Here is a 56,996-nt window from a genome sequence, read left to right as displayed (position 1 = left end):
TACGTGTCGATCGACATCGACGTGCTCGACCCGGCCCACGCGCCGGGCACCGGGACACCCGAGGCCGGCGGAATGACCAGCCGCGAACTGCTCGAGATCCTGCGCGGCTTCCGCGGACTCAACCTGATCGGCGCCGACGTCGTCGAGGTCGCACCGGCCTACGACCACGCCGAGATCACCGGCGTCGCGGCGTCGCACGTCGCCTACGACCTGGTGTCGCTGCTGGCGATGCGTCACGAGGAGACTGGCGGGTGACGCGGACCGGTGGTGACGTCGTCGTCGAAACCCTGACGGCACTTGGTGTTTCGCATGTCTTCGGCATTCCCGGGCAGAACGCGCTCGCGCTGTTCGACGCGATCGGGCGCAGCGGCCTCACCTTCGTCAGTTCGCGCGTCGAGAACAACTCGGCCTTCGGCGCCGACGGATACGCCCGCGCCACCGGCGAGGTCGGCGTGCTCTTCCTGTCGACCGGTCCGGGAGCCCTGACCGCGCTCGGCGCCCTGCAGGAGGCCTATGCCACCGGCGTGCCACTGCTGGTGATCGCCAGCCAGGTGCCGCGCGACGGGATCGGCCTGCGCCGCGGCATGCTTCACCAACTCGACGACCAGCAGCGCAGCGCCCTCAACGTCACCAAGAGCACGGCCCTGGCCCGCAACGCCGGTCAGCTGCCCAGCCTGCTCGCCGACGCCTGGGCACTGGCCCGGTCCGCACCGGCAGGCCCGACGTGGGTGGAGATCCCCCAGGACGTACTGGAAGAGCCCACCGACGTGCCGCCGGTCGGCCCGGTCGGAGGTGCTGCCGTGCAACGCGCGCCGCGATGGGATCTCGTCCGGGAAGCCGGGGCACTGCTGAACACCGCGCAACGACCGGTGATCCTCGCGGGTGGCGGCGTGCGCCGGTCGTCCGGCGGTCCTCGCGCGCTGGTCGCGCTGGCCGAGACGCTGGACGCGCCCGTCGTGTCGACGGTCGGTGGGAAGGGCGCGATCCCCTTCGACCATCCACTTTCGGCCGGATCGTGGATCGAGGACCGGTACACCACCGAACTGCTCGAGGACGCCGACGTGCTGCTCGTCGTTGGCACCGCGATCGGCGAGGTGACCAGCAACTACTTCACGTTCGCACCGCGCGGCCGGCTGATCCACATCGACGCGGAGGTCCGCGTGCTCGAAGCGAACCATCCCGCGCTGGCGATACACGCCGACGCCGCCACGGCGCTCGGAGCGCTCTCGGCCGAACCGCTCTCCGTGTGTTCGCGCGAATCCGGCGCGCGTGTCGCGGCGGATCTGCGAGATGCGGTGCAGGACAGACTCACCGGGCAGGACCTCGCGGCGGAACTCGGGCTCATGCGTGACCTGCGCGCCGCGACACCAGCTGCGGCGCAGACCTTCTGGGACATGACGATCGCCGCCTACTGGGCATGGTCGGCATGGGACCCCTGCGACGGCGAGTTCCACTCCGCGCAGGGCGCCGGCGGACTCGGCTTCGCCTTCCCCGCCGCGGTGGCCGCGGCGGTCGGCACGGGCACGCGGACACTGGCCGTCTCCGGTGACGGCGGCGCCATGTACTCGATCGCCGAACTCGCCACCGTCCGTCAGCACGACGCCGACGTCACGTGGCTGATCGTCGACGACGGCGGGTACGGCATCCTGCGCGAGTACATGACCGGAGCGTTCGGCAAGGCCACCGCCACCGAACTCGCACGGCCGGACTTCGTCGCCCTCGCCGAGAGTTTCGGCGTGCCCGCACATCTGGCGACGCTCGACGACGTCGGCGAGATCGTCGCCGGCACCTTCACGACGCGCGGTCCCGCGGTCGTCGTCCTGCCCGCGCTGCTGCGGATGTTCGCTGCCACCTGAAACAGGAGTCCACCATGGGTAAGCCGCTCGACATCGCCATCATCGTCGTCTATCTGCTGGCCATGCTGGCATTCGGCTTCTGGGGCAAGACGAGGACCAAGGACTCGGCCGACTTCCTGGTCGCCGGCCGGCGCCTCGGGCCGGCGCTCTACACCGGGACGATGGCCGCCGTCGTGCTCGGCGGGGCCTCCACGGTCGGCGGTGTCGGACTCGGCTACGAGTACGGCATCTCCGGCATGTGGCTGGTGGTCGCCATCTCGGTCGGCCTGCTGGCACTGAGCCTGTTCTTCGCAGGCCGGATCCAGCGACTGAAGGTGTACACCGTCGCGCAGATGCTGCGGCTGCGCTACGGGATCGACGCCACCTCGGCGTCCGGGATCGTGATGGTCGCCTACACGTTGATGCTGTCGGTGACGTCGACCATCGCCTACGCCACGGTGTTCAACGTGCTGTTCGGCACCACTCGCACGGTGTCGGTCATCATCGGCGGGGTCACGGTGATGCTCTATTCGTCGATCGGCGGGATGTGGTCGATCACGCTCACCGACATGGTGCAGTTCATCCTCAAGACGATCGGCATCTTCGCGCTGCTGCTGCCCTTCACGCTCAGCAAGGCCGGCGGGTTCGACGGCATCCGCGAGCGGGCCGGCGACGCGGTGTTCGACCTCGGCGCCATCGGAATGCCAACGATCATCACGTTCTTCGTGGTGTACAGCTTCGGCATGCTGATCGGACAGGACATCTGGCAACGGGTGTTCACCGCTCGATCGCCCGGCGTGGCGAAGTGGGGCGGCACGACGGCGGCCGCGTACTGCCTGCTGTACGGCGTCGCCGGCGCGGTGATCGGCATGGCGGCCTCGACGTTCCTGCCCGACGTCGAAGTCAGCGACGACGTGTATGCCCAGATCGCCGAATCCATCCTCCCGGTCGGCATCAGCGGGCTCGTGCTCGCCGCCGCCGTCGCCGCGATGATGTCGACGGCTTCGGGTGCGCTGATCGCCACCGCCACCGTCGCCCGCACCGACGTGACTCCGCTGCTGGCCAGGCTGATCGGCCGCACACCGGCCGCCGAGGGCGAGCGCCGGGACGACCTGCACTCCGACCGGCGCTACGTCGTCGTCTTCGGCATCGTCGTCATCGTGATCGCCGCACTGCTCAACGACGTCGTCGCCGCCCTCACCATCGCCTACGACATCCTCGTCGGTGGATTGCTGGTCGCGATTCTCGGCGGGTTCGTGTGGAAGCGGGCGACCGGCACCGGCGCGCTGTGCTCGATGGCGGTGGGCACCGTGGTCACGCTCGGCACGATGTTCGTCGTCGGCGACGTCCTGGCCAACGAGCCGATCTATTACGGCCTGGCCGCCAGCCTGATCGCCTACGTCGCAGGCAGCCTGCTGACGAAGCGCACTCCGGCGGAGGTGCTGCAGGTGTGGGACGACCGGCTGGCCGGCCGCGACGGGACCGACCGGGAACACGTGGGCACCTGAAAGCGCGCATTCGGCAGTGACGATGGCGTCCATGTGTTATCGACAGGTATGAGAACAGCATCAGTCGCCGCGATCGCCGCGTGCGCGGCGATGTTCAGCTCACCTGCGGCTCATGCGGACCGCGTCGAACCGGTTCCGGCGTACGGTTTCTACGACGTGTTCGTCGACTTCTCGAAGCAGACGTTCAACGGTGTGCCGACACCGATGGAGTCGAAGACGTTCCCGGTCGAGTTCAGCACCCACTGCGACGTGAACGGGTGTGTCATGCGGATGGACAACAGCGGCGACAAGGCCCGCAATCCAGGCGCTCCAGCACAATTCGAGTACCGCTGGAACAGCGGCCGGTGGGAGACCAGCGGCGAGCAGCCATACCTCTGCGAACGAACCGACCCGAACAGCGGAGTGCCGTCGCGGCGCTCGGACTATTGGATCCCGCAGCCGGACGGCGGCTTTCACGGTGAGCGCACACTCGTCGTCGGGGGAGCCGGCTGCCCGGGCGAGGGAGCGGGCACGCATCGGGTGCCGATCAGCATGACGCCGATCGACCCGCCGCCTGGCTAGGAGCCGATCGTGCGGGCCCGGAATTGTCGGGCTGACGTGTCGGACCCCTCTGCGATGATGGGGTCATGTCCTCGAGCGCAACGTCTTTCGTTCCTTCGGTGAGGCCGAAGGACCGGCTCGATGTGTTGTTCGACGAGATTGCGGAGTTGTGCGGTCAGCGCAATGCGATCGATGGCCGGTTGGTGGAGATCGTCGCCGAGATCGACCGCGACGGGTTGTGGGGCATGACGGGCGCGCGGTCGGTGGCGGCGATGGTGGCGTGGAAGACCGGGTCGTCACCGCGCAACGCTGAAATCGTCACCGGGGAGGAATTGCCGCGCTGCACCCAACTCTTGCGCGAGGGTCGGGTGTCACTCGATCAGGTCGGGGTGATCGCCGAGAAGGCCGGGCCGGGCTCTGATGCGCATTACGCCCAGTTGGTCACCGCCGCGACGGTGAACCAGTTGCGCACCGCGATCAAGCTCGAACCCCCACCCCAACCGCAACCGAAACCCGAACCCGACCCCCAACCGGAACCCGCACCGTCGTACAGCAAGACCTGCGACGACAAGGGCACTACCTATCGGATCTGGCTGCCGCATCTGGAGGCGGCCAAGCTCGACGCCGCGGTGGCATCGCATCTCGACGGGATGGTCGCCGACTGGAAACGCGACCACACCGACGGTGATGTCGCGTCGGAGCAGGCGCCGCCAATGCCCACGACTGTCGATGCGTTCATGACTCTGGTCGATGCCGGCTGGGACACCGAGGTGGCTCGGCGGCCACATGGGCAGCGCACCACGGTGGTGGCCCATGTGGACATCGAGGAACAGGTCGCCTCGTTGCATCTGGGTCCGATACTCACCGACGCAGAGCGTCGTTTTCTACTGTGCGACGCCACCTTCGAGGTGTGGCTGGAACGCCACGGGCAGCCCGTCGGCTCCGGACGCGACACCCGCCAGATCAGCCGCCGGCTCCGGAGGGCGTTGGAGCACCGAGACCGCTGCTGTGTGGTGCCCGGATGCGGGGCCACCCGCGGATTGCACGCCCATCACATCAGGCACTGGGAGGACGGCGGCACCACCGAACTGGACAACCTGGTGCTGGTCTGCCCGTATCACCACCGGATGCATCACCGAGGGGCCATCACCATCACCGGCCCCGCACAGCACCTCATCGTCACCGACAGCGATGGGCGGCAGCTCAGTTCGGCATCACTGGCCCGACCCCCGACCACACCCCCACCCGCGGTCGCACCATGCCCCGGGCCCACCGGCGAACGCGCCGACTGGTGGTGGTACTCGCCGTTTCAACCCCCACCACCACCGACGACCAATTAGGTGCGCACCACGGCGGCGGATGACCAGCCGCTGTGGCCTGGCCCCCGCGGCGACTCACCGCAGGGCGGCGTCGAGCAATGTCTCGGCCGCCAAGCGTCCATAGTCAGCGCGTCCGGGATCGTCGAAGACCATGGCCCGTCCCGCGACGCCGTCGGCGAGGATCGCCAATTGCTCGGCCAGCTGGTCGGGAGCGCTGGCACCCAGTTCCACCAACAGCTCGGCGATTCGAGAGGTGAACTGTTGCTTGCGTTCCCGCGTGTAGGCGTGCGGCGGACTGTGCGGGTCGGGAAACTCGGTCGCGGCCGCGGTGAACGGGCAGCCGCGCACCGGTCCGTCGCCCCGATGGACACGGAACAAGGCCATGATCCGCTCATGCGCCGGCAGGTCGTCGCGGTCGAGCATGCTCTCCATCGTCAGCCCGGCGTCGGACAGGTGGCGCAGATAGGCGACCACGAGATCCTCCTTGGCCGGGAAGTGGGCGTAGAGGGTGCGTTTGGACACCGGTGCCTCGGCGGCGATCTGTTCCATGGTCGTCCCGGTGATGCCCCGCGCCTCGAACAGCGTGGTGGCGGCGGCCAGGATGCGCTCCCTGCCGCCGCGGCCGCGGGGACTGTCCATGATCGAAGTATACGCCTGCGTTTACATCGAGGCTGATGGTCGGTACGCTCGGCGCCGAAGTAAACGATCCCGTGTACCTGGAGGAGTTCGATGTCGTCGACGACTGTGCTGACCGAATCCGTCGATCGCGTGATCCGCAGCCGGCGCGCCACCCGCGCGTTCCGGTCCGACGAAGTGCCCCGCGACACGATGCGGGCCGTGTTCGAGCTGGCCGGCCACGCCCCGTCGAACTCGAACACCCAGCCGTGGCGAGTGGAGGTGGTCAGCGGGGCGGCGCGGGATCGCCTCGCCGACGCACTCGTCGCTGCCCACGCCGCCGGTGAGCAGTCCGTCGACTTTCCCTACCGGGACGGTCTATTCGACGGCGACCTGGCGACCCGGCGAGCGCAGTTCGGCGCGCAGCTCTACACAGCGCTGGGCATCGCCCGCGACGACACCGATCTGCTCGACGGGTACAACACCAAGAGCCTGCGCTTCTATGGCGCACCGCACGTCGCCATGCTGTTCGCCCCGGCCCAGACCGAGGCCCGCATCGCCGCCGATATGGGCATCTACGCCCAGACGCTGCTGCTGGCGATGGCCGCTCACGGCATCGCCTCCTGCCCGCAGGCGTTGCTCACCTTCTATGCCGACACCGTACGGGCCCAGCTGGGCGTGACCGACCGCAAGCTCCTGCTGGGCATCTCATTCGGGTACGCCGACGACTCGGCGCCGGTCAACACGGTCCGGGTGCCCCGGGCCGCGCTGGTGGAGACGACCCGCTTCCACCGCTGAGCGCCGGTAGACGGCGAACTAGCTGCAGACGGCGCCGGTGGCCGCCGAGCCGACCAGCTTGGTGTACTTGGCCAGCACGCCGGTCTTGTACACCGGGGGCAGCGGCTCGAATCCCGCCTTGCGCGACTCGAACTCGTCCTTGTCGACCAGCAGGTCGAGCGTGCCGTTCGCGACGTCGAGGCGGATCCGGTCTCCGTCCCTGACGAAGGCGATCGGACCGGCGTCGACGGCCTCGGGCGCGATGTGCCCGACGCACAGTCCCGTGGTTCCGCCGGAGAATCGGCCGTCGGTCATCAGCAGGACGTCCTTGCCCAGGCCTGCGCCCTTGATGGCGCCGGTGATGGCGAGCATCTCGCGCATCCCCGGCCCGCCCTTGGGGCCCTCGTAACGGATCACGACGACGTCACCGTGGGTGATGGTGCCGTCCTCCAGCGCGTCGAGCGCGGCCCGCTCCCGCTCGAAGACCCTTGCGGTGCCCTCGAACACGTCGGAGTCGAAGCCGGCCGACTTCACCACGGCGCCCTCGGGCGCCAGCGACCCGTGCAGGATCGTGATGCCGCCGGTCGGGTGGATCGGATTGTTCATCGCCCGCAGCACCTTGCCGTCGGGGTCGGGCGGCTCGATGTGAGCGAGGTTCTCGGCCATGGTCTTGCCGGTGACGGTCAGGCAGTCACCGTGCAGCAGGCCGGCGTCCAGCAGCGCCTTCATCACGACGGGCACGCCGCCGATCTCGTCGACGTGCTTCATCACGTGCCGGCCGAACGGCTTGACGTCGGCGAGGTGCGGCACCCGCTGTCCGACGCGGGTGAAGTCCTCGAGCGTGAGCTTCACGTTGGCCTCCCACGCGATGGCCAGCAGGTGCAGCACGGCGTTGGTGGAGCCGCCGAACGCCATCACGACGGCGATCGCGTTCTCGAACGCCTCCTTGGTGAGGATGTCGCGGGCGGTGATTCCGCGGCGCAGCATCTCGACCACCGCCTCGCCGGACTTGCGCGCGTACTCGTCGCGGCGCTTGTCGATGGCCACCGGGGATGCGCTGCCCGGCAACGACAGCCCCAGCGCCTCGGCGGCCGACGCCATGGTGTTGGCGGTGTACATGCCGCCGCACGCGCCCTCACCCGGACAGATGGCGCGCTCGATGATGTCGACGTCCTCGCGGGACATCAGTCCGCGGGCGCACGCCCCGACCGCCTCGAAGGCGTCGATGATCGTGACTTCCCTCTCGGTGCCGTCGGTCATCCTGGCGACGCCCGGCATGATCGAGCCGTTGTAGAGGAAGACGTTCGCCAGGTCGAGCCGCGCGGCGGCCATCAGCATGCCGGGGATCGACTTGTCGCAGCCGGCCAGCAGCACCGTGCCGTCGAGGCGCTCGGCCTGCACCACGGTTTCGACGCTGTCGGCGATCACCTCGCGCGAGACCAGCGAGAAGTGCATGCCCTCGTGGCCCATCGAGATGCCGTCGGACACCGAGATGGTGCCGAATTCCAGGGGGTATCCGCCCCCGGCGTGCACGCCACCCTTGACCGCCTGCGCCAGCCGCTGCAGCGACATGTTGCACGGGGTGATCTCGTTCCACGACGAGCCGACGCCGATCTGCGGTTTGGCCCAGTCGTCGTCACCCATGCCTACGGCGCGCAGCATCCCGCGGGCGGCGGTCTTCTCGAGGCCGTCGGTGACGTCGCGGCTGCGCGGCTTGATGTCGATGGCATCTGACTCTGAGGGCATCCGTCGATTATGCGCCTGGCGTTTCGCCCGGCCAAACCGTTATAGATACCCCCATGGGGTACCTGTAGGGTGGTGTCATGACGAACTTCACCGCACGCGGCGCCGCGATTCTGGCCGCACTCGCCACGGCCCTGTTCCTCTCCTCGTGTACCAGCCAGGAGTCCGGGAACGCCACCGACGGCCACACCGAGCACCAGCACAGCGAGACCAAGGACAGCGCCGGGCAGGCGGCGCACAACGCCGACGACGTGGCGTTCGCGACGCAGATGATGCCGCACCACAAGCAGGCCCTCGAGCTCACCGACCTGGCGCGTGACCGGTCCACCGACCCCGCGCTGCTCGAACTCGCCGCAGGGATCGCCGCGGTCCAGGGCCCGGAGATGGGGCAGCTGGCCGACATGCTGCGCGGCTGGGGCGAGAACCCCGACGCCGACATGGGCCACGGCGCGCACTCGTCGATGCCCGGCATGGTCGACGACACCACGCTGTCGCGGTTGCGCTCGCTCAACGGCAAGGAATTCGACACACTGTGGCTGGAGTCCATGATCAGCCACCACCAGGGTGCGGTCGAGATGGCCAAGGCCGAACTGGCCAACGGACAGGACGCCGGGGCCAAGGAGATGGCGCAGCACATCGTGGACACGCAGCAGGCGGAGATCGACCAGATGAAACAGATGCTGGGAGGCGGCTAGACACGATGGGCAAGGACGTCAGTGTGAGCACTGAGGGCGTCGAAACGGCCGGCGCGCACGGCTATTCGGGTCAGAAGGACAACTACGCGAAGCGGCTGCGGCGGATCGAGGGCCAGGTCAGGGGCATCGCGAAGATGATCGACGAGGACAAGTACTGCATCGACGTCCTCACCCAGATCAGCGCCGTCAACAGCGCGCTGCAGTCGGTGGCGCTCGGCCTGCTCGACGAGCACCTCGGCCACTGCGTCACCCAGGCGGTGGCCGAGGGCGGCGAGGAGGCCGACGCCAAGCTCGCAGAGGCGTCGGCGGCGATCGCCCGGCTGGTGCGCTCCTAGCAGTCGGTCAGGACCCGAGCTCGCGTTCCAGGCGCTCGACCTTCGCGGTCAGCTGACCCGCGAAACCGGGCCGGATGTCGGCCTTGAGCACCAGACTCACCCGGGGCGCCACCGCGGCGACGGCCTCGACGGCCTGCTTCACCACGGCCATCACCTCGTCCCATTCACCCTCGATGTTGGTGAACATCGCGTTCGTCTCGTTCGGCAGCCCCGACGCCCGCACCACACGGATCGCCTCGGCCACCGCCTCACGCACGCCGCCGGACTCGTCGCCGCCGGACGGACTGACACTGAACGCCACGAGCATCGGTCCAGCCTGACACACTGCTGACGTGATCGACGTCGTGTTAATGCCCGCCACGGTGGAGCACCTCACCGCCCTGCGTGCCGACCGCAACGCGTTCGGCGAACTCCTGGGCGCCGACGTCCCCGACGGCTGGCCGGAGTTCCCGGAATCGGTCGAGTTCACCATCACCCAGCTCACCGAGCACCCGCACCAGGCGGATTGGTGGATGCACTTCTTCCTCGCCGACAACGGCGCCCGGCTCGTCGGCTCCGGCGGGTTCGTCGGGCCGCCGCACAACGGTGTGGTCGAGATCGGTTACGAGATCGCTCCCGAGTTCCGCGGACGGGGCCTGGCGACGGCGGCCGCGCGGGCGATGATCGGCAAGGCCAAGGCCAGCAGCAACCGGCTCTCCACGATCGTCGCGCACACGCTGCCCGACCACAACGCCTCGACCAGCGTGCTCCGCCGGCTGGGTTTCCGGCACGCCGGCGAGGTCGAGGACCCCGACGAGGGCACCGTCTGGCGGTGGGAGTTGCCGGTGGACCTCGCTACTGCTGACTGAAACCGGTCGGCCGCACCACCAGGATCACCCGGTCCTGCGCGTCGGCGGGCGGCTCGGTCAGCGGCCCGCTGTACCGGTCGTTGAGGTGCAGGTAGAACGCCCCGGTCGGGTCGGGCACGATCTCCTCGACCACGCCGCGCACCTCGAGATAGCGATACGGGTTGTTTGGATCGCTGATCGACATGGCCACCGCAGGCTGAGCCGCGATGTTGCGGTACTTCTGCCGTTTCGTGGTGTGGGTGAAGCGCAGCAGTTCCCCATCCCAGGCGAACCACATCGGATTGACCTGCGGCGTTCCGTCCGGACGCACCGTCGCCAGATGGCCGTACAGCGGTAGGTCGAGCAGGTGCTCGTAACCGTCGGGAACTTCGACCTTCGGTGTCGCGTCGAAACTGACCATCACGATCCTCTCTCGATTGGGCGGCGATCCGTCACCTCAGCAATTCGCGCCGCCGTTGCGGTATTCCCCGTCACTACCGTGACCAACGCCGCCATGACCGTCGACATCCGCCACCCGACGCCCACCGCCGCGTGGACACCTCGCACCGCCACGTCGCTCGCGGTGCTGGCCGCGGCTGCCTTCACCTACGTCACCGCGGAAATCCTGCCGGTCGCGGCGCTGCCCGCGATCGCGGCCGATCTCGACGTCAGCGCGGCCCTGGTCGGCACCCTGCTCGCCGGCTACGCACTTGTCGCCGCGGTGACCACCGTCCCGCTGGTGCGCTGGACCTCGCACTGGCCCCGACGACGCACCCTACTGGTCACCCTGGTGTGTCTGGCCGTTTCCCAGATCATCTGTGCGACGGCGCCGACCTTCGCGGTGCTGGCAGGCGGGCGGCTGCTGTGCGCGCTCACCCACGGGCTGATGTGGTCGGTGATCGCTCCCATCGCCGCCCGCCTGGTGCCCGCCGACCACGCCGGACGCGCGACCGCGGCGGTGTACAGCGGCACGGCCCTGGCACTGGTGGTCGGCAACCCGCTCACCGCGGCGATCAGCGAGCTGTCGGGCTGGCGGGTCGCGGTGCTGATGGTCGCGGCCGCGGCGACGGCCGTCCTCCTCGGCGCACGCGCCGTCCTGCCCCCGCTGCCGTCCATGGCGGGCACTGTCTGCCGGACCGGTCGCCGCCATGTCGCCGGCGGCCGGTCGCGTGCGCTGTCGGCGCTGACGCTCGTCGGCGTCACCGGACACTTCGTGTCCTACACGTTCATCGTCGTGATCCTGCGCGAGGTGATCGGAATGCGTGGTCCACACCTGGCGTGGCTGCTGGCTGCCTTCGGGATCGCCGGTCTGCTGTCGATGGCGGCCACGGCGCGCGCAGGCGACCGCGATCCGCGGACCGCGGTGCTGTGTGGTCTGACCCTGCTGGCGACGGCCTTCGGCGTGCTGGCCTGGACGGCGGCCGACGGCCGCGCGGCGCTGATCGGCGCCGTCGCCGTCCTGGTGTGGGGCGCCACGTCGACGGCGCTGCCCCCGATGCTGCAGGCCGCCGTCATCCGCAGCGCACCCGAGGACCCCGACGCCGCGTCGGGCCGCTACGTCACCGCCTTCCAGGTCGGCATCATGGCCGGTGCGCTGGCCGCAGGCGTGCTCTACGAGTGGGCCGGGCCTGTGGGGCTGCTGACCGCGTCGGCGGTGCTGATCGGCGCTGCGCTGGGCGGCGTACTGGCTGTTCGCGACCTGTTCGGCGTTCCCTCGGCCATTGCCGGGGGTAACGCTGGGAACGTTCTCAGCGATCAACATCGCAGTTCAGCGAGTCGGCCACCGGCCGACGCCGCGGACGAGCCGCCCCGAGAGGCGGTAGCTGGTCCCTGCGCTGTGCGAGACTGGTTCCGAGCTTTGTGCAATTGGAGGTGACGCATGCGGCAGCGAACCGTGCGGAAGTTGGTGACCGCGATCTTCGCGGGAACCCTCGTGGGATCAATGGCGCTGGCAGCGCCCTCGGCGACGGCGCAACCCGCCCCACCGCCACCGCCGCCGCCCGCCCCGGTGGTGCCCTTCGCACCGCCGCCACCGGCGGCGCCGTTCGGGGCGCCCCCGCCTCCGGCCCCGGCGCCCAACCCGTTCGCCCCGCCGCCACCGGCGGCCAATCCGTTCGCGCCGCCTGCGGCCGATCCGCTGGCCGGGCCGCCGCTGCCGATTCCCGAGGGCACCCCGGCGGGCCAGAATCCCACGCCCTTCAGAGGGCAGGCGCCGTTCCTGCCGCCGTCGTTCAACCCGACCAACGGTTCGATCGCCGGCGCCGCCAAGCCGATCTACATCAACTTCCAGCGGCCGATCGCGAACCGCCAGATGGCCCAGGACGCGGTCCACATCTCGTCGAACCCGCCCGTTCCCGGCCGGTTCTACTGGACCAGCGACACCCAGCTGCGCTGGCGTCCGCAGGACTTCTGGCCGGCGGGCACCGTCGTGAACATCGACGCCGCAGGCACGAAGTCGTCCTTCACCGTCCCCGAGCAGCTGGTCGCCACGGTCGACAACGCCAGCAAGACCATGACGATCGTGCGCAACGGCGAGGTGGAGAAGGAATTCCCGATCTCCATGGGCAAGCGCGGCTACGAGACCAAGAACGGCACGTACTACGTGCTGGAGAAGTTCGCCGACATCGTGATGGACTCGTCGACCTACGGCGTGCCGGTCACCGATGACGAGGGCTACAAGCTGAAGGTGCAGGACGCGGTCCGGATCGACAACAGCGGCGTCTTCGTGCACAGCGCCCCGTGGTCGGTCGGCTCGCAGGGCGAGGCGAACGTCAGCCACGGCTGCATCAACCTCAGCCCCGCGAACGCCCAGTGGTTCTACGACAACTTCGGCAGCGGCGACCCGGTCGTCATCAAGGGTTCGACAGGGTCCTACACCCAGCCCGACGGTGCGTCGGACTGGCAGATGTTCTGACCCGCAACTGAGCGGGTAGCCCACCTACTTTCCCGGCGGGCGGTGCGCGAGCCGTGCCACGATGGGGCAAGGCCGATGGCCGCCCCGGACGTCGGTACACAGCCGAGGGTGGGCCATGCCCGGTGATGACAAGGCGGTGGCACGCACGGTCGCGGTGATCGTGCTGGTCATGCTCGCGACTGTCGCGCTGCGCGGACACCTGCCCGGCGTGCAGCGGTCCGAGGCCGAGGCCGTCGATCCCGAGGCCACCACCGGCGGTCCCGGCACGCTGGTCGCCGTCATCGCCATGCTCGCCGTGTCGATGGCGGTCATCGCGATCGCGATCGCCAACCAGACCCGCCGCCCGGCAGCGGCCGCATACCCCGTCGAGGCGCCCCGCGATGCCCGCGGAGAGCGCGGCAGGCTGCCGTGGCGGCTGCTGGCGATCGTCGGGGCCGGCCTGCTGCTGTGGCTGCTGGTGGTGCTGCTGCTGATGCGCTGGGGAAATCAGCTGGCGGTCGACGACGTGCCGGTGCCCTCGGACGCCGAATCCGCCCCACCGCTCGACGCCCCGCCGCCCGAACCGCCGGAACCACCCGACGGCGAGGACCAACCGGGCGGCAACGTGTTCGGGTACCTGATGGCGGCGACCATCGCCCTGTTCGTGCTGTCGTTCGCCGCGACTGTCCTCGGCCGCAGGAAGGCGGGCGCCGTCGTGTCGTCCCCACCGAGCGCCGTCGGACCGCCGCAACCGGCACCGGCCGGTCCGGACCTGGCGCGGGCCGCCGAACTCGGGCTGGCCGAGATCGGCGACCACAGTCGCGACCCGCGCGAGGCGATCATCGCCTGCTACGTCGCGATGGAACGCGAGCTCGAGAAGTCGCCGGGCACCATCCCGCAGGCGTCCGACACCCCGTCGGAGGTACTCGCCCGGGCTGTGCGCGGTCGCGTCCTGCGGGCCGACAGCGCCACCGAACTGGTCGACCTGTTCGAGGAGGCGCGGTTCAGCCCGCACGAGATGGGGGAGCGGCACCGGGCCGACGCGGTGCGCGCGCTGCGTCTGGTGCGCGACGAACTCGAGGCGGCGCGATGACGAGGCTGGTCGCCCTTGGCGTGACGCTGGTGTTCGCGGTCGAGCTGTTCGCGATCGCGCGGCTCGACCGCACCGACGTGCTGGTGGTGTCCGGCGTCGCGGTCGCCGCGGTGCTGCTGGCCGTCCGCTGGCACCTCACCCGCCGCGCCGCCGAGGCCGCCGACGAACCCGCCCCCGATGACGCCGGGGCGTCGCTGCGGCGGTGGCGCGCCCGGACCGAGACGATGATCTCGTGGTCGGAGACCACGCGCACCGACTGGGACCGCCGGCTGCGCCCGATGCTGGCACGGCAGTTCGAACTCGCCTCCGGGCAACGAAGGATGAAGAGCCCGAACGCCTTCCGCGCCACCGGTGAGATGCTCTTCGGCGCCGAGCTGTGGCCGTGGGTCGATCCCGAGAACATCTCGCGCACCGGCAGCAGCGAACCCGGCCCCGGCCGCGACACTCTCAACGACATCCTGCAACGTCTGGAGCAGATATGACAGCCGAGATGGGGATGCCGGTGGAGACCACCAGCGCGCACTGCGACGCGGTGCTCGACGAGATCGGCAGGGCGGTGGTCGGCAAACGGCGTGCGCTCACGCTCATCCTCACCACCGTGCTCGCCCGCGGGCACATCCTCGTCGAGGATCTCCCCGGCCTCGGAAAGACACTCATCGCAAAGTCTTTCGCCGCCGCGCTCGGACTCGAGTTCACCCGTGTGCAGTTCACCCCCGACCTGCTGCCCGCCGACCTGCTCGGCTCCACGATCTACGACATGCAGTCGGGCCGGTTCGAGTTCCGCCGCGGACCCGTCTTCACCAACCTGCTGCTCGGCGACGAGATCAACCGCACGCCACCCAAGACGCAGGCCGCGCTGCTGGAGGCGATGGCCGAGCGGCAGGTCAGCATCGACGGCGTCACCCACCCACTGCCTTCGCCGTTCCTGGTGCTGGCCACCGACAATCCGATCGAGTACGAGGGCACCTACCCGCTGCCGGAGGCGCAGCTCGACCGGTTCGCCATCCGCCTGGAACTCAAGTACCTCTCCGAACAGGAGGAGGCCACGATGCTGCGCCGCCGCCTGGACCGCGGATCGGAGCCGCCGACCGTGCGTCAGGTGGTCGACGCCCACGACCTGCTGGCCATGCAGGAGTCGGTCGAGCAGGTGACGGTGCACGACGACGTGTTGCAGTACGTGGTGTCGCTGGCCACCGCCAGCCGCCAGCACCCGCAGGTCGCCGTCGGAGCCAGCCCGCGCGCCGAACTCGACCTGGTGCAGCTGGCGCGGGCCCGCGCGCTGCTGCTCGGCCGAGACTATGTGGTGCCGGAGGACGTCAAAGCGCTGGCGGTGCCTGCGATGTCGCACCGGATCAGCCTGCGGCCCGAGATGTGGGTGCGTCGGGTGCAGGGATCCGACGTAGTCGAGGAACTGCTGCGCCGGCTACCCGTGCCGCGGGCCGCGCGGTGACGACGCCCGATCACCGTGCGACCGCGGAGTTGCGTTGGCGCGCATCGGCGCTGACCCGTGCCGTCACCACATGCGCGGCGGTCGCGATCGTCTGCGCGCTGCTTGCCGGCCGGTGGGACCTGGTGGCCTTCGCCGCGCCGCTGCTCGGGGTGGTGTGCTCACTGTCCTGGCAGCGGCCGCCGCCGGCGGTCGAGGTGTCGGGCAGTCCGGGGATGCAGCGCTGCTTCGAGAACGAGCGGGTCAGTGTCACCGTGTGGGCGGGCGCCGACGACGGCAGCGCGGTCGACATCGCCTGCGTCGCCGTGCCCGGCCTGAACCTCGAGGCCGACACCGGCCCGCCCCTGACGGTCACCGCCGAGGCGGCGCGCTGGGGTCGCTACCCGGTGCGGGCGGAGGTGCGGGTGACCGCCCGCGGCGGCCTCCTCGAGGGCACCGGCAGCGTCGACGCGGCCGAGGTCTGTGTGTTCCCGGTGGCGCCGCCGCAGACCACCCCGATCCCGCGCATCGATCTGCTCGACCGGCTGGGCACCCACCTGACCCGGCACACCGGGCCGGGCGTCGAATACGCCGACATCCGGCCCTACGTGCCGGGCGATCAGCTCCGGACGGTGAACTGGCCGGTCAGCGCGCGGCGCGGTGCACTGCACGTCACCGAGCGGCTCACCGACCGGGCGGCTGACGTGGTGGTTCTGGTCGACACCTATGCCCAGCCGCCAGGACCGGCGACCGCGGCCACCGAGCGGATGGCCCGTGGCGCGGCGCAGGTGGTGCAGAGCGCGCTGCGCTACGGCGACCGGGCCGGTCTGGTGGCGCTCGGCAACCGGGACACCCGTTGGCTGGGCGCCGACATCGGTCAGCGGCAGTTCTACCGGATCCTCGACACGATGCTCGGCGCGGTCGGAGGTTTCGAGCGGGCGGGAGGCACGCTCGCGCCCAGGCCGGCGGTGCCGGCCGGGGCGATCGTGATCGCGTTCTCGACGCTGCTGGAGACGGAGTTCGCGTTGGCGCTCATCGATCTGCGCAAGCGCGGCCACCCCGTGGTCGCCGTCGACGTGCTCGAGGGGTCTCCGCTCGAGGGCGAGCAGGACCCGCTGGTCGACCGCATGTGGGCGCTGCAGCGCTCGTTCATGTACCGCGACATGGGGACCATCGGCGTCGACGTCGTCGCCTGGCCGAGCACCGGCACCCTCGACCAGGCGATGGCGCTGATCCCCGACCGCAGAATGGGGACGCGACGATGACGACTCCGGCGGTTCGGGCGGCGAAGCTGCTGCTGCCCAGTGCATTCGGTGTGCTGATGGTCGGCGCCGCAGCGCACCGCGCGGACGGGACTGCGCTCGTCGTGGCGGCCGCCGCACTGTTCGCGGTGGCCATCGCGGCGTGGTGGCGCCCGGCCGCGACCGTCGCGGTGCTGCTGACGGTGAGCACCCTGCTGCTCGCCGCGCCGTCGCCGATGTACACCGCGCTGGCGGGTCTGGCCGCCGCCGCGTACCTGGTGCTGCGCCACGGAGAGGGCCGGGCCGCCGCGGCCACGGTGGTCGGCGCCGTCGGCTTCGGGGTCGCTGCAGCGGTCGCGGTGCTGCTCCCCGTGCAACTGCCGTGGCTGCCGCTGGCCGCTCCACTGGTGCTGCTCGCCGGCTATCTGCTGGCGGTCAGGCCGTATGTCGGCGGGGTGCGGCAGAGTTGATGCGAGCCTGCCCGCTTCACGCCGCCGCCATGTCGTCTGTGAGCACGGCGATGCCACCGTGCATCCTGACGGCGCCCGGAAAGCCCCACTGGCGCTGGCGCTTGGTCAGCGTGACGCCCTGCGCGGTGAGTTCACCGGTGACGGTGCAGTTGCCGGCTTCGATCGCCACCACTCGCGTGCGTTGTACCACCGCGACGATCCCCGCCATGTCGAAGGCGAGTGTGATCGCCAGATCGACGGTGGCGCGGCGGGTCCCGTCGATGTAGATCTCGATCTTCGGGTGATGACTCGATTCGATGCGATGCGTCACCATCGTCACCCTCTCCTCGATGCCCGTGGCATGGGAGCGGATAGCGGCCTGCCGGAGCTTGTCGTATCGCCGCCACGCGGAGGCCACAAGGTCGGTCGGATTGGTGTCGAGGAATCCATCGGTCGCCTTCGCCACCTCCCGCTCGACGATGGCGGTGAGACCGGGGTAGCCGGGCAGGAGGCGTCGGGCGGTGGCGTTGTCCTTCAGCGAGCGGGTCAGTTCTGCGCACGCGTCGGGCCCGAAGAAGAAGTCCCGCAGGGTCGCTTCGCGGTGCGGTTCAAGAGTCATGGTGCACCTCCGTGATGGTGGGAATGCTGGTTACGGCGCGGGCTTCCACCCGGATGGCGTAGGTCATCTCGCCGTCGGCGGGTGTCTCGTGGAAGGCCGCTGCGGGCGAGGCCGTCGTAATGGCGGCGACGCGTACGCGACTGGATTGCCGCTTCTCGTGGCGCTGACGGAGGTGGTGAGCGGCGAGAAGTGCCGCGGCCGCCAGGACCAGCGCGACCAGCCACGGCCAGATCGATCCTGAGGGCGGCGGCTCGGCGAGGACAGTGAACGTCGCGGACAGCGCCGTCACACCGATGGCGCAAGCGGCACCTACCGTATGGTCCCGGGCATCGGCGCCCGGCGGGATCGTCAATGGCGCGTCAAATCCTCCTGCGCTGTCGACCCTCGTGGTGCTTAATCGTGCGTCGTCCCAGAGCAGGTCGACGGTTCCGTTCGGGCAGGCGAAACGTTCGCCGACGACGGTGATCTCGTCTCCGGGCGGCCCGCTGGTAGGCCGGAGGGTGACCACGGCGGCCTTCTCTTCGACTCTCGGCATCGTCGTGGTGGTGGACGTGGTCGGCGGCGGTGGTGGCGGCGGTGGTGGCGGAGGTGGAGCTGCCCGGACCTCGATCTGTGCGCGGGCGACGATTGTTTGATCCTCCCGGCATTGCGCCTCCACTTCGCGCCGACCGAGCGGCGCGTCCTCGGCAACAGCGATCGACACGTCGAATGTCGCAGAGAACGCCTCGCCGGCTTCGGACCCGTCGTCGACCCACCGCAGTCCGACCGATGACGCGCACACGAAATCCCGGCCCAAAGCTGTGATCTCGCTGCCGCGTTGGGCCACTGCGGGTATGAGTTCGAGGGCCGGTTCGCTTCGCGGCGCGACGACTGTGAAGTCGGCGGAGTCGGTATCAGCTCCGCACTCCGCCGACACCATGTATACGCCCGCGGCGGCCGGCACCGAGTGGACGATCACGATCGAGGAGCCGTCGGTCGATTCCGGCGTGATGTCGGTGTCACCCCATGCCACTCGCAGGTCGTCGGAGGGCGATTCCGGGTCTGAACACGCAGAAGGATTGGCAACGGTGATCGTGACTTCGCTGCCCGGCAGGCCACTGTCGGGCATCAGAGTCACCGCAAGCTGAACCTCGGAGTCGAGACCCCGGAGGATGTCGGGTGAGGGCGCGGGAGTCGGCGTCGGCTGCGCCTCGGCGATCGTGCCGCTGAAGGGTGCAGAAACGGCGATCGCGACTACCGACGCCATCAGCAGCAGAAACGGCGAGAACCGCCGTGCCCCGGTCCCCCCGAACCCCGTCACCCCTGACCCCATACCTACACTGTCGCGCGCGAGGCATGCGCGGTCATGCGTAGTCGACTACCCGAAGCGTCAGCGGCCCTCGAACTTCGACAGGTAAAGCCACGTCGGGCGGTAGCCTCGTCGCTCATAGAGCCGGATCGCGTCGGCGTTGCCCGAAAGCACGCCGAGAACAATGTCTTTGACGCCCTGCTCGTGCAGGCGGCGCTCCAACTCTTCGAGCAGTTGTGAGCCGAGACCGGTGCCCCGGTAGGCCGGCAGCACACTGAGCGACTCGATCTCGCCGATACGCTCACCGGTCCGCCACGTGTCGGCGACCCACGTGTCGCCGACCGCCATCACATGCGCCAGCCCGTATCCGACCAACTCGCCGGCGACCGACGCCAGCAGCAACACCGTGTCAGGCTTGGCCAACAGTTCGGCGTACACGCCCCGGCGCTCGCTCCACGACGCGTCGTCGTCCACGTAGGGAGCGAGCTCCGGCATCGACTCGACGTGGCGGTGGTGCACGGCGATCCACAACGGCGCCAGTGACTCCAAGTCGTCGGCCGACCCGGACCGCACCTGCCACGCGTCGGTCATCGCAATGCGAGCGCTACTAGTTCCAGATCCGCACGCGCCGTTCGGGTTCCAGATACAGCGCGTCGTTCTCCGACACGTCGAACGCCTCGTAGAAGGCGTCCATGTTGCGGATCACGCCGTTGCACCGGAACTCCGGCGGCGAGTGCGGGTCGACCGCGAGCCGCCGAACCGCCTCGGCGGAACGGGATTTCGTGCGCCACACCTGCGCCCAGCCGAAGAACACCCGCTGCTCGCCGGTCAACCCGTCGATCACCGGCGCCGGCTCGCCCTTCAGTGACAGCCGGTACGCCAGCAGCGCGATCGACAGGCCGCCGAGATCACCGATGTTCTCACCGACGGTGAACGCGCCGTTGACATGGTGACCGTTGGACAGTTCGCGAGGCACATACTCCTCGTACTGTTCGATCAGCGCCTTGGTGCGGGCGCCGAACTCCGTGCGGTCGGCGTCGGTCCACCAGTCGACGAGGTTGCCGTCACCGTCGTACTTGGCGCCCTGATCGTCGAAGCCGTGCCCGATCTCGTGACCGATGACCGCACCGATGCCGCCGTAGTTCGCGGCGTCGTCGGCCTCGGCGTCGAAGAACGGCGGCTGCAGGATGGCCGCGGGGAAGACGATCTCGTTCATCCCAGGGTTGTAGTAGGCGTTGACCGTCTGCGGCGTCATGAACCACTCGTCGCGGTCCACCGGGCCGCCGAGCTTGGCCAGCTCGCGGTCGTAGCCCACCTCGTAGCCGCGCCGGTAGTTGCCGTACAGGTCGTCGCGGCGGATCACCAGCGCCGAGTAGTCCCGCCAATTCTTTGGGTAACCGATCTTCGGCGTGAACTTGTCGAGCTTGACCAGCGCCTTGCGCCGGGTCTCCGGCGTCATCCAGTCCAGCTCGTCGATGCTGACGCGGTAGGCCTCCCGCAGGTTGGCGACCAGCTCGTCCATCCGGGCCTTGGCCTCCGGCGGGAAGTACCGCTCGACGTAGAGCTTGCCCAGCGCGTCACCCATCAGGCTCTCCACCACCGACACCGCCCGCTTCCACCGGTCGCGGATCGCCTCGGTGCCCGACAGCGTGCGGCCGTAGAACGCGAAGTTCTCGGCGACCAGCGCGTCGGTCAGCAGGAAGGCCCTGGCGTGGATGACCCGCCACCGCGCCCACGCCTTCCAGTCCTCCAGCGACTCGCTCGACCATGCGGCCGCGAATGCGGTCAGGTAGTCGGGCTGGCGCACCACCACCTCGGCGGCCTTCTCGACCGAACCGCCCAGTGCGACCAGCCAGCCGGCCCAGTCGAAGCCGGGCGCCTCGTCGGGCAGGTCCGCGAACCGGCGCAGGTTGTAGGTCAGGTCGGCGTCGCGGCGCTTGACGACGTCCCAATGCGCCGCGGCGAGCTTCGTCTCCAGCGCCACGATGCGCTCGGCCGTCGCCGCGTGGTCCTCGGCCGTCCCGCCGTGCACGAGCGCGAGCATCGCCGCGATGTGCCGCGGATAGCCGGCCAGGATCTCGGCGTGCTGCTCGTCGCGGTAGTACGACTCGTCGGGCAGCCCGAGGCCGGACTGGCTCAGGTGCAACAGGTAGCGGGTCGAGTCCTTGGAGTCGGTGTCGACGTAACCGCCGGTGCCGCCGCCGATACCGGTGCGCTGCAGCGCGCCCAGCACCGCGGCCAGCGCGTCGGGGCTCTCGGCGGCGCCGATGGCGGCCAGTTCCTCGAGCAGCGGAGCCACGCCCACCCGCTCGACGGTGTCCTCGTCGAGGAAGCTCGCGTACAGGTCGCCGATGCGCTGCTCGTCGGTTCCGTCCTGCGCGTCGGAACCCGCCGCCTCGGCGATCAGGTCGCGGATCTGCTCCTCCGCGCGGTCGTGCAGCAGGCGGAACGCACCGTCGGTGGCGCGATCGGCGGGGATCTCGTAATCGGTCAGCCAGCGGCCGTTGACGTGTCCGAAGAGGTCGTCCTGGGGGCGGGCTGAAGGGTCGACGTGGGTCAGGTCGATGCCTGACCGGATTGCTTCTACCGTCACCCCGACATTCTTCCAGAACCCGCCCGGTACCCTCACGGCCATGCCCGACGACCCCTCCGACGAGCCCGCCGACAAGCCCTCCGACGAGGTCGAACAGTCCGGCGGGACGTTCTCCGCGTTCGGGGTTGCATCGATGGCGCTGGGCGCGGTGGCCGTCGCGGCGGTGCTGCTGGCCGCGATGATCTGGTCGGGGCACCGCGACGAGGTCGACGAGCGCCGCTACCAGACGCAGGTGCTGCAGGCCGCCGCCGAATGGGCGAGCGTCCTGGTCAACATGAACAAGGACAACGTCGCGGCCAACATGGCGCGGCTGCACGAGAACACCATCGGCGAGCTCAACGCGGACTTCGACTCGGCGGTGCAGCCGTACCGGCAACTGGTGCAGACCCTGCAGTCACGCACCACCGGCCAGGTCGACTCGGTGTCCATCGAGACGCTGCACCACGCCACCGGGCCCGACGGCGCCCCGGCTCCACCGCCGCCACCCAACCCGCAGCTGTCCGCGTTCGCCTCCCGCACCGACACCGTGCTGGTGGTGGCCACGTCGATCAGCGAGAACGCCGCCGGTGAGGAGCCCCGCACGGTCCGCTGGACGCTGCGGCTGGACGTCTCCGACGTGGACGGCAAGCTGATGATCTCGCGCCTGGAGCCGATCCGATGAGGAACCGCCTGCGGGTACTGGCCGTCGACGTGCTGGCGCCGATCGCCGCGATCGCCGCGCTCGTCTACATCGGTGTCGCGCTGGCCTGGCCGTCGTGGTGGGTGTCGGTGTGCTCGGTGCTGTGCCTGCTGATCGTGCAGGGCATGGTCGTGGACTTCGTGCTGGCCCGCCGCGACGGCGTGACCGTCGGCACCGACGACGACGGGCCCGGACTGCGGCTGGCCGTCGTCGGCGTGGCCACCGCCGCGTTGTGCGCCGCCGTGTTGGTCGGCTACCTGCGGTGGACCACCCCCGACCGCGACTTCAGCGCCGACTCCGACGAGGTGGTGGGCATCGCCAGCAGCGTCTCGGAGGCGACCGCCACGTTCACCCCGCAGAGCCCCACCGCGTCGATCGACCGCGCCGCTGAACTGATGTCACCCGAGCGGGCCGAGGCGTTCAAGGCCGAGTTCGCCGGCGTGGCCAAGCAGCTGACCAGCCGCAACGTCTCCGCGCAGGCCACCACCGTGTCGGCGGGCGTCGAGGCGATGGGCCCGGGCCTGGCCAGCGTGGCAGTCGTGCTGCGCGGCACCCAGAGCGTGCCGGGCAAGCCGGTCGACAACGCGGTGCTGGCGCTGCGCGTCACGCTGACCAAGACCGAGGACCGCTGGCAGGTCGAGGACGTCGTCCCGATCCACTCCCGGTGATCTCGGCGCGGAAACGTTCGCACAGCGATTGAAAACGCGCCGAACTCGCTAGCGGTCGAGTTCGCCTGCCACGGCGCTCACTTCGCGGACGACGTCCATGGCGATGGCCTCGAACGACCGCCGCTCGCCCTCGGCGATCCAGTGCGCGAACGCGATGCCGAACGCCATGACGGCGATCTGGGCCGCCACGTCCGCCGCCATGTCGTCGACGCCGCGGTTTCGCAGCGCGTCGCCCAGGGCGCGGCCGAGCCCGACGAGCTTGAGCGCCTCGCGCTCTCGAAGGGCGGGGTTGTCGTCGATGACGGACTGGCGCTTGCGGGAGTGCGGCCGGCGCTCGTCGTCGAAGAAACTCGATGACGACCGCAGTGCGCTGACCGCCAAGTCGATCGGCGACGCATCGGGGGGTGCGTCGTCCAGCCCGGCCAGGAAGGCGTCGGTCAACGCCTGCTGGCCGTGGAAGAGCACCTCGCGCTTGTCGCTGAAGTGGCGGAAGAACGTGCGCTCGGTGAGGCCGACGGCCTGGGCGATGTCGGTGGCCGTCGTCTGCTCGTAGCCACGGGCGGCGAACAGGTCGAGCGCGGCGTCCTGAAGCCGCTCCCGAGTTCCCGGCACCCACCTGACCATGGGGAGCAGTCTAAGTGATGACAGTAACTGACCTCACGTGTAGCGTCGGAGATGTCAGCAACTGACATCACCTGAGGAGATTCACCGTGCACGTCTTCATCACCGGAGCTTCCGGTTGGATCGGCAGCGCCGTCGTCGACGAACTGTTGCTCAACGGCCACGCCGTCAACGGGCTGGCCCGCTCCGACGCGTCCGCAGCTGCGCTCGAGGCCAAGGGCGTCGAGGTTCGCCGCGGCGACCTCGACGATCTGGACGCCATCCGATCCGGGGCCCGGGACGCCGACGCCGTCATCCACCTCGCCAACAAGCACGACTGGGCGGACATGGCGGGCACCAACGCCGCCGCACGAGCCACCACGCAGACCATCGGAGAAGCGCTCGTCGACACCGGCAAGCCGTTCCTGCTCGCGTCGGGACTGGCCGGTCTGACCGATGGCCGGGTGGCGACGGAGGGCGACGCCTCGCCGTTCCACGGCCCCGAGTCGGCGCGGGGCGGCAGCGAGAACCTGCTGCTCGACTTCGCCGACCGCGGAGTCCGATCGGTGGCGCTGCGCTTCGCGCCCACCACACACGGCACCGGCGACCATGGCTTCATCGCCACCCTGTGCCAGATCGCCCGCGATCGAGGCGTGTCCGGCTACCCCGGCGACGGACTCAACCGCTGGGCCGCAGTGCACGTCGCCGACGCCGCGCGGATGGTCGTGCTCGGCCTCGACAAGGCGCCCGCCGGCGCCCGGCTGCACGCCGTCGCCGAGGAAGGGATCCCCACCCGGGTGATCGCCGAGGCGATCGGCCGCGCATTCGATCTGCCCGTCGCAGCCATCCCAGCCGATCGCGTCGACGAGCACTTCGGCTGGATCGGTGGGTTCTTCAGTGCCGACATGGCCGCGAGTAGTGCTGCAACGCAACAACTCCTGGGCTGGACGCCCACCGGACCCACCCTGGTCCAGGACATCGACGGCGGCGCGTACCGGCCAGGCCGAAGCCGCTAGCGGTAGCGGGCGTAGTCGACCTTGAGGCAGCGGTCCATCACGACCTGCAATCCGGCCGCCGCGCCGTCGCGGGCCACCTGCTCGTCCCACAACCCCTGCTGCAGCCACAGCGTCTTCGGCCGCGGGTCGAGGGCGAGCACGTCACGCAGCACCGCGGGCAGTTCCTCACTGCGGCGGAACACGTCGACCATGTCGGGCACCACCGGAAGATCGGCCAGCGACGGGTAGGCGGGCACGCCGTCGACGTCGGTGATCGTCGGGTTGACCAGGTACAGCTCGTAGTGGCTCGACGCTCGCAGCGACTCCCACACGCCGTAGCTGGGGCGCATCGGGTTCGCGGAGGCGCCGACGATCGCCACGGTGCGGGTCTCGGCCAGGATGCGCCGCAGATCGTCGGCTTCGGGTTCGGTCCATTCGCCGGAGCTCGTCATGGCCTCAGCATTCCCAACAACCGGCCGGCCAACTCCTCCGGTCTGCTCAACGCCACCATGTGCCCGCCCGGCAGCTCCTCGATGTCGAGCCCCAGCCGTTCCCGGGCCAGCCGTCGCTGGAATTCCAGCGGGAACAGCCGGTCGTCGCGGCCGGCCAGCACGGCGGTCGGTACGTCCGGCCAGCGGTCGAGTGGCCAGGGCTGATCGAACGGCGTGTCGGACTGCGCGGGCTCCGGCGCGTTCGCCGCCTCGGCCCGCACCGCCTCGGGCACGTCGTGGAAGAAGTCCTCGTCGGGATCGAATGCCCTGCCGCCGAACCCGAGCCGTTCGAAGAGTGCGGCCATCGCGGCGGGCTGTCCGGTGGCCTCCCACCACTGCCTTGCCGTCTCACCGGCCGCGGGCACCATCGGGTTGACCAGCACCAGCAGCGCGGGCTCGAGACCGGCCGCCGCGATGGGAACGGTGTAGGCGCCCATCGAGTGCCCGACGAGGACCAGCGGTCGCGGGATGTCGCGTGCCGCCGCGCGCACGACGTCGGCGTAGATGAACAGGTCGGCGGTGTCGTCGTGGGTGGGCAGCTCGACCGCGACGGCGTGCATGCCGACCGACTCGAGGAGCGGCGCCACCCGGTGCCAGTCCCACGCGCTGCCGCCCCCGCCCGGCACGAGCACGAAGGACGCGGGAGCGCCGCCGGGCTTCAGTCCGGGCTGCCCTGCTGCTGCGGGCGAGCCATCTTCGCGAACCGGTCCGACAACCGGCGCATGCGGATCATCAGCGACGCCGACGGGCTGGTGCGGCCTTCGAGGAAGGCGCCGAAGTCCGTGGCGTGCACACCGATTCGCGACGCGAACTCCTGAGGGGACAGGCCGGAGCGCTTCAGCAGCAGCCGGACATGCCGCGCCACCTCGGTGCGTTCGTCGGCCTCGAGCTGCTCACGGGTGCGCACCAGCACCTCGGCCAGCGCCTTGGACACGCCGTAGGGCCGCGCCTTGTCCAGCACCTCTTCGACCTGACGGGCCGTGCGGCCGTAGGGATCGCGCTTGATCGCGGTGACGATGCGCTGCCAGACGGTCAGGTCGTCGGTTTCCAGCGCGGCGCGGATCGCTGCGGTGGACCAGAACTCGACAGGGCGCTCGTCGACCGGGGCCCGCCGGGGCGGCGTCGGGCGGCCACGCGGAGGACCGGGATCGCGGCGGAATTCCCGCACGTCCGGTGTCACCGTCACCTCGCCTCCTCCAGCATGGCCACGGCCACCGACAGGCAGCGCTGCCTGACCGTGGCCCAGTCGGCCTCCGCATCCGGGTCCGACATCACCGAATCGTGCTCGTCGGACGGCTGCGGGTCGGCCAGGCGGCGCACCAGCTGGGTGGCCACCCACTGCTTTCTCGCGTGCTGCCCACAGTAGTACCGGTCCATCCCGGCCAGCACCACAGCGGCGGTTTGAGTTTCCATGGACTCGACCAGATCGGCAAACTCTGCGTAGTCATGGCTGCTGTTCCGGCACATGATCAGGTAGCTCGCCAGGCGCAACGTCTCGGCACCGGTCGGGATCTGCAACCGGTCGCCGGTCGGCAGCTGGACGTTGGTGGTCTCCACCGGGCTGCGCCGCTCGACCGGCGGCCGGTCGGTGTCGGCCTCGGTCTCCAGGGCGTCGAGCGCCACCGACAGCCGGCCCCGCCACATCGTCACCGGATGCACGGGCAGCGTGGTGCGCACCGTCCTGCCGTTACCGTCGGAGCCGTTGCGCCCGTTGCGGCCGCCGCCCACCCTGGCGGCCGTCCGGATCCTCGAGGTGTCCGCGCCGCGGACCCGGCGCATCGCCTGCTTGATCGGCTGGCAACCACTGAACGCCAATGGATCGGCCACGGTGATCGTCTGTGGCGCAAGGTTTTTCAGGCGTGCGGCAGACCGGACCATCATCCGTAGGTCCGCGCCGCTCGGGCCGAGCGCCGAGATGTCGTCGGGGATGATGACCAGGTCGTCGATCTCGACCTTGGGCAGCGGCTTCTCGAAGTCGACCGACGGCAGCAGCCGATCGAGCCAGCTCGGCAGCCACCAGTTCCACTGGTCGAACATCGCCATCAAGGCCGGCACCAGCACCAGCCGCACCACGGTCGCGTCGACGGCGATCGCCACCGCGCACGCCACCCCGAGCTGCGCGACGAGCGGCATGCCGGCGAAGGCGAAGCCGATGAACACCGCGATCATGATCAGCGCCGCGCTGGTGATGGTGCGGGCGCTGGTGCTGACGCCGTAGGCGACGGCGTCGCGGGTGTTGCCGGTCTGCAGGAACCGCTCCCGGATGCGGGTGAGCAGGAAGATCTCGTAGTCCATCGACAGGCCGAACGTCATCGCCAGCACCAATGGCGGAATGGTGCTGTCCAGCGACGGGATCCTCTCGAATCCCAGGGCCTCGAACCAGCCCCACTGGAACACCACGACGAGGCTGCCGTACGCGGCGGCCACCGAGAGCACGGTCATCAGCACGCCCTTGAGGGCGAGCACCACCGACCGGATCGAGATCAGCAACATCAGGAACGCGATCAGGGAGACGAAGGCGAACACCAGCGGCTGTTTCGCCGACACCTGGTCGTCGAAGTCCTTGATCAGCGCGGTCGGCCCGCCGACGTCGATGTTGACGCCCTCACCCGCCACCGGAGGCAGCTTCTCGCGCATCCAGTCCACGGTCTGGCGGGCGCCGTTGTCCTCCGGGTCCACCGATAGCACAGCCGAGAGCAGCGCGCTCCTGTTGTCGGCGGAGAACACCGGCGGGGAGACCGACATGATGTTCGGCGCCTTGGCCATCTCCTGGCGCACGGTGTCGATGATGTTGGCGTTGTTCGTGCCCGCGGCGTCGCCGCCGGGGAAGCCGACCAGCACGCGCACCGGGCCCAGGGCGCCGGCTCCGAGCGCCTCGGCCGCCGCGTTGACGCCGCCCCGGATCTCGTGGGTGGGTTCGAACTGCCGCTGCATGCTGTTGCCGAGTTGCATCGAGAAGGCCGGCGCCGCGAGCACCAGCAGCAGCGCGGTGGCTCCCAGCGCGGCGATCCACGGCCGCCGCATGACCCAGCCGGTCCAGCGGGTCCAGAACCGGGACTGGGCGACGTCGGGCCGTCGGGACCAATGCAGGTAGGACGATCGCTTGGCCGCCGACCGCCCGAACGTCGCCAGCACGGCGGGTGTCAGCGTGGTCGAGGCCAGCACCGCCACGGCCACCGCGAGGATCGCGCCGGTGGCCATCGAGACCAGCACCGGGGTGTCGATGAGATAGATGCCGGTGACCGAGGCGATGACCGTCAGCCCGGACAGCACCACGGCCAGCCCGGAAGTCGCCATCGCCGCGTCGGCCGCCTGCTGCGGGTCTCGGCCGGCGCGCAGTTCCTCGCGGAAGCGCATGAGGATGAACAGGGAGTAGTCGATGGCCAGCGCGATGCCGAACATCGACACCGTGGAGGCGACGAACACCGACATGGTGGTCACCGTCGACAGCGCATAGACCACGCCCATCGTGACCACCACGGTGCACAGGCCGAAGACGAGCGGGACCGCCGCGGCCGCCAGCGAGCCGAACACCGCCAGCAGCACGATCAACACGATCGGCAGGTTCCACTTCTCGGCCTGGCCGATGTCGGTCTTGATGGCCTCCGACGCCGCGGCGCCCAGGGCGCCCTGGCCGATGACGTACAGCTTGACCCGGCCGCCCTCGACCTCGCCGGGCTCCTCGCCGTCGATGCCGACCTTCTTGCGCAGCTGCTTGGCGATGTCGGTGGCGCCGCTGTTGTCGAAGCCGAGCTGCAGCGTGAGGACGTAGGGGCGGTCCGGCTGGGGCGCGGGCTGCTGCGGGTTGGGCATGATCTTGACGCTGGGCACCTGCGCGGCGATCTGCTCGAGGTGGGCCACCGCGGCGTTCATGTCGCCGTAGGAGGCGTCGGCGCGCGGAGAGGCGACCAGGGCCAGCGGCGACGCGCCCTGATCCGGGAACTGGTCCTCGAGTTCGTACTGCACGTGCAGCGACTGCGAGCCCTCGACCTCGAAGCCGCCACCGGTCAGATTCGACGAGTGGTTCAGGGCGAGGTAGACCGCAGGCACCAGGAGCAGCAGCCATACCGCGAACACGGCCCAGCGAAATCTGCGCAGCGTGCCGCTGAGGCGCATCATGAACTGCTGGATGGCGGACTCCCCATGTCGTGCCCGGCGTTGCCCCTGTGTTTCAGCGTGAGCGTACCCCGTCATCAGGTACGCTCGCCCGCTCTTGGAATCGCCCGGTGGCCCGCCGTTCGTTACAGCGCCTGCCCGCCGGGTTGTGGCCGTCACCTGCGAGTCTGCTGTCAGGATTCGGCACCGCGCGGTTCTTGATGGCAAGATGTGCCCGGGTTGTACGTCGGGTCGGGGACACCACGCCGTCCGATCGCAAGGTTTGCCGGGCCCTCGAAAGCGTCGTCTGACGCCCGAGAGTGTCCGCGAATCGTAAGGAGCGTCCATGAAGTCCACCGCCACCGGGCTGCGCCGCGGCCTGCTCGCCGCCTTCGTCGCCACCGCAGCGGCAGGTGCCGCGCTGACCGGGCCGTCGGCCGTCGCGGCACCCGATCCGTGCGCGGCCAGCGAGGTGGCCAAGACCATCGGCACCGTCGCCAACGACACCGGTGAGTACCTCGACGCGCACCCGCAGACCAACGCCGCGCTGACCACCGCGTCGCAGTCGCAGGGCGGTCCGCAGTCGCTGGCGGCGCTCAAGAGCTACTTCGACGCCAACCCCGAGGTCGCCGCGGACATGCAGGAGCTGCAACGGCCGCTGACGAACCTGTCCGGACGGTGCAAGCTGCCGGTCACCCTTCCGCAGGTGATGGGCCTGATGCAGGCGGCACAGTCGCAGACGGCGACGTCGCCGGCAACGCTGCCCGGCGCGCAGACCCCTCGCCTGCCTGGGTCGCTGTCGCCGGCCCAGTCGTCGCCGGTGTCGGCGGCCACCCAGGCCACCCAGGGCACCGGTCCGCTGCCGGGTCCCTACCGCTAGACACCGCGCGGCGCAGCCCGTGGCAGCGCCCGTGGACCTGCGGATTCCGCGTTTTTGATATTGGATGGCCGCAAGGCAGGAAACTCTCCGCCGATTCTGATTAGCTTTGCGTTACCGATAACCGCCCATGGTTACGGCCACTCCAAGATGAAGGAGTTCGTCCATGTTGCTCTCTGCCCGTACCGCACGGCGCGCGGTAGCCGGCGCGGTCGGCGCTGGCTCGGTTGCCGGTGCGATGTTGTTCGGTGCGCTGCCCGCGGCCTCGGCCCAGCCGGCACCGCCGGCGCCGAACTGCACCGCCGCCGATCTGGCCGGTGTGGCCGCAGGCGTCTCCGCCTCGACGTCGGCGTACCTGTTCACCCACCCGGACGTGAACAACTTCTTCACCAGCCTCGAGGGCAGGCCGCGCGAGGAGATCCGCACCGAGGTGCAGAAGTACCTCGACGCCAATCCGGTGGTGAAGGGCGAACTGACCTCCATCCGGCAGCCGTTGGTCGACCTGAAGAATCGCTGCGGCGACACCAACGGCGACGGCCTCGCCGACAGCTAAGCCAGCGTTCGCGTGGCTACTGGGCTGCCCGCGCAGCAGGAGGGCGCGGGCCGCACAGTGCTGATGGTCGACGACGACCCGGACGTGCGAACCTCCGTCGCCCGCGGACTGCGGCTGTCGGGATTCGATGTCCGGGTCGCTGCGACCGGCAAGGAGGCGCTGCGGCTGCTCTCCAACGAAACCCATGACGCACTGGTGCTCGACGTCCAGATGCCCGAGCTCGACGGTGTCGCGGTGGTGACGGCGCTGCGCGCGCTGGGCAACGAGATCCCGATCTGTGTGCTGTCGGCGCGCGACACGGTCAACGACCGCATCGCGGGACTGGAAGCCGGCGCCGACGACTACCTGACCAAGCCGTTCGACCTCGGTGAGCTCGTCGCGCGGCTGCATGCCCTGCTGCGGCGGGCCAGCCACTCCGACCAGCCGTCGGACACGCTGGTGGTGGGGCCGCTGACCATCGACACCGCCCGCCGGCTGGTGTTCGTCGACGGTGAGCGGGTGGAGCTCACCAAGCGGGAGTTCGACCTGCTGACCGTGCTGGCCGAGAACGCCGGCGTCGTGCTGTCCCGGCAGCGGCTGCTCGAGCTCGTCTGGGGTTACGACTTCGACGTCGACACCAACGTCGCCGACGTGTTCATCTCGTATCTGCGGCGCAAGCTGGAACGCGACGGCCTGCCGCGGGTGATCCACACGGTGCGCGGCATCGGATACGTGTTGCGGGACGAGCCGTAGCGCGGTGTGGTTCTCGCGGGCCTTCCGCCGCATCAGCTCGGCGTCGCTGCGGACCAGGGTGGCCATCGCGTCGGCGGCCGCCGCCTCGGCCGTGGTCGCCGCATTCACGATCCTGACGTCGCTGGTGCTGGCCAACAACGACGCCGCCCAGCTGGACCGCCGGCTCGACTCGATCGTCGACGCCAGCATGTATCCCGAACAGCTGCAGGATCCGCGCCGCGGCGTCCTCACCACCGGCCGATCCCGCTCGACCGGGCAGGTGGTGTTCCAGCGCGGCTTCCAGCTGCCGTCCCTTCCGCCGGGCACCGAGACCGTCGAGGTCAACGGGCTCGAGTACCGGGTCCGCACGCTGCCCGTCGACCAGGAGGGCGGGGTGCTGGTGTCGATCGGTCTGCGGGCCGACAGCATCCTGCTGAGCAGCGCGCGGATCCCCGAGTACGCCCTCGTCGGGGTGGTCACCGTCCTGATCGCCGCCGGGCTGGGCTGGTTGCTGGCCGGGCCCGCCATCCGCCCGCTGCGCAAGCTGACCGAGCACACCTCCCGGCTCGGCAAGGGCAGCGACGAGATGCCCGCGGTGCACGGCGTCCGGGAGGCCGAGGAGCTCTCCGAGGCGATGGCGGGGATGCTGGCGCGTCTGGCCGCCGCTCAGCAGGCCACCACCAATTCGCTGCAGGCCGCCCAGGACTTCGCCGCCAACGCCGCGCACGAACTGCGCACGCCGCTGACGGCGATGCGGGCCGACCTGGACACCCTGCGCATCCACGACCTCCCCGAGGAGGAGCGCGCCGAGGTGGTGGCCGACCTGGCCCGGGCGCAGCGCCGGGTGGAAGCCATCATCACCGCGCTCGGGCAGCTGGCGTCCGGTCAGCTCGCCCAGGACGAGGACCGGGAACTGATCGACGTGACCGACCTGCTCGACCGGGTGGCGCGGGAGAACCGCCGCGCGGGCGCCGGGGTGGAGATCGTCGTCGAAGCCGACGACGCGCTCGGCATGGTGTGGGGCTGGCCGGGTGGGCTGCGGCTGGCCGTGGACAACCTGGTCCGCAACGCCGTGACACACGGCGGGGCGACGCGGGTGGTGCTGGCGGCGCACCGGAGGGCGGGCTCGGCAGGACAGGGCGAGCTGACGATCGTGGTGGACGACGACGGCCGCGGGCTGCCCGCCGACGAACAGGGAACGGTGCTCGGCCGGTTCCGGCGGGGCAGCACCGCTGCCCCGGGTGGCTCCGGCCTCGGGCTGGCCCTGGTGGCTCAGCAGGCCGCGCTGCACGGCGGGTCGATCCGGCTCTCCGACAGCCCGCTGGGCGGGCTGCGCGCCACGCTCACGGTGTCGACGGCACCCGCGCAGGCGGACTAGCGCCGCGACGCCAGCAGCGCTGCCGCGCGCCAGCCGAGCAGCAGCACGGCGGTCGTCACCGACGCCACCACGATGAAGCTCGTCGCGGTGCCCTGGCCGGTGGCCTTGCGCAGCACCATCCCCACGGCCACGGTGCACACCCACACGATCACGCCGGTCGGGGCGAGGGACAGCGGGCGCCGCCACCCGCGGACCACCAGCCAGCCGACGGCGGTGCCGACCAGGAACGGCCAGGCGGTGTGCGCGATGCCCGCCGCGGTGAGCCCCTCCTCGTGACTGCGCCGGCCGAGCGTGCAGAACACCGTCACGCAGACGGCGTCGGCGATCAGCGCGAGGGCCGCCGGGCGACTACCGGTCCGCATAGGTCATCACGTCGAGGAACAGCGGCATGACGTCAGTCTCGTCGGCGGCGGCGAAGCCGGGCTGCCTGGGTGCCGGCTTGCTGTCGAAGAGGCCGTCGATCGCAGCCGGGGACGCGAGGCGGGAGTCGAGGCGGTAGGACGAGAACACGAACGGCAGCCCGTCCGACAGCAGCGGGTCGGGCGTGTTCATCACGTGGAAGTGCAGGTGCGGCGCGTCGGTGTTGCCGGTGTTGCCCAGCGATGCGATCACCTGGCCGGTGGTGAGCCGGTCCCCGGGCTTCACCTTGACGCTGCCGGTCTTCAGGTGCGCGTAGAAGGCGTAGTTGCCGTCGCCGAGGTCCTGCACGATGTGGTTGCCGCCGTACTGGTCGAGCGGCAGGCCGGTGGGGCTGGCCCCGGCCACCTGTTCGGGGAGATCGTCGACGACCGCGACCACCGGCCCGTCACCCACCGCGTGGATGTCGGCGCCGAAGTAGGGGTAGCTCTCCAGCTTGGCCCTGTCGCCGGTGAACAGCAGGCCGTCCGGCTGCAGCTGGACGTAGTCGATCGCGAAACGCTCTGCGCCCCAGAGTTTCCCGTTCAGGCCGTTGAGTGCCATCCGGTGCGGCGTCATGTCGCAGCAGCCGTTGCCGTCGAGCCAGTTCGGCCCGCGCAGCGGTGGTTCGATCACCACCGGCTTGCGGTTCTGGACGGTGACCGGCGCGACGTCCTCGGTCATCGTCGCCGGCAGCAGCGGCGGCATGGGTTGCGCGAGAGTCAGTTTCAGGCGGTGGGTCAGCTCGGCCGGGATGTCGGCGGGTGCGCCGTCGGCCTTCCGGTCGATGGCCACGTCGAGCCAGACCTTCGCGCTCTGCCCCGGCCCGAGCTTGGTGGTCGGCGCGGGGGCGGGCGTGCCCACCGGCCGGGTCCAGTAACCCAACCGGTCGCCGGCGAGTTCGAGCAGCGTGGTGTCGCCGGACCGGACCTCCAGCGCGTCCATCGTCACCTCGCTCGGCAGCTGGTTGGTGAGCACGAGTTCGTACGCCAGGTGGTCCCTGCCGTCGGTGCCGGGCACCGGTATCGGGTCGGCGACGGCGTCGACGAGCACCGGGCTCACCTGCGCGGGGGCCTGCGCCGGCCGGTCGGACGTGCCGCTCGGCGAGGGGCTCGCCGCCGGGGGTGGCGTGCCGGTGTCCGCGGGTTCGTCCTGCGACGTCGAGCAGGACGTGACGACTATCGACAGCGCACCCAGAAGTGCAGCGGCACAGCGTATTCCGACGGTCAAGAAAGCTCCTCTTCCCGGGGTTGGCGCGGCGCGTCCGGGTCGATGTCCTTCTCGGTGCGGAACATGAAGAAGAACACCACCCAGCCGATCGCGGCGATGAAGATCCAGCTCACCAGTCGATAGATCAGCATGGCCGAGATGGCCGAGGCCAGCGTCATGCCGCTGGAGACCAGGCCGGGCACCAGCACGGCCTCCACCACCAGCAGCCCACCCGGCATCAGCGGGATCGAGCCGACGGCGCGGGCCGCGGCGTACGCGACGGTCACGCCGGCCAGCCCGGGATGTCCCCCCGCGGCGTAGCAGGCGAACGCCAGGCAGGCCACGTCGGCGATCCAGTTGAACAGCGACCAGCCGAAGGCGACGCTGAGATCGCGGCGGCCCAGCTGTACGGATTCGAGCTGGTTCAGCGTCGCCCGCCACGTGCCGAGGCCGGTTTCGACGGGCCTGCCGCGCACCTGGTTGGCCCAGCCGAGTACGCGTACCGCGATCCCGTCGATCAGCTCCGGCCGGGTGGCGACCGCCTGGGCCAGCAGCACGATGGCGAGGAAGCCGCCGAGGGAGAAGATCAGCGACAGCGGGTTCTTGCTGGCGCCCAGCATGAACGCCCCGCCGAGCCCGAGCAGTGCCAGGCCGACCACCTGCAGCACTCCCGACATCACCAGCTGCCAGGACGCCACCACCGGCGACGCGCCCCACATCCGCTGCTGGCGGTACACGAAGGTGGCCGAGAGCACGGGGCCGCCGGGCATCGTGGTCGACAGCGCGTTGCCGGCGTAGAACGCCGCCTCGGACCGCCACTGCCGCACCGTCACCCCGGCTGACTCCAGCAGTGTTCGCTGGATCTGGGCGAAGCTGTGCATCGACGCCATCGCCGCGACGACGGCGGCGAGCACCCACCACCAGTTCGCCGAGATGAGGCTCTTCCAGGCCTTCGCCAGCTGATCCCACACCAGCACCAGCTCGACGGTCAGCACCGTCACCGCGACGCCGATCAGCACCCACCGCAGCCACCAGTACCTGCTGCGGCCGGAAGCCACCCGGCTGGCACGTTCCGGCTGTGCGCCGGCGGCCGGGGCGTCGTCGGACACGACTTACAGGGTAACGGCGCAGGTACCGCGTTTGACGCCGCTGCGCCGGGCGCGTTTCGCCCCGTCCGCGCGCGGTGCCGGGCGGATGGTCCGGTGGCGGCTACGCTCGCGGCATGTCAGCAGGTCTGGGTGCCGATCCGCTCGCCGACAGCGCGGTCACGCCGTTCGTCCGCAAGGCCGCCGCCTGGGCGTGGCGACTGCTCATCCTGTTCGCCGCGCTCCTGGCGCTGCTGTGGCTGGTCAAACGGCTCGAGGTGATCTTCGTGCCGGTCGCGCTGGCCACCATCATCGCCGCGTTGCTGATGCCCGCCGTCGACTTCCTCGACCGCCGCGGGGCCCCGCGCGGGGGCGGGGTCGCGCTGGTGATGCTCAGCGGGATCGCGGTGGTGGGCGGGCTGCTGACGTTCGTCGTGAGCCAGTTCATCGAGGGCGCCCCCGCCCTGGTGGCCGAGGTGACGCGAAGCATCGACGGCGTCCGCGGATGGCTGGTCGACGGGCCGCTGCACCTGAGCCGCGACCAGATCGACAACGCGGGCAACGCGGCCATCGAGGCGCTGCGCGACAACCAGGAGCGGCTCACCACCGGCGCGCTGTCGACGGCGGGGACCATCACCGAGATCCTCACCGGCGCGCTGCTGGTGCTGTTCACGCTGATCTTCCTGCTGCACGGCGGCCGGAACATCTTCGGCTTCGTCACCCAGATCTTCCCCGAGGACGTCCGGGGACGCGTCCGCGACGCCGGCCGGGCGGGCTTCCACTCGCTGATCGGCTACATCCGGGCCACGTTCCTGGTCGCGCTGGTCGACGCGGTGGGCATCGGCGCCGGTCTGGCCATCATGGGCATCCCGCTGGCGCTGCCGCTGGCGTCGCTGGTGTTCCTCGGCGCGTTCGTCCCGCTCATCGGCGCGGTGATCACCGGATTCCTCGCGGTGATCGTGGCCCTGCTGGCCAAGGGCTTCGTGTACGCGCTCATCACGCTCGGCCTGATCATCGCCGTGCAGCAGCTGGAGGCGCACGTGCTGCAGCCGCTGGTGATGGGCCGCGCGGTGTCGATCCACCCGCTCGCGGTGGTGTTGGCCATCGCGGGGGGCGCGGTGCTGGCCGGCATCGTCGGCGCGCTGCTCGCAGTGCCGACGATCGCGTTCGTCAACAGCGCGGTGCGCGTGCTCGTCGCGTCCGATCCCGAGGCGGAGGCCGAGGCGCTGGAGGAGGACGACGGGCCGCGGATAGACGCCGAACCCGACGACGTGGGACCGCAGCCACTCGACGACGAGTGATCTCGGCGCGCGAACCGTCGCTCAGCGAACGTTTGCGCGCCGAGATCGCGAGTGGCTAGAGCCGGCCCTCGCGCCGGAGCAGGTCCGCCGCGCTCATCCCGCCGCCGCGGCGACGCTGCTGCTCGTCGTCGGACTCCCGGGTGTCGATCTTCTCGGTGCTCGCCGGGTCCTGCGTCCGCGGAGTCGGGATCGCAGTGGTGGCATCGGGATTCTTCGGCTGCTGCCGCTGGCGCGGGGTCGGGATGGCCGTGGTCGGCTCGTTGCCCTCGTCCGCTGTGCGCGGCGTGCCGTTGCCGACGCGGGGTCCGCCCGGACGCATCGCCCGTGTCGGATCGGCCGACGGTTGCGGCGGACGCGGGGGCTGGCCGGGCTCGGCACCGCCGGCGGGACGGCCGCGCAGTTCGCCGAGCCATGACTCGATCTCGCGCTCCTCGCGCTGCTGTGCCGGCGGTGTTGCCCGCGGCACCCGCTGGGTGGGCGCGTTGCCGACCGCACCGCGGACGGCGTTCTTGGCCGCCGAGAACCGGGTGGTCGGCGGTTCCTCGTGCGGCGCGGCGGGCGCGGCGCCCCGCGTCGGGATGCGGGTGGTGCCTGCGGCGGACGGTCCACTGGCCCGCGGCGGCACCCGCATCGGTGCGGCCCGGACAGGGACCTCCGGATGGGTCGGGTCGTGGGGCGGACGCGGCGGTGCGGACACCGGGGCGCCCGCGCCGACGAGTGCCTCCGGGTCGTCGCCCGGTTCACCGACGTTGGGCCGCTTGCGTTCGTCGGGCAGTTCGGTCTCGCCGAGGCCCAGTCGCTCCTGGATGCGTTTCATCCAGCGCGGGGCCCACCAGCAGTCGTCGCCGAGCATCTTCATGATCGCGGGCACCAGGAACATCCGGACGATCGTCGCGTCCAGCAGAAGCGCGATGAGCAGGCCGAACGCCAGGTACTTCATCATCACCAGGTCGGAGAACACGAACGCGCCCGCGACGACGGCCAGCACCAGGGCGGCGCCGGTGATCAGGCGCCCGGTGGTCGCCGTGCCGATGCGGATGGCCTCGGCGGTGGACAGCCCGCGTTCGCGCGCCTCCACCATGCGGGAGACCAGGAACACCTCGTAGTCGGTCGACAGGCCCCAGATCACCGCGATGATCAGGCCGATCATCGGCGCCATCAGCGGCTGCGGCGTGTAGTTCATCAGGCCCGAGCCGTGGCCCTCGACGAACATCCACGTCAGCACGCCCATCGTGGAGCCGAGCGTGAGCGCGCTCATCACCGCGGCCTTGATCGGCAACACCACCGAACCGAACGCCAGGAACATCAGGATCGTCGTCGTGATGATCAGGATGGCGACCATCAGCGGCAGCTTGTCGAACAGGCTGTGGATGCTGTCCTGCTCCAATGCCGGTGTGCCGCCGACGTACACGGTCACCCCCCGAGGTGGCGACAGTGCCCGCAACTCCTCGATCTTCTTGGCGGCGTCGTTGCGGCTCTCCAGGCCGTTCTGGATCACCCGCACCGACGGGTCCTTCGACCCGGTGTCCTGGGCGGCGCGTTCGGCCCACATCTTCGACGGGTCGTTGTCGGCGTCGATGAAGCCGTTGATCGTCATCGCCTTGGCGCGCATGTCGGCCAGCTGCTGATCGGTGATCGGCTCGCCGTTGTCGCTCTTGAGCACCATCGTCAGCGGTTCGGTGCGGAAGCCCGGGAAGCTGCGGTCGAAATTCTCCTGGGCCGAGCGCACCGAGTTGTCCGGCGGGAGGTACTTCTCGCTGATGCCGCCGAGTGCCAGCTGACCCAACGGGATGATCAGCAGCACCATCACGATGATGATCGGCACCGCGAAGGCGGCGGGACGCTTCATCACGCGGTTGACGAGCTTGCCCCAGAAGCCCTGCTCCACCTCGGCGCGGGTCTTGGTCTTCTGCGTCTTGTCGGCCAGCCAGTGCAGCCACCACACGATGGGGGTGCGCGCCAGCGGCACGTAGCGGGCCAGCGCCAGGCCGAACGTGACGACGACCAGGAAGATGATGATGCCGAGCAGCATCCAGTAGACGGCGCTGCCGATGACGTCGCCGTCCTTGAGCGCCATCACGCCGTAGGCCATCGCGCCGTAGAGCGCGGTGTAGCCGAGGACGAGGCCGATCAGCGCCAGGTTGGCGCCCTGTTCACCGGTCTCTTTGATGCGCTTGCGGGCGATGTGGCCGAGCGCGATGCCCGCGGGCGGCACCAGCAGCCCGAGCGGGATCGACGCGATGGCGAAGGTGTTGGTCTTGCGGTTCGCGGGATCGGCCTCGATGGGATCGGGCAGGGCGAACTTGATCAGCGTCTTGACGCCCAGGGCGTCGACTCTGGGGCCGAGGATGGCCAGCGCGGCGGCCAGCACGGTGATCGACAGGATCGCCGCCAGCATGACAGAGGCGATGATCGCGTAGGTGATCGACTTGAGGAAGCCCTGCGGGAACAGCAGCAGCGGCACCGACGACGCCACCAGGATCACCGCGGAGAACATGATGGTGCGGCCGGACGTCATCACAGTGCGGCGTACGGCCGCCTCGGTGTCGTACCCCTCGGCGAGTTCCTCCCGGAATCGGCTCACCATGAACAGGCCGTAGTCGACGGCGATGCCCAGGCCCATGAGCGTCACCACCGGCTGGGCGAAGAAGTGCACAGGGATGAACTCGGCGGCCAGCCGCATGACGCCGAGCGCACCGGCGATGGTGAGGCCACCGATCAGGCCGGGCAGTGCCGCGGCGATCACACCGCCGAAGACGAAGAACAGCACCACGCAGACCAGCGGGATGGCCGCCACCTCGGCGCGCTTCTGGTCCTCGCCGATGGTCCCGGTCAGCTCGCTGGCCAGGGGCTGCAGGCCGGCCAGCTGGATGTCGCCGCCGTTGATCTCCTTGAGATCGGGTTCGACGGCCTGGTAGTTCTTCAGGATCGCGTCGTCGTCCTCGCCCTTGAGCGGGATGGAGACGAAGGTCTTCGACAGATCCTCGGTCTTCATCTGCTGGACGGTCTCGCTGGCCGCGTCGGGGGCCTTGAGCCAGCCGACCCAGCTCACCACCTGGTCGGGGTGGTCGGTGACGAACGTGTCGAGCTCGCCGACCACCTCGCGCTGCCACTGCGGGTCGGTGACCTTCTTGCCGTCGGGCGGCGTCAGGATTGCGACGACGTGGCTGGCGCGGTCACGGCCGTACACCTCGTCGCCGAGCAGCGAGGCCTGCACCGACTGGCTGCCCTCGTCGTAGAAGCCACTCTGCGTGACATGCTGGCCAAGGCTGATGCCGTAGACCCCGCCACCCAGGCACAGGGCCACCATGACACCGATGACGATGTACCGGAATCGGTAGACCGTTCGACCCCACCAGGCGAACACGTGAGCTCCTTACATTGACAGCATCTCTGGGGCGACCCCGCCGCGGTCGATTGAGTTGTCAGACACGCGAGGTCAGCTTCGCGGACAGCGGCCCCGACGGCTGCAGCCACACCCTGACCGGGTCGCCGATCGAGTCCGATCCGCGGTAGCGGCACCCGGGGGACACAGGGGTGCCCTCCAAGTCGATGAACTCCAAGGTATCCGACGCTAGCGCCCAGCTCGCATGTTCGCGAAATCCGGGCGGCCGGAACGGGGCCTCTTTCTGGGCCGTGTGCTGCGACGATCCTCCCCGCAGACCGGTGGTCACAATCGGATCACGTCGGGTGCCGATCATCGGTCACAGGCGGCCTTCGCGGCGGAGCACATCCTGCGCGCTGATTCCTGGGCCGCGCCGCCGGTCGTCGTCCGCGGAGGGGGCCGGCTCCTGCGGCACCCCGGGATCCTCCTCGGGTTGCGTCGGGATCGCGGTGGTGGGCTCGTCGAGCTCCCGGTCTTCGACCGGCGGCGGGGGAGTGCGCCGCGCGGTGCGCTTCGTCGCGTCGCCTGCGGCGTTCACCGCGCTCGTCGCGGCATCGAGCACGGTGTTCCCGGCGGCCGGGATGCGCGTGGTCGGCGGCTCGGGCTCGGGGGTGTCCTCGCGGTCGGGGATCCGCGTCGCCGGCTGGCCCGCCGCTCGCGGGGGAATGCGTCTCGGCGTGGCGCGGGGGCGGGGCGACGGGAACGGATCATGGGATCGCGGCGGGCGGGCCGGCGCGGCCACCTCGGCGCCGACGAGCGCGCCCCGCCCCTCCTGCGCGGCGGGGCGTTTCCGTTCGTCGGGCAGCTCGATCTCGCCGAGGCCGAGGCGCTCCTGGATGCGCTTCATCCAGCGCGGCGCCCACCAGCAGTCATCGCCGAGCATCTTCATGATCGCCGGCACCAGGAACATCCGGATCACGGTGGCGTCGAGCAGCAGCGCGGCGATCAGGCCGACGGCCAGGTACTTCAACATCACCAGGTCGCTGAACACGAACGCGCCGCCGACGACGACGAGGATCAGCGCCGCGGCGGTGATGATCCTGCCGGTGGTCGCGGTACCGACGCGGATCGCCTCGGACGTCGACAGCCCGCGGGCCCGTGCCTCGACCATGCGGGACACCAGGAACACCTCGTAGTCGGTGGACAGCCCGTAGATCACCGCGATGATCAGGCCGACGACGGGCGCGGTCAACGGCGTCGCGGTGAAGTTCAGCACCCCGGAGCCGTGCCCCTCGACGAAGATCCAGGTCAGGATGCCCAGCGTGGAGCCAAGCGTCAGCGCGCTCATCACCGCGGCCTTGATCGGCAGCACCAGCGACCCGAACGCCAGGAACATCAGCAGGGTGGTGGTCGAGACCAGGATGACCAGCATCATCGGCAGCTTGTCGAAGAGGCTGTGGATCGAATCCTGTTCCAGCGCAGGCGTACCGCCCACCGAGATCGTCACGCCCCGCGGTGGTTCGATCGCGCGCAGCTCGTCGAGGCGCTTGGCGGCGTCGTTGCGGACCTCGAGCCCGTTCTGCAGCACGGTCACGTCGGGATCGGTCTTCTGCGGGGTGTTGCCGCTCTCGTCGGGCGAGACCGGACGTTCACTCCACTGCGGCTCGGTGAAGCCGCTGATCTGTGCGGCCTCGCTCTTGATCTCGTCGACCTGGGTGGGGGAGGCGTTCTCGATGACGAGCGTCAGCTTCTCGGTGCGGTAGCCGGGGAAGGTCCGGTCGAAGTCCTCCTGCGCCATGCGGACGGGGTTGTCCGGCGGCAGGTACTTCTCGCTGATGCCGCCGAGCGCCAGCTGGCCGAGCGGGACGATCAGCAGCACCATGATGACGAGGATGGGCACCGAGTACAGCACCGGCCGTTTCATCACCCGGTTGACGAGTTGGCCCCAGAAGCCGTTCTCCACATCGGCACGCGTCTTGGTCTTCTGGGTCCGCTCGGCGAACCAGTCGATGATGCGGCTGGTGAACTGGTTGTCGCGCAGGAACGGGATGCGGTACAGCGTGCGCACACCGAGCGCGTCGACGTTGCGGCCGAGGATGGCCAGCGCCGCGGGCAGCACGGTGATCGACAGCAGCGCCGACAGCGACACCGACGCGATGCCTGCGTATGTCAGCGATTTGAGGAAGCCCTGCGGGAACAGCAGCAGGCCGGCCAGGGAGGCGACGATCAGCACCGCGGAGAACGTCACGGTCCGTCCCGCGGTCTGCACGGTGCGCCGGACGGCGGTCTCGGTGTCGTAGCCCTCGGCGATCTCCTCGCGGAACCGGCTCACCACGAACAGCCCGTAGTCGATCGCGATGCCGAGGCCGATCAGCGTGACCACCGGCTGGGCGAAGTAGTGCATGGGTTCGCCGGTCAGCCAGATCACCGCCCGCAGGATGCCGAGCGAGCCGATGATCGACAGGCCGCCGATGATCACCGGCAGGCTGGCCGCGACGACGCCGCCGAAGACGAAGAACAACACGACGGCCACCAGTGGCAGCGCGATGATCTCCATGCGCTTCTGGTCCTTGGCGATGGTGCCCGTCAACTCGTTGGCCAGCGGGTTGAGGCCGGCCAGTTTGATGTTGCCGCCGTCGACCTGCTGCAGGTCGGGCTCGATGGCCTTGTAGTTGTTGAGGATGACGTCGTCGTTGTCGCCCTTGAGGGTGATGTAGACGAACGCCCGGTCCTTGTCCGGCGTCGCCAGCGCCGCCGGGAATCCGCGCAGGTAGCCGTACCACTCGAGGAACTGGTCGGGGTGGTCGGCCTTGACCGCGTTCAGCTGGTCGGTGACCTCCTTGGACCACTGCGGATCGTCGACCTTGCGGCCGTCCGGCGCGGAGATGATGCCCACCACGTGACTGGTCCGGTCGCGCCCGTACACCTCGTCGGCCAGCACCGAGGCCCGCACCGACTCGCTGCCCTCGTCGAAGAAGCCGCTCTGGGTGACGTGCTTGCCCAGGTCGAGGCTGAGCACCCCGCCGAGTGCGCACATCGCGACCATGACGGCGATGACGATGTACCGGAACCGGTAGACGATTCGACCCCACCAGGCGAACACGTCGAGCTCCTAACGTCGGGACTGTTCGGAGGAGTGCGGCACCCGGGCGCCGCCGTCACCCACGGGAGGTGAGCAGCGCCGACAGCGGCCGGAACGGCTGCAGCCACGCGCCCTGGTCGGGAAGCGAATCCAGGCCGATCCTCGGGAGCGGCTCGCGGAACACCCCCGGGATGTCCTCGAGGTCGACGAACTCCAGGGCGTCGGACGCCAGCGCCCAGCTCGCGTGTTCGCGGAATCCGAGTACCTGCACCGGGATGTCGTCGCGGGCGACGTCCTCCAGCGGCTGCCGGAACGCCTGCCCGTCGGCCGACGCGACGATCACCGACGCCAGCCCCTCGCTTCGGCGGAGTGCGATGTGCGCGAGCATGTCCGAATCGACGTCGCTGTCGTCGTCGATCTTCGGTTTGGCGAACACGGCGAACCCGACGTTGCGCAGCGCCTCCACCCACGGCCGGACCACGTCCGCGCTGCCCGGGGCGATGTTGGTGAACACGGTGGCCTCGGGTTCGAGGGTGACGTCCGAGCCGCCGTCGGCGAGTTGTGCGGACAGTTCGGCGGTGCGCCCGAGCAGCCACCGGCCCAGCGCGTCGAACCTCGGCCGGTGCGCGGCGGTGGGCCGCCCGCCGAGGATGGAGCCGAGGCCCATGTCGAGGTTCGGCGCGTCCCACACCAGCAGCACCCGCTGACTGCCGGCAGGCGGGCCCGCGGGCGGGGGCGGGGTGGCGACCGGGATGTCCTCGGTGAGACTCATCGCGAAGCCTTCTCCCAGAGCAGTTCGGTGACATCGGGTCCGGCGAGGGCCTTCTGCTCGTACTTGGTGGCGGGCCGCTGTGCGGAGATCGGCAGCTCGGCGTCGGGATCCACCCGGCGCAGCAGCGGTTCGGCGTCACCGACCGCGGCGATGTGCTCGGCGTAGCCGGCGTGGTCGGTGGCGGCGTGCAGCACCCCGCCGGGCCGTAGCCGGTCGGCGATCAGGGCCACCGTCACGGGCTGCAGCAGCCGGCGCTTGTGGTGCCGGGCCTTCGGCCACGGGTCGGGGAAGAAGACCCGCACCCCGGTCAGCGAGTCGCTGCCGAACATGTGCTCGAGCACGTCCACACCGTCGCCGCGGACCAGCCGGAGGTTGGTGACCGGGGGGTCGGCGCGGTCGATCGCGCTCAACAGCTGGGCCAGCCCGCGGCGGTAGACCTCCACCGCCACGACGTCGAGATGCGGTTCGGCCTGCGCCATCGCCAGCGTCGAGGTGCCGGTGCCGCAGCCGATCTCCAGCACCACCGGCGCGGACCGGCCGAACCACGCCGGCGCGTCGATCAGCGGCGCCGGCCGGCCCTCGTCGTCACGGGCCTGTGCGCCGAGTTCCGGCCAGAGCCGGTCCCAGGCGGCCTGCTGACCGCCGGAGAGCGCGGAGCGCCGGGAGCGGAAGCTGGTCACCCGCGGATGGGGGTGGGCGGCGGGGGCGCGGCCGGTGTCGTGCGAGGCCGGGGAGCCCGCGACCTCGGACCTGCGCGCTTGCATCCGTCCATGGTCGCTCATCGACAGTCGGGTACCCGCTCCGTGGTGCATATTGATACCCAACAGTTGCCTTCGGCTGGTGTGTCGGCGCAGGACGGGCCCTGGGGACGAAGCGTTCGCCAAGCGGCGCGGCAGGTGCCACGATCGGCGTGAGCACCCGCACGCAGCAATCCACCGGAAGGACGCGCCATCTTCGCCGACGCGCTGACCGATTTCGCCGCACGGGCCGGTGACCGCCGGCCGGCCGTGGAGCATGTCATCGCCCGGCTCACCGCCCCGTTGCCGGTCGAGGTGCTCGGCCGTGCCGGGGTGGGCAGGCGCACGGTGGCCGCCGCGCTGCGGGACGCCGGTCTGACGGTTGTGGACGGCAGCGGCGCCGAGTTGTCGGTGCTGGTGATCGCCGAGGCGCTCAAGCCGGAGGACATGGCGGTGGTCGCCGCAGCCCGGGCTCCGGTGCTGATCGTGGTGAATAAGGCCGACCTGTCCGGTGCGGCCGGCGGTGGGCCGGTGGCGCGGGCGCAGGTGCTCGCCGCCGAGTGTCGCGCCCGCACCGGCGTGCCTGCGGTGCCGCTCATCGGGTTGCTGGCCGGCGCCGCGCCCGACGCCGAACTGGTCGCGGCGCTCGACGTGCTCGTCCACCACCCGGCGGACCTGCGGTCGACCGACGCATTCCTGGACTGCGGGCACCGTCTCGGGCGTGCGGTGCGCGAGCGGTTGTTGGCCCGCCTGGACCGGTTCGGGATCGCGCATGCGGTGCTGGCTCTGGGGCGGGGCGCCGACCGCGAAGCGCTGCCCGGCATGCTGCGCCGGCTCAGCGGCATCGACGGGGTGCTCGCGGCGATCGATCAGGTGGCGGCGCCGCTGCGCTACCGGCGGGTGCGGTCCGCGCTGGCCGAACTGGAGGCGCTCGCCGTGCGCTCCGGCGACGAGCGGCTGTCCGATTTCCTGGCCGCAGACGATACGGTGCTCGCCGTGATGGCTGCCGCGGTCGACGTCGTCTCGGCCGCCGGGCTGACGGTGGACCCGGCCGACGACCGGGCCGCGCACCTGCGCCGCGCGGTGCAGTGGCGCAGGTACGGCCGTGGCCCGGTGGGCGCCGTGCACCGAGAGTGCGCCGCCGACATCTGCCGCGGGTCGATGCGGCTGCTCGAGATCGGCCAGAGCCGCCCCGGCGGCGACATCGGCCAGAGCCGCCCCGGCGGCGACATCGGCCAGAGCCGCCCCGGCGGCGACATCGACCGGGGCGCACCGTGACGGCCGATCCGGTCGCCGCCGCGGACGCCGTGGTCGCGGCCATCGATCCGGGCCTGAGTTCGCCGGGAGTCGAGAGCAGCGACGTGGTGCTGGTGACGGGTCCGTGGCTGGCAGGCACCAGCAGCCTGGTCGCCGAACTGCGCCGGGAGCTGCCCGAGCACACCTTCGTCGAGTCCGACGACCTGCCTGCGGGCAAGGCGCCCGCGGCGGTGGTGTTCGCCGTGTCGGCGAGCGCGCCGCTCACCGAATCCGATTGCGCGCTGGTCGAACTCGCGTCCAACTACACCGACCTGGTGGTGGGCGCGGTGACCAAGATCGATGCGCACCGGAACTGGCGCGACGTGCTGACCGCCGATCGGACCCTGCTCGCCGATCGCTCCGCCCGGTACCGGCAGATGCCGTGGGTGGGAGTGGCGGCCGCACCCGATCTCGGCGACCCGCGGCTCGACGAACTGGTCGGGCTGCTGCGTCAGCGGCTCGCCGACCCGGATCTGCAGCGGCGGAACCGGTTGCGGGCGTGGGAGAGTCGCCTGGAGGCGGTGATCCGGCGTTACCAGGCCGACGGTGCGGGCGCCGACCGTGAGGCGCGGGTGACGGCCCTGCGCGCCCGCCGCGACGAGATCCGCCGGGACAGTCGGCTGGCCAAGTCCGAGCGGGGTATCGCGCTGCGCAGCCAGGTCCAGCAGGCCAAGGTGCAGCTCGCCTACTTCGCCCGCAACCGGTGCACCTCGGTGCGGGCCGAACTGCAGGAGGACGCCGCTGGACTCGGCAGGCGCCGGCTCGCCGCCTTCGAGGACGAGGTGCGGACCCGCGCCGCCGACGTCGTCACCGAGGTCGACGAGGGCATCACCGAACACCTCGCCGGGGTGGCGGCCGAGCTGAAGATGTCGCCTCCGCCCACGGCGGCCGCGCCGGGGATCCCGGACTTCCCCGCCCCGCCGCTGAAGAACCGACGCCTGGAGACCGTGCTGATGATGCTGCTCGGCGCCGGCTTCGGGCTCGGGGTGGCGCTGGCTTTCAGCCGGTTGTTCGCCGGCGTCGCGCCGGGTCTGACCGTCGCCGGTGTGGTCGCGGGCGGTGCGGTCGGACTGCTGCTGACCGTGTGGGTGGTCGGGATCCGCGGACTGCTGCACGACCGGTCGGTGCTCGACCGCTGGGTCGGCGAGGTCACCACCACCCTGCGGTCGGCCGTAGAAGAGCAGGTCGCCACCCGGGTGCTGGCCGCGGAGGCGGCGCTGACCTCGCAGCTGACCGCCCGCGACGAGGCGGAGACGGCCACCGCCGCGCAGCAGATCGCGACGATCGACGCCGAACTGCGCGAACACGCGGTGGCCACGGCCAGGGCGGCGGCGCTGCGCGATCGACGGACGCCGCCGCTGCAACGGGCGCTCGACGCCGTGAGCGCCGAGCTCTACGGGTCGGCCCCGGCGCCGGCGACCAACGGCTCCCGCCCGTCGGCCGATGCCGAACGGGTGTCGTCGGAGGATTCGGCCGGGAACTGAATCGGTCAACCGGCGGGGAGGAGTTTTCTGAATCGTTCCTGTGAGTGATCGGACATGATCCAGAATTTCCCCGGGTATGTCACCCACGTTAACCTCACTACAAGGGACGACCGCAGCACCACTGATTTCGTAGTTTCGGCGGCGTCGGGGTCTGCGTCCGGCAGCGCCCGTCAGCAGAAGATGCAGGAGACGAGAGATGACCTCAGCGACTATTCCGGGTCTGGACACCGCACCGACCAAGCATCAGGGCCTGCTCGCCTGGGTTCGGGAGATCGCCGAGCTCACACAGCCCGACCGGGTGGCATTCGCCGACGGTTCCCAGGAGGAGTACGAGCGCCTCGCCGCGCAGCTCGTCGAGGCGGGCACGTTCCAGAAGCTCAACGACAAGAAGCAGCCCAACGCCTACCTAGCGCTGTCCGATCCCTCCGACGTAGCCCGTGTCGAGTCACGTACCTACATCTGTTCGGAGCGCGAGATCGACGCGGGCCCGACGAACAACTGGATGGACCCGGCCGAGATGCGCGGCATCATGACCGACCTGTACCGCGGCTCCATGCGCGGCCGCACGATGTGGGTGGTGCCCTTCTGCATGGGCCCCCTGGATTCCGAGGATCCCAAGCTCGGTGTGGAGATCACCGACTCCGAGTACGTCGTGGTGTCGATGCGCACGATGACCCGGATGGGCGCCGCGGCGCTGGAGAAGATCGGCGAGGACGGCTTCTTCGTCAAGGCGCTGCACTCGATCGGCGCGCCGCTGGAGCCGGGCCAGCAGGACGTGCCCTGGCCGTGCAACGACACGAAGTACATCACCCACTTCCCCGAGACCCGCGAGATCTGGAGCTTCGGTTCCGGCTACGGCGGCAACGCCCTGCTGGGCAAGAAGTGCTACTCGCTGCGGATCGCGTCGGCGATGGCCCGCGACGAGGGCTGGCTCGCCGAGCACATGCTGATCCTGAAGCTGATCTCGCCCGAGGACAAGGCCTACTACATCGCCGCGGCGTTCCCGTCGGCGTGCGGCAAGACCAACCTCGCGATGCTGCAGCCCACCATCCCGGGCTGGCGCGCCGAGACCGTCGGTGACGACATCGCGTGGATGCGGTTCGGCAAGGACGGCCGGCTCTACGCCACCAACCCCGAGTTCGGGTTCTTCGGTGTCGCGCCAGGCACCAACTGGGACTCCAACCCCAACGCCATGAAGACGATCGCCAAGGGCAACACCGTCTTCACCAACGTCGCCAAGACCGACGACGGCGACGTGTGGTGGGAGGGCCTCGAGGGCGAGCCCGACCACCTGATCGACTGGAAGGGCAACGACTGGGTCCTGCGTGAGACGGAAACCAAGGCGGCGCACCCGAACTCGCGCTACTGCACCCCGATCTCGCAGTGCCCGACGCTGGCCCCCGAGTGGGACGACCCGCAGGGCGTGCCGATCTCGGCCATCCTGTTCGGCGGCCGTCGCAAGACCACCGTCCCGCTGATCACCCAGGCCCGGGACTGGCAGCACGGCGTGTTCATCGGCGCCACACTGGGTTCCGAGCAGACCGCGGCCGCCGAGGGCAAGGTCGGCACCGTGCGCCGCGACCCGATGGCGATGCTGCCGTTCCTGGGCTACAACGTCGGTGACTACTTCCAGCACTGGATCGACATCGGCAAGAACGCCGACGAGTCCAAGCTGCCCGCGGTGTTCTTCGTCAACTGGTTCCGCCGCGGCGACAACGGCCGCTTCCTGTGGCCGGGCTTCGGTGAGAACAGCCGCGTGCTGAAGTGGGCCGTCGAGCGCATCGAGCACAAGGCCGACGGCAAGACCACGCCGATCGGCATCGTGCCCACCGCCGAGGACCTCGACCTCGAGGGCCTCGACGTGGACGCCGCCGACGTCGACGAGGCGCTCGCCGTGAACCCCGAGGAGTGGCGCAAGGAACTGCCGCTGATCGAGGAGTGGTTCGAGTTCGTCGGCGAGAAGCTGCCCACCGGCATCAAGGACGAGTTCGACGCGCTGAAGACCCGCCTCGCCGAAGCGGATTAACCCGCCCGCTAGCCGGTGCCCACCGGCCACTCCTCGAGAGCCGCCCCCGCCTCCCGGCGGAGCACGGCCTGCGCCTCCTCGTAGATGCGTCGCGCGTCCTCCGGGTTGTCCCCGACGGCGGTCAACCCGACGCGACCGCACTCGGTCAGGCAGCTGATCATGTGGAACACCACACCGGTGCGCCGTGACTGATCGAAGTGCAGACCGTGGTTCACCACTATGTCGAAGAGGTCGTTGACCGTGAGCGCCCGGAGGCTGTCATCCTCGAAGTGGTCGGTGGCCACCAGGTATTTCGAGCTGCCGCTCGGGGTCAGATAGACACCGCGTTCACCGTCGTAGTGACCGTCGGTCAGGAACTGCAGCGTCAGGAACGGATGGGTGGTGCCGCCCTTGCGCAGGTTGAGCTCGATCGCGTACGGCGTCCAGGCGCCGTCCGCGTCCTGCACCACCACGAAGTCCACGGCGAACCGTCCGAGCACCCCGAGCTGGGCCAGGTGCCTGCCGATTACCATCGCGGGCCGGGAGATGAGCCCGGCGTAGCCGGGGTCCGCGGGGAAGACGCAGCCGAGGTACTTCTGGCCGCTGGCGCCGCCGAGCAGCTGGTCATGGGTGGACAGCAACTCCACCGTGCCGTCCGGCAGCGCTCGCATCTGGACGCTCGGGCTCGTCAGCGCGACGCCCGTGATCCGCTCCTCGACGATGCCGCCGTACTGCTCGAAAGCCTTCAGGTAGACGTCAAGGGCGAGGTTGGGTGCCTCCAACTGCATGCCGAGCAGGCGTTCGGTGATCGCCGTCGCTTCGTCCGGTGAGCCCTGCGCAGGCAGCCCGCGCAGATCGACGAGCGCGTTGCCCGAACCGGAGACGCCGTCGTTGAGCTTGACGATGGCCTGGGTGAGCGAGGGCCTGCGGGCCCGCATGCGCTGCACTCCGCCCACGATGTCGTCGAGGGTGTGCAGGTCTTCCGCTCCGACCGGGCACGTCACCCCGAGCTGCTCGAACATCCTGCGGCAGCCGGATTTCGTGCCGAGGTCGGCGAGCCGGGGATCCGCACCGTACATCGGGATGCCGAGGCTCAGCGCGACATCCCGCTCCAGCGGCGTGGTGTTGTACGGGATCAGGTGGCAGCGGGCGGGATTCGGGATCAGCGCGCGGATCTCGCGCAGCAGCCGCGGCCGGGCGAGGAGTTTCGAGCTGAGCGGTTCTGGCGAGGCGTCGCCGACCGGGACCACCGTCAGGCGCGCGCGGGCATGGCGGGGGATCACGCCCGGCAGCAGGCCCAGGTAGTACTCCACGATCGACTCGGACACCGGCTGGGATGTCACGTAGATCATCCGCAGCCGCGGTTGGCGCAGCAACAGCAGCAGGAACAGCGCCCGTTCCTCCATGGCCTGCATGACGGTGCCGCTTCTGGCCGTCGGGCCGTCCATGCTGATCGACGGGACGACCACCACCGATTCATCGGCGAAGCCGGCGCGCATCGACTCCCACACCGAGGGCATGGACGTCTGGAGGGCGTCGAAGGTGCGGTAGCGCTCGTCCTCGTCGAGCTGCGACAGCGGTCTGCTGTCGGTCACTGATCGGGTCATGGGCTCATCTCCTGTATCGCGCTGATGTTGTGGACTCGCACCGATCGGCTGAATCCCTTGGGCTGGACGTCGCCCACGAACTCTGATCGCGACGTCTGCTCGACGGCGGCGAGCACCCGGTCGGTGACCAGCACCTGCCACGGCCCGGCGTCGGAGCACAGGCGCGCAGCGAGATTGGTGACGCTGCCGATCGCCGCGTAGTCGAAACGCCCTTCGAAGCCGATCCGGCCCAGCGTCGCGAAGCCCTGGGCTATCCCGATGCCCAGCGCGAGGTCGTGGCCGTGACGACGCCACCGCGCCGCGAGTTCCTGCACGGCGTCGCGGATCTCGATCGCCGTCCGGACCGCGCGCCATGCGGCGTCATCGCACGGCACCGGATCGTTGAAGAAGACCATGATGCCGTCCCCGGTGAACCGCTCGAGCGTGCCTCCGTGGGCATGCACCGACGCACCCATCGCGCGGTGATACTCCGCCAGCACGGCCATCACCTCCTCGGGTTCACTCGTCTCGGCGAACGGGGTGAAGTTCCGCAGATCGGCGAAGAGCACCACGATCTCGCGGCGATGGCTTTCCAGCAGGTGCTCGTCGCTGATCACGAGATCAGTGAGCTGGGGTGAGAGGAAGCGTCGCAGCCGGTTGGTGCGCTCGAGCTCGCCGACCTGTTCGGCGACCCTGGCCTCGAGTTCGGCGTTCCACCGGGCCAACTCGTCGGCCTGGCGCCGGATGGTGTCGTGATACCGCTTGATGCGCGCCAGCGACGCGACGCGGGCCAGCAGCTCGCTCTGGTCGAACGGCTTGGTGATGAAGTCGTCCGCGCCGGCGGTCAATGCGGCCAGGCGCTGTTCGCTCCCACTCGCGGTGATCATCACCACGGGGAGGAACTCAGTCGCCGGATCGGACCGGATCCGGCGGCAGACCTCGTAGCCGTCCAGTTCGGGCATCACGACGTCGAGCAGCACGAGGTCCACGTCGCGACTTCCGAGCAGCGTCAACGCATCACCGCCCGACTGCGCGGTCAGCACCTGGTATCCGCGGGGAGTTAGGACCGCGTCGAGCAGTCGCAGGTTCTGCGGTTGGTCGTCCACTGCCAGTACAGTCACCGGATCGTCGGTCATGGTGCCCCCGTCGCCAGATGTGCGTCGCCTGTTCCCGCGACGGCCGGTATGCCGACGCTGCGAAGCGCATTCACCACCTCGTCGCGGCTGACCGGCTTCCGCAGGTACGCGTGCGCACCGAGTGTCATGCCGCGGATCCGGTCGTCGACGACGGAGGCGATCACCACCGGGATGCCCGCGGTGTCGCGGTCTGCCTTGAGTTCGGCGAGCACCTGCCAGCCGTCGACCACCGGCAGCCTGAGGTCGAGCACCACCGCGGCCGGGAGCACCCTGCGCACCAGATCGAGGGCCTGCGCGCCGTCGGATGCCCGCAGTACCCGTACCGGTGACCCCTCGAGGTAGGCGGTGATCAGGTCCAGTGACGCCCGGTCGTCGTCGACCAGCACGACCACGGGTAGCTCGCCGGTTGGGGCGGGTGCGTCGGCGTCGTCGCGGCCCGGTTGGACCGGGACGGTGAAGCCGAATGTGCTTCCCACGCCGACGGTGCTCTCCAACCACATCCGCCCGCCGAACAGTCCGACGATGCGCCGTGACAGGGTCAGGCCAAGGCCGGTGCCCTCCTCCTTGGAGACGCCCCGGCGGCCCTGCTGGAACGATTCGAAGATGCGCTCCTGATCGTCGGGCGCCACCCCGATCCCGGTGTCGGTGACGGTGATCACCAGGTCCGTGCCGTCCAGGAACGCCCGGACGGACACGTCCCCCCCGTCCGGTGTGAACTTGACGGCGTTGGACAGCAGGTTGAGCACCACCTGCCGGAACCGCAGTTCGTCGGCCTCGATCATGTCGACGTCGTCGGCCACGTGCACCGACAACGTGATCGCGTGCAGGGCGGCGCGCTCACGAACCATCCGCAGCGTGTAGTCCAGTGCGCCGTGCACACTGAAGGTCCTCGGCTCGAGCACCATCTGACCGGCTTCCACCTTTGACAGGTCCAAGATCTCGTTGAGGAGTTCGAGCAGGTGCCGGCCGGAGTTCCAGATGTCGCGCAGGTACTCGTCCTGGCGTTCGTTGAGCTCGCCGAACATGCGCTCCAGCAACACTTCTGAGAATCCGATCACCGCGTTGAGCGGGGTGCGGAGTTCGTGGGACATGCTCGCCAGGAATTCGGACTTGTGGTTGCTGGCGATCTCCAGCTCGCGTGTCTTGGTCTCCAGCTCCCGGAACAGTCGGGCGTTGACGATGGCCAGCGCCGACTGGTTGGCGAAGGTCTGGAGCAGCTCCATGAGATCCGGCGGGAACCTGCCGGTGCCCCGCCGCCGGATCACCAGGACGCCGACCATCCGGTCACCGGCGCGCATCGGCACCGCGAGAAGCGAGCGCCACCCGTCCCGGAACAGGATGTCCAGGAAGGGGTCGAGTTCGGCGTGCTCGAGGTCGGGGATCTCCAGGGGCGTGTGGGCGTCCGCGGTTCGAGCGACGATCGTGGATTCGCGGTCGATGGTGATCTCGCGCAACTGCTCGAGCAGGCGTCGGCTGCTACCGAACGCGCGCACGTGGAAGGTGTCCGTCACGCCGTCGTACTCGAGGATCGATCCGCCGTCGGTTCTCAGGGTGATGTCGCCGAATCCGAGGTTGGTCAGTCGTACCGCATTGCTGATGATCCGTTTGAGCACCTCGTCCAGGTCGAGGCTCGAGCCGACCGCCTCGTCGACCTGCCGAAGTGATTCCAGCTGTTGGACTTTGGTGGACAGTTCTGTGCCCCGCGCCTCCAGCGCCCGCATCAGGTCGACCTGTCGCAGCACGATCGCGGCCTGTACGGCGAACTCCTCCAGCAGTGTGCGCTCCCGCTCGTCGAAGGGCGCGACATCCGTGCGCCACATGGACACCACGCCGACCACCTCGTCCTGCAGGAGCATCGGAGTGGAGAGCAGGGTGCGGAAGCCGGTCAGGCGCTGCAGATCGTGTCGCCCATAGTCGGCATCACCCAGTACGTCGGCGATCTGGTGGGTGCACCGGTCCTCGGCGGCCCGGCCGACCGTGGAGGAACGATTCCTGGAGATCGGGTGTGCCAGGAGGTAGCGGCGGTAATCCTCGGGGGTCTCCCCGGAGACGCGGGACAGGCGGAACACATCGCCGTCGAGGAGGAACAGCTGAGCGGCCCGCGCCCCGCACAGCCGCGCGGCGTATTCGAGGACGGTGTCGAGCACCGCGCCCGGGTTGGCGACGTCCCGACCGAGCGCTGCGAGGATCTCGCGACTGGCCGCGGACTGCTCCCGGGCGTCCTGCAATTCACGGTTCAAAGCCTCTTGGCTCATCCGGTTCTCCTGCCCTCGCCGGGCTCTCGCACGATCGTGATCGTCGTCCACGCGCCGACGTGGATGCGGTCGCCGTCCGTCAGCGGCGTCTCCTCGCCGTTGCCGAGGAAGTCGTCGCTTCCGTTCAGGCTGGTGCCGTTGGTCGATCCGAGGTCGGTGACGGTCAGGCCGGTGGCGCTCAGGCGGAGCACCGCGTGCTGAGTGGAGACGCCGCGGTCGACGGGATGGATGCCGAGGTCGATGCCGGGCTGCACCCCCTGCTCCCGGTGACGGCGGCCGATCAGTGTGGTGCTGTGCCGCAACCTGATCCGGCGCTCGGGAAACACCTCTGGGAACTCGACGGTGTCCGGTCCGCCGCGGGCGACGACCCGCCCGTAGAAGTCGGGATCGGCGCCGATGACGACGGTCCACACGGCTAGACACTCGGCGCCGTCACCCTCCTGAGCCGGCGCGTCGTCGGGCGGCTGGAGTGCCGAGTCGTTCCCGCAGACCTCGCAGAAGCGACCGGTGACGGGTGCGCGACAAGCGGGGCAGAGCGCCGGCGGAATCTCCGAGGCATGGTGGGCGGCAGACGGCCTCATGGAACTGCCGCACACCTCGCAGTAGTCCTCGGCGGCCGAGTCGTGCCCCTCGTCGCAGGTCGGCATCAGGCGTCCCTCCGCATGCGTGCAGTCCTCGTTGAGCGCGCGTCGAGGGCCATCTCGTCGGCCGCGGCGACCTCGGGCCTCAGCCGGGCGGTGCCGGTGCGTTCGTCGACGTCGAGGACGCCCCGGAGCAGTCTGGCGGTGCCGTCGTTGTTCGATCGCTCGGCGAGCTCGACGGCGCGCTTCAGCTTCGCGGTCGCGGTCGCGGTGTCGCCGTTCCTGCGGGCGCTGAGGCCGTCCTGAACGGCCTGAGCCAGCTCCGCCTGCCCGGTGTAGTGCGCGACGCGCTGACTCATCCGCGCCGACAACTCCGTGTCCGCGGTCCAGATCGCCGTCACCAGGCCCTCGCTGTGCACCGTGCTGTCCGACACCAGGCTCACCCGCGCGGCGAGCTTCTCTCGGCCGACCGCGGACGGTTCGACGACCACCTGTATGTGGTAGTCGCGTTCCTCGGCCCCCCAGGATCCCAGCGGGTACTCGCCGCACTGATCCCCGGCGTCGACGCGGCGGTGCGTGAGGTCCTCGACAGTCGGGGCGACCTGTTTGACGAACTCGATGCGTGCGCCTGTCGGCGTCCACAACCGCAGTGTCAGATCGGGAATCGACTTCTCCATGGAGGTCCGCATGATCGCCGCGAAGTCGTCGGCGAGGTCGGCGGCATCGGCGACGATGTCCACGGTGCCGAGGAGCGCAGACGAGATGGCCCGCAGTTCGTCGACCCGCCAGTCGGTGCCCAGCCCACGGCAGTCGCAGGTGAACATGCCTTCGCTGAAGGCGATCTGGTCAGCCAACTGCTCTGGTGTCTCGTGCTCGTTCTTCCCGTCGGTGAGCAGGATCGCGTGGGCGAGCGCTCCGGGGTGCTGTCCGACGACGTCGCGGACGTGTGCCAGCCAGGCGCCCATCGCGGTCCCGCCTTCGGGCCGCAGCGCCGCGAGCGCACGCACCGCGCCGGCCCTGGCCGCCGGGTCGGCCCGGACCGGGATCCCGTCGGTGGGGTAGACCGGTGAGGCTTTCCCGGTGCCGGCGATGATGGAGAAGTATGTGCCGTCGGCGATTTCGTCGACGGCCGCCGAGGTGGCGCGTACGGCGGCGTCGAACTTGACGGCAGGCGACATCATCGATGACGAACAATCGATCACGATCACCTCGACGCGGTCGCTGTGAGCCGGCGTCGAAGCGGCGTCGCCCTCGGTCGCCACACTGACGATCGCATCCACCCTGCCGACGCCCGCGGCGAGGTAGGGATTGTGGTCGACGTGAACCGAAAAATGTTGTCCGTCAGCGTGACTCATGGCGGCCTCCGATGGGTATCACGGCGACAGTGACGTTGTCCTGTCCGCCTGCCTGCAGCGCGTGGTCGACCAGCCTGCGCGCGACTGTGTGCGCATCGCCGCCGACGCACACCCGTGCGATGTCGCCGGGCTCGGGGAGGTAGTTCCACAGACCGTCCGTGCAGATGACCAGAAGACCTGCGCCCGTGACGGCGATGGTGCGCACACTCGTATCCGTCCACGGCTCGGCGTCGGTTTCCGCATCGGCGCCGAGCCATCGGGTCAGCGTGTGCGCTCCCGCCCGCACTGCCGTGGACTGGGCCGACAGCCCGGCGCCGATGAGTTCCTGGGCCACGGAGTCGTCGACCGTGAGCTGCAACGCCCGTCCGGGTGGGTCGGGCAGCCAATAGACCCTGCTGTCACCGACGTTGGCGACGGTGATGTGCACCGTGTCCGGCGCCGCGGGCACCACGGCCGCCGCGGTGTAGGTGCACGCCGGGGCCGATGCCGGGTCGATGCCTCCCGCCGCGGTCCGCGCGGCCGCTCGCGCCGCATCCGCCAGACCCGTC

General features: G+C 70.0%; 53 protein-coding genes and 1 pseudogene (1 of these 54 running past the window's edge). 27 read left to right on the top strand and 27 right to left on the bottom strand.

Annotated elements, in window-relative coordinates; genetic code table 11:
* From speB to H7I41_RS24215, 5 genes are all read left to right on the top strand, one after another.
* Window positions 1-255, top strand: partial view of an agmatinase gene (speB, locus tag H7I41_RS24235; protein ID WP_264015166.1) — the end only. The gene continues 702 nt to the left of window position 1, outside the view; the window shows 255 of its 957 coding nt (coding positions 703-957); its start codon lies off the left edge, out of view; it ends in the stop codon at window positions 253-255.
* Window positions 252-1,856, top strand: coding sequence for a thiamine pyrophosphate-binding protein (locus tag H7I41_RS24230; RefSeq protein ID WP_264015165.1), 1,605 nt, complete (start codon window positions 252-254; stop codon window positions 1,854-1,856). The genes speB and H7I41_RS24230 overlap by 4 nt, the downstream gene beginning before the upstream one ends.
* A 14-nt stretch (window positions 1,857-1,870) precedes the next feature.
* Window positions 1,871-3,343 carry a sodium:solute symporter family protein gene (locus tag H7I41_RS24225; RefSeq protein WP_264015164.1) on the top strand — a complete coding sequence of 491 codons (1,473 nt, stop codon included), beginning with the start codon at window positions 1,871-1,873 and terminating at the stop codon, window positions 3,341-3,343.
* Window positions 3,344-3,391: 48 nt separating this feature from the next.
* The gene (locus tag H7I41_RS24220) at window positions 3,392-3,904 is read left to right on the top strand and encodes an MBOE_33420 family protein (protein WP_264015163.1); all 513 of its coding nucleotides are present in this window, start codon (window positions 3,392-3,394) and stop codon (window positions 3,902-3,904) included.
* A gap of 65 nt (window positions 3,905-3,969) precedes the next feature.
* Complete coding sequence (locus H7I41_RS24215) at window positions 3,970-5,223, top strand: HNH endonuclease signature motif containing protein (protein WP_264015162.1); 1,254 nt, start codon at window positions 3,970-3,972, stop codon at window positions 5,221-5,223.
* 54 nt (window positions 5,224-5,277) lie between these two features.
* On the opposite strand, the gene H7I41_RS24210 is transcribed toward H7I41_RS24215, so the two are convergent.
* Complete coding sequence (locus tag H7I41_RS24210) at window positions 5,278-5,841, bottom strand: TetR/AcrR family transcriptional regulator (RefSeq protein ID WP_264015161.1); 564 nt, start codon at window positions 5,839-5,841, stop codon at window positions 5,278-5,280.
* Between the two features lie 90 nt (window positions 5,842-5,931).
* Between H7I41_RS24210 and H7I41_RS24205 the strand changes: the two genes are divergently transcribed.
* Window positions 5,932-6,615 (top strand): nitroreductase, encoded by a 684-nt coding sequence (locus H7I41_RS24205; protein ID WP_264015160.1) that lies wholly within the window; start codon window positions 5,932-5,934, stop codon window positions 6,613-6,615.
* Between the two features lie 18 nt (window positions 6,616-6,633).
* On the opposite strand, the gene ilvD is transcribed toward H7I41_RS24205, so the two are convergent.
* Entirely contained in the window at window positions 6,634-8,340 is a 1,707-nt protein-coding gene (gene ilvD / locus H7I41_RS24200) for a dihydroxy-acid dehydratase (RefSeq protein WP_264015159.1), read from the bottom strand.
* A 77-nt stretch (window positions 8,341-8,417) separates the two neighbouring features.
* On the opposite strand from ilvD, the gene H7I41_RS24195 reads away from it, so the two are divergent.
* Both H7I41_RS24195 and ricR read left to right on the top strand, forming a co-directional pair.
* The gene (locus tag H7I41_RS24195) at window positions 8,418-9,032 is read left to right on the top strand and encodes a DUF305 domain-containing protein (protein ID WP_264015158.1); all 615 of its coding nucleotides are present in this window, start codon (window positions 8,418-8,420) and stop codon (window positions 9,030-9,032) included.
* A gap of 5 nt (window positions 9,033-9,037) precedes the next feature.
* Entirely contained in the window at window positions 9,038-9,367 is a 330-nt protein-coding gene (ricR, locus tag H7I41_RS24190; protein WP_302471830.1) for a copper-sensing transcriptional repressor RicR, read from the top strand.
* Between the two features lie 7 nt (window positions 9,368-9,374).
* On the opposite strand, the gene H7I41_RS24185 is transcribed toward ricR, so the two are convergent.
* Window positions 9,375-9,674 carry a thiamine-binding protein gene (locus H7I41_RS24185; RefSeq protein ID WP_264015156.1) on the bottom strand — a complete coding sequence of 100 codons (300 nt, stop codon included), beginning with the start codon at window positions 9,672-9,674 and terminating at the stop codon, window positions 9,375-9,377.
* 25 nt (window positions 9,675-9,699) lie between these two features.
* Here H7I41_RS24185 and H7I41_RS24180 point away from each other — a divergent pair, with 25 nt between their 5' ends.
* Complete coding sequence (locus tag H7I41_RS24180) at window positions 9,700-10,215, top strand: GNAT family N-acetyltransferase (protein WP_264015155.1); 516 nt, start codon at window positions 9,700-9,702, stop codon at window positions 10,213-10,215.
* On the opposite strand, the gene H7I41_RS24175 is transcribed toward H7I41_RS24180, so the two are convergent.
* A complete protein-coding gene (locus H7I41_RS24175) occupies window positions 10,202-10,615 on the bottom strand; it encodes a PPOX class F420-dependent oxidoreductase (RefSeq protein WP_264015154.1) in 414 nt (137 codons plus the stop codon). The genes H7I41_RS24180 and H7I41_RS24175 overlap by 14 nt on opposite strands.
* A gap of 93 nt (window positions 10,616-10,708) precedes the next feature.
* Between H7I41_RS24175 and H7I41_RS24170 the strand changes: the two genes are divergently transcribed.
* The 7 genes from H7I41_RS24170 to H7I41_RS24140 all read left to right on the top strand — a co-directional run bounded on the left by H7I41_RS24170 (window position 10,709) and on the right by H7I41_RS24140 (window position 17,317).
* Window positions 10,709-12,070, top strand: a complete 1,362-nt coding sequence (locus H7I41_RS24170) for an MFS transporter (protein WP_276009581.1) — start codon at window positions 10,709-10,711, stop codon at window positions 12,068-12,070.
* 3 nt (window positions 12,071-12,073) lie between these two features.
* The gene (locus H7I41_RS24165) at window positions 12,074-13,108 is read left to right on the top strand and encodes a L,D-transpeptidase (RefSeq protein WP_264015153.1); all 1,035 of its coding nucleotides are present in this window, start codon (window positions 12,074-12,076) and stop codon (window positions 13,106-13,108) included.
* 115 nt (window positions 13,109-13,223) lie between these two features.
* Window positions 13,224-14,180, top strand: coding sequence for a DUF4129 domain-containing protein (locus H7I41_RS24160; RefSeq protein ID WP_264015152.1), 957 nt, complete (start codon window positions 13,224-13,226; stop codon window positions 14,178-14,180).
* Window positions 14,177-14,662: a hypothetical protein gene (locus tag H7I41_RS24155; RefSeq protein ID WP_264015151.1), complete on the top strand. Its 486-nt coding sequence runs from the start codon at window positions 14,177-14,179 to the stop codon at window positions 14,660-14,662. Before H7I41_RS24160 ends, H7I41_RS24155 begins: the two co-directional genes overlap by 4 nt.
* Before the next feature lie 8 nt (window positions 14,663-14,670).
* Window positions 14,671-15,630: an AAA family ATPase gene (locus H7I41_RS24150; protein WP_264015173.1), complete on the top strand. Its 960-nt coding sequence runs from the start codon at window positions 14,671-14,673 to the stop codon at window positions 15,628-15,630.
* Window positions 15,627-16,871: a DUF58 domain-containing protein gene (locus tag H7I41_RS24145; protein ID WP_264015150.1), complete on the top strand. Its 1,245-nt coding sequence runs from the start codon at window positions 15,627-15,629 to the stop codon at window positions 16,869-16,871. The genes H7I41_RS24150 and H7I41_RS24145 overlap by 4 nt, the downstream gene beginning before the upstream one ends.
* A complete protein-coding gene (locus H7I41_RS24140) occupies window positions 16,868-17,317 on the top strand; it encodes a hypothetical protein (protein WP_264015149.1) in 450 nt (149 codons plus the stop codon). The genes H7I41_RS24145 and H7I41_RS24140 overlap by 4 nt, the downstream gene beginning before the upstream one ends.
* Window positions 17,318-17,333: 16 nt before the next feature.
* On the opposite strand, the gene H7I41_RS24135 is transcribed toward H7I41_RS24140, so the two are convergent.
* The 4 genes from H7I41_RS24135 to H7I41_RS24120 form a co-directional block, all read right to left on the bottom strand.
* Window positions 17,334-17,915, bottom strand: a complete 582-nt coding sequence (locus tag H7I41_RS24135; protein ID WP_264015148.1) for a hypothetical protein — start codon at window positions 17,913-17,915, stop codon at window positions 17,334-17,336.
* Window positions 17,905-18,858 carry a hypothetical protein gene (locus H7I41_RS24130; protein ID WP_264015147.1) on the bottom strand — a complete coding sequence of 318 codons (954 nt, stop codon included), beginning with the start codon at window positions 18,856-18,858 and terminating at the stop codon, window positions 17,905-17,907. The genes H7I41_RS24135 and H7I41_RS24130 overlap by 11 nt, the downstream gene beginning before the upstream one ends.
* Before the next feature lie 426 nt (window positions 18,859-19,284).
* Window positions 19,285-19,794, bottom strand: a complete 510-nt coding sequence (locus H7I41_RS24125; RefSeq protein WP_264015146.1) for a GNAT family N-acetyltransferase — start codon at window positions 19,792-19,794, stop codon at window positions 19,285-19,287.
* A gap of 16 nt (window positions 19,795-19,810) precedes the next feature.
* The gene (locus H7I41_RS24120) at window positions 19,811-21,796 is read right to left on the bottom strand and encodes a M13 family metallopeptidase (protein WP_308214656.1); all 1,986 of its coding nucleotides are present in this window, start codon (window positions 21,794-21,796) and stop codon (window positions 19,811-19,813) included.
* A 40-nt stretch (window positions 21,797-21,836) separates the two neighbouring features.
* Between H7I41_RS24120 and H7I41_RS24115 the strand changes: the two genes are divergently transcribed.
* Both H7I41_RS24115 and H7I41_RS24110 read left to right on the top strand, forming a co-directional pair.
* Window positions 21,837-22,457: a hypothetical protein gene (locus H7I41_RS24115; protein WP_264015144.1), complete on the top strand. Its 621-nt coding sequence runs from the start codon at window positions 21,837-21,839 to the stop codon at window positions 22,455-22,457.
* Window positions 22,454-23,143, top strand: coding sequence for a hypothetical protein (locus H7I41_RS24110; RefSeq protein WP_264015143.1), 690 nt, complete (start codon window positions 22,454-22,456; stop codon window positions 23,141-23,143). The genes H7I41_RS24115 and H7I41_RS24110 overlap by 4 nt, the downstream gene beginning before the upstream one ends.
* A gap of 48 nt (window positions 23,144-23,191) precedes the next feature.
* Here H7I41_RS24110 and H7I41_RS24105 read toward each other — a convergent pair whose 3' ends face one another.
* Complete coding sequence (locus H7I41_RS24105; protein WP_264015142.1) at window positions 23,192-23,767, bottom strand: TetR/AcrR family transcriptional regulator; 576 nt, start codon at window positions 23,765-23,767, stop codon at window positions 23,192-23,194.
* 86 nt (window positions 23,768-23,853) lie between these two features.
* On the opposite strand from H7I41_RS24105, the gene H7I41_RS24100 reads away from it, so the two are divergent.
* Complete coding sequence (locus H7I41_RS24100) at window positions 23,854-24,759, top strand: SDR family oxidoreductase (RefSeq protein ID WP_264015141.1); 906 nt, start codon at window positions 23,854-23,856, stop codon at window positions 24,757-24,759.
* Here H7I41_RS24100 and H7I41_RS24095 read toward each other — a convergent pair.
* The 4 genes from H7I41_RS24095 to H7I41_RS24080 are packed head-to-tail and all read right to left on the bottom strand — an operon-like array spanning window position 24,756 to window position 29,348.
* Window positions 24,756-25,190, bottom strand: coding sequence for a CoA-binding protein (locus tag H7I41_RS24095; RefSeq protein ID WP_264015140.1), 435 nt, complete (start codon window positions 25,188-25,190; stop codon window positions 24,756-24,758). The two genes, H7I41_RS24100 and H7I41_RS24095, sit on opposite strands and share 4 nt — an antisense overlap.
* A complete protein-coding gene (locus tag H7I41_RS24090) occupies window positions 25,187-25,861 on the bottom strand; it encodes an alpha/beta fold hydrolase (RefSeq protein ID WP_264015139.1) in 675 nt (224 codons plus the stop codon). The genes H7I41_RS24095 and H7I41_RS24090 overlap by 4 nt, the downstream gene beginning before the upstream one ends.
* 26 nt (window positions 25,862-25,887) lie before the next feature.
* Window positions 25,888-26,415 (bottom strand): helix-turn-helix domain-containing protein, encoded by a 528-nt coding sequence (locus H7I41_RS24085; protein WP_372503797.1) that lies wholly within the window; start codon window positions 26,413-26,415, stop codon window positions 25,888-25,890.
* Entirely contained in the window at window positions 26,412-29,348 is a 2,937-nt protein-coding gene (locus H7I41_RS24080) for an MMPL family transporter (protein WP_264015138.1), read from the bottom strand. The genes H7I41_RS24085 and H7I41_RS24080 overlap by 4 nt, the downstream gene beginning before the upstream one ends.
* A 322-nt stretch (window positions 29,349-29,670) precedes the next feature.
* Between H7I41_RS24080 and H7I41_RS24075 the strand changes: the two genes are divergently transcribed.
* From H7I41_RS24075 to H7I41_RS24060, 4 genes are all read left to right on the top strand, one after another.
* The gene (locus tag H7I41_RS24075; RefSeq protein WP_264015137.1) at window positions 29,671-30,204 is read left to right on the top strand and encodes a hemophore; all 534 of its coding nucleotides are present in this window, start codon (window positions 29,671-29,673) and stop codon (window positions 30,202-30,204) included.
* Between the two features lie 163 nt (window positions 30,205-30,367).
* Complete coding sequence (locus tag H7I41_RS24070; RefSeq protein WP_264015136.1) at window positions 30,368-30,754, top strand: heme-binding protein; 387 nt, start codon at window positions 30,368-30,370, stop codon at window positions 30,752-30,754.
* 63 nt (window positions 30,755-30,817) lie between these two features.
* Entirely contained in the window at window positions 30,818-31,486 is a 669-nt protein-coding gene (locus H7I41_RS24065; protein ID WP_264015171.1) for a response regulator transcription factor, read from the top strand.
* 4 nt (window positions 31,487-31,490) lie between these two features.
* Complete coding sequence (locus H7I41_RS24060; protein ID WP_264015135.1) at window positions 31,491-32,843, top strand: sensor histidine kinase; 1,353 nt, start codon at window positions 31,491-31,493, stop codon at window positions 32,841-32,843.
* Here the strand turns inward: H7I41_RS24060 and H7I41_RS24055 are convergent.
* Genes H7I41_RS24055 through H7I41_RS24045 form a run of 3 tightly spaced genes read right to left on the bottom strand, consistent with a single transcriptional unit; the run spans window position 32,840 to window position 35,557 of the window.
* Complete coding sequence (locus H7I41_RS24055; protein WP_264015134.1) at window positions 32,840-33,205, bottom strand: DUF3054 domain-containing protein; 366 nt, start codon at window positions 33,203-33,205, stop codon at window positions 32,840-32,842. The two genes, H7I41_RS24060 and H7I41_RS24055, sit on opposite strands and share 4 nt — an antisense overlap.
* A complete protein-coding gene (locus H7I41_RS24050) occupies window positions 33,192-34,469 on the bottom strand; it encodes a M23 family metallopeptidase (protein WP_264015133.1) in 1,278 nt (425 codons plus the stop codon). The genes H7I41_RS24055 and H7I41_RS24050 overlap by 14 nt, the downstream gene beginning before the upstream one ends.
* Window positions 34,466-35,557: a lysylphosphatidylglycerol synthase transmembrane domain-containing protein gene (locus H7I41_RS24045; RefSeq protein WP_372503796.1), complete on the bottom strand. Its 1,092-nt coding sequence runs from the start codon at window positions 35,555-35,557 to the stop codon at window positions 34,466-34,468. The genes H7I41_RS24050 and H7I41_RS24045 overlap by 4 nt, the downstream gene beginning before the upstream one ends.
* Window positions 35,558-35,670: 113 nt before the next feature.
* On the opposite strand from H7I41_RS24045, the gene H7I41_RS24040 reads away from it, so the two are divergent.
* Entirely contained in the window at window positions 35,671-36,834 is a 1,164-nt protein-coding gene (locus H7I41_RS24040) for an AI-2E family transporter (protein WP_264015132.1), read from the top strand.
* 55 nt (window positions 36,835-36,889) lie between these two features.
* Here H7I41_RS24040 and H7I41_RS24035 read toward each other — a convergent pair whose 3' ends face one another.
* The 5 genes and pseudogenes from H7I41_RS24035 to trmB all read right to left on the bottom strand — a co-directional run bounded on the left by H7I41_RS24035 (window position 36,890) and on the right by trmB (window position 44,795).
* On the bottom strand, window positions 36,890-40,201 hold the full coding sequence (locus tag H7I41_RS24035; protein ID WP_264015131.1) for an MMPL family transporter: 3,312 nt from the start codon (window positions 40,199-40,201) through the stop codon (window positions 36,890-36,892).
* 58 nt (window positions 40,202-40,259) lie between these two features.
* Window positions 40,260-40,445, bottom strand: a pseudogene (locus tag H7I41_RS24030) (NYN domain-containing protein); the annotation flags it as partial.
* Between the two features lie 93 nt (window positions 40,446-40,538).
* Window positions 40,539-43,262: a trehalose monomycolate exporter MmpL3 gene (mmpL3, locus tag H7I41_RS24025; RefSeq protein ID WP_264015130.1), complete on the bottom strand. Its 2,724-nt coding sequence runs from the start codon at window positions 43,260-43,262 to the stop codon at window positions 40,539-40,541.
* A 55-nt stretch (window positions 43,263-43,317) separates the two neighbouring features.
* Entirely contained in the window at window positions 43,318-44,013 is a 696-nt protein-coding gene (locus tag H7I41_RS24020) for an NYN domain-containing protein (protein ID WP_264015129.1), read from the bottom strand.
* Window positions 44,010-44,795, bottom strand: a complete 786-nt coding sequence (gene trmB, locus H7I41_RS24015) for a tRNA (guanosine(46)-N7)-methyltransferase TrmB (protein WP_264015128.1) — start codon at window positions 44,793-44,795, stop codon at window positions 44,010-44,012. The genes H7I41_RS24020 and trmB overlap by 4 nt, the downstream gene beginning before the upstream one ends.
* A gap of 225 nt (window positions 44,796-45,020) precedes the next feature.
* Here trmB and H7I41_RS24010 point away from each other — a divergent pair, with 225 nt between their 5' ends.
* The 3 genes from H7I41_RS24010 (at window position 45,021) to H7I41_RS24000 (ending at window position 49,556) form a co-directional block, all read left to right on the top strand.
* The gene (locus H7I41_RS24010; protein ID WP_264015127.1) at window positions 45,021-46,028 is read left to right on the top strand and encodes a hypothetical protein; all 1,008 of its coding nucleotides are present in this window, start codon (window positions 45,021-45,023) and stop codon (window positions 46,026-46,028) included.
* Entirely contained in the window at window positions 46,025-47,530 is a 1,506-nt protein-coding gene (locus H7I41_RS24005; protein ID WP_264015126.1) for a hypothetical protein, read from the top strand. Before H7I41_RS24010 ends, H7I41_RS24005 begins: the two co-directional genes overlap by 4 nt.
* 196 nt (window positions 47,531-47,726) lie before the next feature.
* On the top strand, window positions 47,727-49,556 hold the full coding sequence (locus H7I41_RS24000) for a phosphoenolpyruvate carboxykinase (GTP) (RefSeq protein WP_264015125.1): 1,830 nt from the start codon (window positions 47,727-47,729) through the stop codon (window positions 49,554-49,556).
* 8 nt (window positions 49,557-49,564) lie between these two features.
* Here H7I41_RS24000 and H7I41_RS23995 read toward each other — a convergent pair whose 3' ends face one another.
* From H7I41_RS23995 to H7I41_RS23970, 6 genes are all read right to left on the bottom strand, one after another.
* Complete coding sequence (locus H7I41_RS23995) at window positions 49,565-51,142, bottom strand: peptide ligase PGM1-related protein (RefSeq protein WP_264015124.1); 1,578 nt, start codon at window positions 51,140-51,142, stop codon at window positions 49,565-49,567.
* Window positions 51,139-52,257 carry an adenylate/guanylate cyclase domain-containing protein gene (locus H7I41_RS23990; protein WP_264015123.1) on the bottom strand — a complete coding sequence of 373 codons (1,119 nt, stop codon included), beginning with the start codon at window positions 52,255-52,257 and terminating at the stop codon, window positions 51,139-51,141. The genes H7I41_RS23995 and H7I41_RS23990 overlap by 4 nt, the downstream gene beginning before the upstream one ends.
* Window positions 52,254-54,512: an ATP-binding protein gene (locus H7I41_RS23985; protein WP_264015122.1), complete on the bottom strand. Its 2,259-nt coding sequence runs from the start codon at window positions 54,510-54,512 to the stop codon at window positions 52,254-52,256. The genes H7I41_RS23990 and H7I41_RS23985 overlap by 4 nt, the downstream gene beginning before the upstream one ends.
* Window positions 54,509-55,159, bottom strand: coding sequence for a double zinc ribbon and FHA domain-containing protein (locus tag H7I41_RS23980; protein WP_264015121.1), 651 nt, complete (start codon window positions 55,157-55,159; stop codon window positions 54,509-54,511). The genes H7I41_RS23985 and H7I41_RS23980 overlap by 4 nt, the downstream gene beginning before the upstream one ends.
* Window positions 55,159-56,448 carry a VWA domain-containing protein gene (locus H7I41_RS23975; protein ID WP_264015120.1) on the bottom strand — a complete coding sequence of 430 codons (1,290 nt, stop codon included), beginning with the start codon at window positions 56,446-56,448 and terminating at the stop codon, window positions 55,159-55,161. The genes H7I41_RS23980 and H7I41_RS23975 overlap by 1 nt, the downstream gene beginning before the upstream one ends.
* The coding region (locus tag H7I41_RS23970) for a PP2C family protein-serine/threonine phosphatase (protein ID WP_372503795.1) at window positions 56,435-56,996 on the bottom strand (562 nt) is incomplete at its 5' end. The genes H7I41_RS23970 and H7I41_RS23975, both read right to left, overlap by 14 nt.

Origin of the sequence: [Mycobacterium] manitobense, assembly GCF_025821665.1 — a bacterium.
Taxonomy (GTDB): domain Bacteria; phylum Actinomycetota; class Actinomycetes; order Mycobacteriales; family Mycobacteriaceae; genus Mycobacterium; species Mycobacterium arseniciresistens.
Note: the sequence above shows the minus strand (reverse complement) of the source record. Positions and strands in the feature narration are given on the sequence as shown.

Coding starts and splice junctions, on each gene's coding strand:
- H7I41_RS24225 (WP_264015164.1), top strand. CDS start 1,871: ATGGGTAAGCCGCTCGACATCGCCATCATCGTCGTCTATCTGCTGGCC.
- H7I41_RS24220 (WP_264015163.1), top strand. CDS start 3,392: ATGAGAACAGCATCAGTCGCCGCGATCGCCGCGTGCGCGGCGATGTTC.
- H7I41_RS24215 (WP_264015162.1), top strand. CDS start 3,970: ATGTCCTCGAGCGCAACGTCTTTCGTTCCTTCGGTGAGGCCGAAGGAC.
- H7I41_RS24210 (WP_264015161.1), bottom strand. CDS start 5,841: ATGGACAGTCCCCGCGGCCGCGGCGGCAGGGAGCGCATCCTGGCCGCC.
- H7I41_RS24205 (WP_264015160.1), top strand. CDS start 5,932: ATGTCGTCGACGACTGTGCTGACCGAATCCGTCGATCGCGTGATCCGC.
- ilvD (WP_264015159.1), bottom strand. CDS start 8,340: ATGCCCTCAGAGTCAGATGCCATCGACATCAAGCCGCGCAGCCGCGAC.
- H7I41_RS24195 (WP_264015158.1), top strand. CDS start 8,418: ATGACGAACTTCACCGCACGCGGCGCCGCGATTCTGGCCGCACTCGCC.
- ricR (WP_302471830.1), top strand. CDS start 9,038: ATGGGCAAGGACGTCAGTGTGAGCACTGAGGGCGTCGAAACGGCCGGC.
- H7I41_RS24185 (WP_264015156.1), bottom strand. CDS start 9,674: ATGCTCGTGGCGTTCAGTGTCAGTCCGTCCGGCGGCGACGAGTCCGGC.
- H7I41_RS24175 (WP_264015154.1), bottom strand. CDS start 10,615: ATGGTCAGTTTCGACGCGACACCGAAGGTCGAAGTTCCCGACGGTTAC.
- H7I41_RS24170 (WP_276009581.1), top strand. CDS start 10,709: ATGACCGTCGACATCCGCCACCCGACGCCCACCGCCGCGTGGACACCT.
- H7I41_RS24165 (WP_264015153.1), top strand. CDS start 12,074: ATGCGGCAGCGAACCGTGCGGAAGTTGGTGACCGCGATCTTCGCGGGA.
- H7I41_RS24160 (WP_264015152.1), top strand. CDS start 13,224: ATGCCCGGTGATGACAAGGCGGTGGCACGCACGGTCGCGGTGATCGTG.
- H7I41_RS24155 (WP_264015151.1), top strand. CDS start 14,177: ATGACGAGGCTGGTCGCCCTTGGCGTGACGCTGGTGTTCGCGGTCGAG.
- H7I41_RS24150 (WP_264015173.1), top strand. CDS start 14,671: ATGGGGATGCCGGTGGAGACCACCAGCGCGCACTGCGACGCGGTGCTC.
- H7I41_RS24140 (WP_264015149.1), top strand. CDS start 16,868: ATGACGACTCCGGCGGTTCGGGCGGCGAAGCTGCTGCTGCCCAGTGCA.
- H7I41_RS24135 (WP_264015148.1), bottom strand. CDS start 17,915: ATGACTCTTGAACCGCACCGCGAAGCGACCCTGCGGGACTTCTTCTTC.
- H7I41_RS24125 (WP_264015146.1), bottom strand. CDS start 19,794: ATGACCGACGCGTGGCAGGTGCGGTCCGGGTCGGCCGACGACTTGGAG.
- H7I41_RS24115 (WP_264015144.1), top strand. CDS start 21,837: ATGCCCGACGACCCCTCCGACGAGCCCGCCGACAAGCCCTCCGACGAG.
- H7I41_RS24110 (WP_264015143.1), top strand. CDS start 22,454: ATGAGGAACCGCCTGCGGGTACTGGCCGTCGACGTGCTGGCGCCGATC.
- H7I41_RS24105 (WP_264015142.1), bottom strand. CDS start 23,767: ATGGTCAGGTGGGTGCCGGGAACTCGGGAGCGGCTTCAGGACGCCGCG.
- H7I41_RS24095 (WP_264015140.1), bottom strand. CDS start 25,190: ATGACGAGCTCCGGCGAATGGACCGAACCCGAAGCCGACGATCTGCGG.
- H7I41_RS24080 (WP_264015138.1), bottom strand. CDS start 29,348: ATGATGCGCCTCAGCGGCACGCTGCGCAGATTTCGCTGGGCCGTGTTC.
- H7I41_RS24075 (WP_264015137.1), top strand. CDS start 29,671: ATGAAGTCCACCGCCACCGGGCTGCGCCGCGGCCTGCTCGCCGCCTTC.
- H7I41_RS24070 (WP_264015136.1), top strand. CDS start 30,368: ATGTTGCTCTCTGCCCGTACCGCACGGCGCGCGGTAGCCGGCGCGGTC.
- H7I41_RS24065 (WP_264015171.1), top strand. CDS start 30,818: ATGGTCGACGACGACCCGGACGTGCGAACCTCCGTCGCCCGCGGACTG.
- H7I41_RS24055 (WP_264015134.1), bottom strand. CDS start 33,205: ATGCGGACCGGTAGTCGCCCGGCGGCCCTCGCGCTGATCGCCGACGCC.
- H7I41_RS24040 (WP_264015132.1), top strand. CDS start 35,671: ATGTCAGCAGGTCTGGGTGCCGATCCGCTCGCCGACAGCGCGGTCACG.
- H7I41_RS24020 (WP_264015129.1), bottom strand. CDS start 44,013: ATGAGTCTCACCGAGGACATCCCGGTCGCCACCCCGCCCCCGCCCGCG.
- trmB (WP_264015128.1), bottom strand. CDS start 44,795: ATGAGCGACCATGGACGGATGCAAGCGCGCAGGTCCGAGGTCGCGGGC.
- H7I41_RS24000 (WP_264015125.1), top strand. CDS start 47,727: ATGACCTCAGCGACTATTCCGGGTCTGGACACCGCACCGACCAAGCAT.
- H7I41_RS23995 (WP_264015124.1), bottom strand. CDS start 51,142: ATGACCCGATCAGTGACCGACAGCAGACCGCTGTCGCAGCTCGACGAG.
- H7I41_RS23990 (WP_264015123.1), bottom strand. CDS start 52,257: ATGACCGACGATCCGGTGACTGTACTGGCAGTGGACGACCAACCGCAG.
- H7I41_RS23985 (WP_264015122.1), bottom strand. CDS start 54,512: ATGAGCCAAGAGGCTTTGAACCGTGAATTGCAGGACGCCCGGGAGCAG.
- H7I41_RS23980 (WP_264015121.1), bottom strand. CDS start 55,159: ATGCCGACCTGCGACGAGGGGCACGACTCGGCCGCCGAGGACTACTGC.
- H7I41_RS23975 (WP_264015120.1), bottom strand. CDS start 56,448: ATGAGTCACGCTGACGGACAACATTTTTCGGTTCACGTCGACCACAAT.